Here is a 57,671-nt window from a genome sequence, read left to right on the forward strand (position 1 = left end):
TCGCGTCGGTGAGCTCCATCAGCCCGGCCTTGCCGAGCCGTTCGCCGCCGGGCCCCACGGTGGCCTCCAGCAGCCCGTCGGTGTACATCAGCACGCGCCACGACGCGCCCAGGTCCAGCCGGCGCGCGGGCCACCCGCCCCCGACGGGGATGCCGAGCGCCCGGCCGCGCGAGTCGGCGGGCAGCAGCCGGGAGTGCTCGCCGAGCAGCAGCGGCACGGGATGGCCCGCGAGATACAGGTCCGCCGAGCGACGGTCGGGCGCGATGGCGAGCATCGAGACGGTCGTGAAGACCTCGGGCCGTGCCCGCTCGGCCTCGAGGACCCGCTCGAGCAGCACGAGCACCTCGCCGGCCGGCACGTCGGCCAGCACGAGGGTGCGCCACGCGGTGCGCAGCGTGGCCCCGAGCGCGGCCTCGTCCGGCCCGTGCCCGCACACGTCGCCCACGATGGCGAGCACGCGCCCGTCGGGGCGCTCGACCACGTCGTAGAAGTCGCCGCCGAGCAGACCGTCGCGTCCCGCGCGGTAGCCGACCCGCACCTCGAGGCGCGGGTCCGCCAGCACGGGACGGGGCAGCAGAGCCCGCTCGAGGCGCGTGGTCTCCGCCGCGCGCACCAGGCTGCGGTACAGGGCGCGGTCGGTGTCCTCGAGGCGACGGCGCTGGACGGCGTAGCGCACGGCGCGCGCGAGGCTGTCCCCCTCGACGTCGCCCTTCATGAGGTAGTCCTGCGCGCCGACGGCGAGCGCGGCGAGCCCCGCGTCGGTGTCCGTGAGGCCGGTCAGCACGACGATCGGGGGCGCGCCGGCCGCCAGGACGCGCTCGAGCGCCCCCAGGCCCATCGCGTCGGGGAGGCCGAGGTCGAGCAGGACGCAGTCGACGTCGAGGTGGGCGAGCGCCTCGTCCACCGAGCGCGCCCAGACGATGCCGCCGGCGAGCCCCGCGTCGGCGAGGTGCTCCTGGACCAGCAGCGCGTCGCCCTCGTCGTCCTCGACGAGCAGGATGCGCAGCCCGGCGTCGACGTCGGCGCGGCCGCGCAGGTCGTCGTGCGACGTGGCCGGGGAGGTCGTCAACGCCCGTCCTTCCGCAGGTCTGCCCGCCTGGTGCGGGATCGGCAGGGAGAACTGTAGGGCAGCGCTCCGACGGCGGGGCACCCGGCCGCCGACACGCCCCGGGCGCCGCACCGCACGGGCGGGCCCGTGGGAGCGGATAATGGACGGCCGCCCGTGCGCCCGCACGGCCGGACGACGGGGGTGAGCGCGCAGGTGGCTGGGAGCGACCGGGAGCTGGACGGCGAGCAGAGGGTCGTCGACGGGCTGTACGCGCGCCTCGACGAGCTGCGCGCGCAGGCGCGCCGACGCCTCGCCGACGTGCGCCGTCAGCGGCCCTCGGGCTCCCCGCAGAACCGCTCGGAGCGGGACGCCTTCGCGACCCTGTACGAGGACCGGGTGGCGCAGCTCGAGGCCGTCGAGGACCGGCTCGCCTTCGGCCGGCTCGACCTCGTCGAGGGCGAGCGCCGGTACATCGGCCGCATCGGCCTCAACGACGACGAGCAGACGCCCCTGCTGACGGACTGGCGCGCGCCCGCCGCGCAGGCGTTCTACCGCGCGACGTCGGCCCGGCCCGACGGCGTGGTGCGCCGCCGCCACCTCGTCACCGCGGGCCGTCGCGTCACGGGCGTCGAGGACGACGTGCTGGACCTCGACGCGTTCACCGCCGCGGGCGCCGACCCCGACAGCCTCTCCGGCCTGTCCGGCGAGGGCGCGCTGCTGGCGGCGCTCGCCGCCGGGCGCACGGGACGCATGGGCGACATCGTCGCGACCATCCAGGCCGAGCAGGACGCGATCATCCGCTCGGAGCTCAGCGGTGCGCTCGTGGTGCAGGGCGGCCCGGGCACCGGCAAGACCGCCGTCGCGCTGCACCGCGCGGCCTACCTGCTCTACAACCACCGGCGCCTCCTGGAGCGCTCCGGCGTGCTGCTGGTCGGGCCCTCACGAACCTTCCTGCGCTACATCGACCAGGTCCTGCCGTCGCTCGGGGAGACGGGCGTCGTGACCGCGACGGTCGCCGAGCTCGTGCCCGGGGTCGAGGCGCGGGGAGTCGAGGACGACGCCGTCGCGGCGGTCAAGGGCCGCGCCGTCATGGCGCGCGTCGTGGCGCGCGCCGTGCGCCAGCGCCAGCGCGTCCCTGCGGAGCCGGTGCGGGTGCGGATCGACGGGCGGACGGTCGTCGTGCGGCCCGACGACGTCGCCGCGGCGATCGCGCGCGCGCGCCGCCAGCACAAGCCGCACAACCAGGCGCGCGTGACGTTCGTGCGGGACATGCTGTCCCGGCTCGCGGAGCAGTACGTCCAGCAGCTCGCGTGGGACGTCCCGGCGGAGGACCGCGCCGAGATCGTCGAGGACCTGCGCACGACGCGGGAGATCCGCATCGCCCTGAACCTCGCGTGGATGCCCCTGACGCCGCAGGGGCTCCTCACGGACCTGTACACGAAGCCGCACCGCCTCGAGGCGGCCGCACCCGAGCTGTCGCCGGCCGAGCGCCGCAGCCTCGCGCGGCCCGCGGACGCGCCGTGGACGCCCGCCGACGTGCCGCTGCTCGACGAGGCCGCGGAGCTGCTCGGCGAGGACGACCAGGCCGCGCGGGCCCAGGCCCGCGCGGACGCCGAGCGCCGCACCGCCGAGGTGGAGTACGCGCGCAACGTGCTGCGCTCGACGGGTGCGGACGACATGGTGTCGGCGGAGGTGCTCGCGGACCGGTTCGCGAGCACCGGGCCGAGGCTCACGACGGCGGAGCGCGCCGCCGCCGACCGGACGTGGGCCTACGGGCACGTCGTGGTCGACGAGGCGCAGGAGCTGTCGCCGATGGCCTGGCGGGCGCTCCTGCGGCGCGTCCCGACGCGCTCCCTGACCATCGTCGGCGACGTCGCGCAGACCTCGGCCGCCGCGGGTGCGCACGACTGGGCCCGCACGCTGGACCCCGTGCTGCGGGGCAGCTGGCGCGTCGCCGAGCTCACGGTCAACTACCGCACGCCGCGGACGGTGGCGGAGGCCGCCCAGCGGGTCGCCCGCGCCGCGCGGCTGCCCCTCACCCCGCAGACGTCCGCACGCGAGGTGCCGGACGCGCTGCGGCTGACCCGCGCGGCCGACGACGCCGCGCTGGTCCCCACGGCGGCGGCCGCCGCGCACGCGCTCGCGACCGAGGTGGGCGGAGAGGCCGGAGCGGGGCGGACCGCGGTGATCGCGGTCGGTGCGCGCACCGCGGCGCTGCTCGAGGCGCTGCGCGGCCTCGGGCGGACGCCCCCGACCGGTGACGTGGTCGACCTCGACGCGCCGCTGGTCGTGCTGACGCCGACGCAGGCGAAGGGGCTCGAGTTCGACGCGGTGGTGCTGGTGGAGCCGGCGGAGGTGCTGGCGGCCTCCGGGGGCGACCTGTACGTCGCGATGACGCGCCCGACCCGCGTGCTCGAGGTCGTGCACTCCCGGCCGCTGCCGACGGGGCTCGCCGACTGAATCTGGCAATTCCTGGAAAACGATGTCGATATCGTTATGGAAATCGTTTAGCACGTTGACCCCGTGCGCGCCCCGCACGCAATGTCCCTGTCGTTCGCACACCGTCCACCGGCAGTTCACCGGGCGGACGGCTGGACGCCACTGCAGGGGGTGCACCGCGTCATGGACCGACTCGTGCTCATCGCCGCCGACCTGGTGGCCGTGGCACTGCTCACGTGGACGTACTTCCGCCGCCACCGCCGCCGCGACCTCGTCGTGGCGTTCATCGGCGTCAACGTGGGCGTCCTCGCCGTCGCTGCGTCGCTCGGCTCCGGCGGCGTCGGCGCCGGGCTCGGTCTCGGCCTCTTCGGCGTGCTCTCGATCATCCGGCTGCGGTCCACCGAGATCGGCCAGCGCGAGGTCGCGTACTACTTCGCCGCGCTCGCGCTGGGGATCCTCGGGGCGTTGCCCGCGCCCGAGCCGTGGCAGGGGCCCGCGCTCATGGCGTTGCTGCTCGTCGCCGTGCTCGCCGCGGACCACCCGCGCCTGCTGCAGCGCCACCGCCGCCAGGAGCTGGTGCTCGACGGTGCGCACGTCGACGAGGTCGCGCTCGTCGCGCGGCTCGAGGGCCTGCTCGGTGCCCGCGTGCACACGGTCAGCGTGCAGCGCGTCGACCTCGTCGACGACACGACCTGGGTCGACGTCCGCTACGAGGTGCTGACGCCGCCGTCGGGGCGTCGCCGCACCGGACGGCGGGCCGGAACGCCGGTCGTGCGCACGAGCGCACTCGCACGCACCGCGACGTCGTCCCCCGGCGCGGCGCCCGCGGGCACGTGGTCCGGTTCCGCGCCCGGGACGACCCCGTGACGGCCGCGACGGCCGCCGCCGCGGTCCTGCCGGCGCGCGGCCTCGCCGCCGCCCCCCGACCCGACCGCGCCGCGCTCGCCGAGCCCCTCGCCCGGCTCGGGACCGTCGGGCTCGACGCGCTCGTCGCCACCGCCGCGCTGCAGACGCGGGTGGACCGCAAGTACCTGGTCCCGCTCGACGCGGTCGAGGCGCTGCTGCGGGGGCTGCCCACGGACGCGCGCGTGCTCCGGATCGGCGACCTGCGCGTCTTCGACTACGAGTCGGTGTACTTCGACACACCGGACCTGCTCGCGTACCGCCTCGCCGCCCACCGCCGTCGGCAGCGCTTCAAGGTCCGCACCCGCACGTACGTGGACTCGGCGGCCTGCTGGCTCGAGGTCAAGACCCGCGGCAGCCGCGGGACGACCGTCAAGGAGCGGGTGGAGCACGCGCTCGAGCACCGCGCCGACGTGGCGCCCGGCCGCGCGTTCGTGTGCGCGACGCTCACCGCGCGCGGCGTCGTCGGCGCCGACGACCTCGTGCTCGCGCCGGTGCTGGTCACGCGGTACGCCCGCGCGACCCTGCTGCTGCCGGGCACGGCGAGCCGGCTCACCGTCGACGTGGACCTCACGTGGGACGACGGACGCACGCCGCTGCACCTGCGGCGCCTCGCGGTGGTGGAGACCAAGAGCGGGTCGACCGCGTCCGCCGCCGACCGTGCGCTCTGGTCCCTCGGGCACCGCCCCGTGCGCATCTCGAAGTACGCCACGGGGCTGGCGACCCTGCGGCGCGAGCTCCCCGCGACCCGGTGGAGCCGCACCCTGCACCGGCACCTGCTCCCCCACGCCACGCCGCCCGACCCGCGCTGACCGTCCTGCTCACTGCACCCGCCCGCACCCGACACCGCCGTCGTCCCGCCGGCACCGCACGCGGCCCGTCCCGGGCCGGAGGAGGCTCGTCATGCCGCACCCCGTCCGTCGCACGCTCGCCGCCGCCGCCGTCGTGGCGGCCCTCGTCCTCCCGGCGGGCGCGCTGCCCGCGTCCGCCGGACCCGGCCGGGCCGCGCCCCTGCCGGCCGCCGTCGACACCGGCCTGCAGGGCGACGTCACCTTCTCCGTCCCGCCCGGCACGTTCACGGGCGAGGTGTCCGTCGCGCTCGGCACGGCCGTCACGGGCGCCGTGGTCCGCTACACGACCGACGGGTCCGCCCCCACGGCGTCGTCCCCCGTGTACGCCTCCCCCCTGCGGCTCACCCGCAGCACGGAGGTCCGGGCGCAGGCGTTCAGCGGCGGCACGCCGACCGGTGAGCCGGGCACCGCCCAGTACGTCGCCACCGCCGTGACGACGGCGCACGACCTCCCGGTGCTGCTGCTCGACTCCTACGGACGCGGCCCCGTCGCCGACGACTACCACTCGGTCGCGGCCATGGAGTTCCAGCCGGCGGGCGGCACGACGTCGCTCACCGCCGATCCGACGCTCGTCGGCCGGGCCGGGTACCGCCTGCGCGGGCAGTCCAGCCGCATGTTCGACAAGAAGCCGTACCGCCTCGAGCTGCGCGACGCGCAGGACGACGACCTCGACCTGCCCTTCTTCGGCATGCCCGCCGAGTCGGACTGGGTGCTGCGCGGTCCGTACGCCGACAAGTCGCTCGTGCGCGAGGCCCTCGTGCTCGACCTCGGGCGCGAGATGGGCCTCGCCGTGCCGCGGTACCGGTTCGTCGAGGTCTACGTCAACGACGACGCCGCTCCCGTCGCCGCGGACGACTACCGGGGCGTCTACCTCCTGCTGGAGACCATCAAGAACCAGAAGGACCGCCTGGACCTCAAGAAGCTCGACGCCGACGACGTCACGGCCCCCGCGGTCGAGGGCGGGTACATCCTGAAGTTCGAGTGGAAGGCCACGGAGGGCCCGACGCTGTCGTGCGCCGGCGCGACGGCCACCTGCTGGACCGACCTGGAGGTGCACGACCCCGACGACCTCGTCGCCCAGCAGCGGGCGTACATCACGGCGTACGTGCAACGACTGCACGACGTCCTGCACGGGCCGGGGCGCGCCGACCCGGCGACCGGGTACCCGTCGCTCATCGACGTGGGCTCGTTCGTCGACCTGGTGATCGTCAACGAGCTGAGCCGCAACATGGACGCCTACTACCGCAGCCTCTACCTGTACAAGGACCGCGGCGGGCTGCTGACGGCGGGCCCGCTGTGGGACTACGACCTCACCTTCGGCGTCGGCGGGTACTTCGGCAACGAGCAGACCGCCGGGTGGCAGTACCAGCAGACGCGCCAGCCCGTGGCCACGGACTGGTTCACGATCCTGATGGCGGACCCCGCGTTCGCCAACCGCGTGCGCGCACGCTGGCAGGAGCTGCGGCGCGGACCGCTCTCGGACGCCGCGCTGCGCCAGCGGGTGGCGACGCTGTCGGCACAGGTGGAGAACGCCGCGGCGCGGGACGTGCGGCGCTACCCGCGCCTGACGACCCGCATGGTGGGCCCGTTCATCACGTCCACCACGGGCACGTGGCGCGGGCAGGTGCAGGAGGTGCAGGACTGGGCGCTGCGCCGGGCGGCCTGGCTCGACGGCCCGCAGGCATGGGGCGCGGCCGCGACGCCCGTGCCCACGCCCACGGCCACGCCGACGCCGACGCCGACCCGGACGCCCACTCCCACACCGACACCCACACCGACACCCACACCGACGCGGACCGCGACTCCCACGGCCGGCCCGACCCCGACGGCCACGCCCACGTCCGCGCCCGCGGGGTGCACGGCGACGTTCCGTGCCGTGTCCCGGTGGCCGGGCGGTTTCCAGGGCGAGATCACGGTCACGGCGGGCACGGCGGCCGTGGCGGGGTGGACGGTCGGCGTGACGCTGCCCGCCGGCACGACGCTGTCCCAGGCGTGGAACGCGACCGTGACCGCGTCGGGCAGCACGCTGCAGGCCCGCGACGCCGGCTGGAACGCCGCGCTGCGACCGGCCGCCTCCACCAGCTTCGGGTTCCTGGCCACCACGTCGGGAGGCGAGGGCACACCGGCCCTGACCTGCACGGCGCGGTGACGCGGCGGCGGGACGCCGTGCCCGGCACGAGGCGGGCACGGCGTCCGGTCCACGGGACGGCTTTGGTCCACGACCCGGACCGGGAGCACCATGGGGCGTGCCCACCGCGCTGCTGCTGGAGAACCTCCACCCCCAGGCCCGCCAGATCCTCGAGACGGCCGGCTTCGACGTCGTCACCCGGACGGGTGCGCTCGACGAGGGCGAGCTGATCGAGGCCCTCGCCGGCGTCCAGGTGCTCGGGATCCGCTCGAAGACGCACGTGTCGGCCGAGGTGCTCGCCGCCGCGCCCGACCTCGAGGTCGTCGGGGCGTTCTGCATCGGGACCAACCAGATCGACCTGCACGCGGCCGCGGACCGCGGCGTCGCCGTGTTCAACGCGCCCTTCTCGAACACGCGGTCGGTCGTCGAGATCGCGATCGCCGACATCATCGCGCTGACCCGCCGGCTCACGGTGCTCGACACCGAGATGCACGCGGGTGTCTGGAACAAGTCCGCCACGGGCGCCCACGAGGTCCGCGGGCGGACGCTCGGCATCATCGGGTACGGCAACATCGGCACGCAGCTGTCCGTGCTCGCGGAGAACCTCGGCATGTCGGTGGTCTTCTACGACACCGCCGAGAAGCTCGCCCTCGGCAACGCGCGCCGCATGGACACGCTGGACGAGCTGCTCGAGACGGCCGACGTGGTGACGCTGCACGTCGACGGCCGCTCGGGCAACGCGGGCATGTTCGGTGCCAAGCAGTTCGCGCGCATGCGCCCCGGGGCCGTCTTCCTCAACCTGTCGCGCGGGTTCGTCGTCGACTACGCCGCGCTGCGCGAGGCGGTGCTGTCCGGCCACGTCGCGGGCGCCGCGGTGGACGTCTTCCCCGTGGAGCCCAAGCGCAAGGGGGACCCGTTCGAGTCGGAGCTGCGCGGCCTGCCGAACGTCATCCTCACCCCGCACACCGGCGGGTCGACCGAGGAGGCGCAGGAGGCCATCGGCCGGTTCGTCGCGAACAAGGTGCGCGACCACCTCGCCACCGGCTCGACGAACCTGTCCGTCAACCTGCCCAACCTCGCCCTCGACCAGCGTCCCGACGCCCACCGCATCGCCTACCTGCACCGCAACGTGCCGGGCGTGCTGGCAACCATCAACGCCACGCTCGCGGAGCACGGCGTGAACATCGAGGGCCAGCTCCTGGCGACGCGCGGCGAGCTGGGGTACGTCGTCACCGACGTGAGCACGCTCATCGACCCCGCCGTCGTCCAGGCGCTGGCCGGCCGGCCCGAGTCGCTGCGCCTGCGGCTGCTGTCCTGACAGCGCGCGCCGGCTCCTGCGCACGCACACCAGCGGCGCGTCACCTCCCGAGGGGTGACGCGCCGCTGGTCGTGGCGCACGTGCGCCACGCGGGCGCACCGGGCCGGTCGGTCAGGCGGAGCCCGACTTGCGCTGGAACCGCCGCTGCGTGGGGCCGGCGGTCTCGGAGCCGTGCACCTGGCCCGTGTTGCGCGTGCCGTCGGCCGTGCGGTGGCCCTGCGTCTTCTTGCGCTCGAGCGCCTCGCGGAACCGGGCCTTCGCCTCGTCGCTGGCCGCGTTCGGCCGGTCGTCGTTCACCATGGGGGCACCTCCGTCGTCCTCGGGAGACCCCAGGGTGCCGGACGGCGACCGATGGCACCAGTCGATACCCCCGCCGGCGAGCCGGACGACCCCGGCCGAGCGCCCTGCGGCTCGTCCTGCCGGGCGGCTGCTCAGCGGGCGGGCTCGTCCGCCGACGCGCCGGCGGCGGCGTCCGCCGCGCCCTGCTGCTCCCGCTCCGCGCGGAGCACCGTGATGGCCGCCTCGAAGTCGTCGAGCGAGTCGAAGGCCTGGTACACGCTCGCGAAGCGCAGGTACGCGACCTCGTCCAGCTCCCGCAGCGGCCCCAGGATCGCGAGGCCGATCTCGTAGGCGTCGATCTCGGCCGAGCCGGCGGAGCGCAGCGTCTCCTCGACCTTCTGCGCGAGCAGCGCGAGGTCGTCCTCGCTGACGGGACGACCCTGGCACGCCTTCCGGACGCCGTTCGCGATCTTCTCGCGGCTGAACGGCTCCGTCGCGCCCGAGCGCTTGACGACCGACAGGCTGGCCGTCTCGACCGTCGTGAACCGGCGGTGGCAGCTGGGGCACTGGCGACGCCGCCGGATGGAGGACCCGTCGTCGGACGTACGGGAGTCGACGACCCGCGAGTCGGTGTGCCGGCAGAACGGACAGTGCACGAGGGACCTCTCGGGAGCGGCGTGCCGCGGCCGCCGGGGCGCCCGTCGACCGGTAGGACGTGGTGACGGTAGGCCGTGCGGAGAACGGTCGCAAGCACGACCGCCGGTGCGCCCGCCGCGGCCGGTCGGCGTGGGCCCTGCCGGCACGCCCGTCCGCGCGGGTGCCCGCGGCACACGTGCCCGGGTCCGACGGAGGCACGCGTGCCTCCGGGCCCGACGGAGGCACGCGTACCTCCGGGTCCGACCGGACGCTCAGCGGGCGGGGACCACGACCGTCTGCCCGGCCTGCAGCCCGCCCGCCGGCAGCTCGTTCAGCTCCATGAGCTGCAGCACCACGTCGCGCACGTCGTCGCCGGGGCCGGCGACCGCGGCGGCCAGGCCCCAGAGCGTCTCCCCCGGCGCCACCACGACGCGCTCCACCTCGGTCCCGCCCCGCGGGCCGTCCGCCCGGGCCGACAGCGCGGCGCCACCGACGCCCGACGCGACCGCGAGCGTGAGCGCCAGCAGCCAGACGACGAGGCGGCCGCGCGCCGTGAGCCGCAGCGGGGCCTCCGCCGCGGTCGTGCGCGCCACCCGTGCCGACGGGCGCCCGGGGGCCGCTCGCCCCGCCCCGCCCGTCGGTCCGGCCGTCGTCCCGGCCGCGATCCGGCCCGGTGCGATCGTCATCGCGCTCATGTCCTGTCCTCCGTCGTCTCGAACACCTGTTCGTCGAACGCCTGTACGAGTTCTAGCAGACGCCTCCGACATCCGTCGAGACACGCTCGAACAGATGTTTGATCCGGCACCCGTGCACCCCTAGGCTGGGGCGCGTCACGAAGTGCACCACCGACCACCGACACGGCCCCCTGACCAGCACGGACGCGGCGGGCGGCGCGGCGGCAGGGCCGCGGGACGCACGGCAGGGACGGCCGGAGCACGGACCGGGCAAGGACCAGCAAGGACCGAGCAGGGACCAGCGCAGGGATCAGGAGGCGCCGTGGGCGTGCAGGGCGGGACCAGGACGGCCGCGACGGCCGCGCAGGACGTCACGAGCGCCGCGGCGACGGTCGTCGAGCTCGGCGCCGACGGGGCCTCCGACGGGCTCACGGCGCGCCAGCGCCTCGTCCTCGACACGATCCGCGCGTCGGTGGAGGCCCGCGGGTACCCCCCGAGCATGCGCGAGATCGGCGACGCGGTCGGCCTCACGAGCCCCTCGAGCGTCAAGCACCAGCTCACCGCGCTCGAGCGCAAGGGCTTCCTGCGTCGCGACCCGCACCGGCCGCGCGCGATCGAGGTCGTGCAGCCGGACGACGCGCGGACCGTCGGCACGCTGCCCCCCGCCCGCGGCGTCGACCTGGGCACGGACGCGCCCGAGCGCGACGGCGCACCGGCCCCGTCCTACGTGCCGGTGGTCGGGCGGATCGCCGCCGGCGGGCCGATCCTCGCGGAGCAGGTCGTCGAGGACGTGTTCCCGCTCCCCCGGCAGCTGGTCGGCGAGGGAGACCTCTTCCTCCTGCGGGTCGCGGGCGACTCGATGGTCGACGCGGCGATCTGCGACGGCGACTGGGTCGTGGTGCGCCGCCAGCCGGTCGCGGAGAACGGCCAGATCGTCGCGGCCATGATCGACGGCGAGGCGACCGTGAAGACGTTGAAGCGCACCGACGGGCACGTGTGGCTCCTGCCGCACAACCCCGCCTACTCCCCCATCCTGGGCGACGAGGCCACCGTCCTCGGCCGCGTGGTCAGCGTGCTGCGCAGCCTCTGACGGACGTCGGGCCGCACGACGCGGGCCGGACGGCGACCTCCTCGCCGTCCGGCCCGCGTCGTGCGCAGTGCCTCGTCCCCGTCAGAACCCGAAGCGCCGCGCGACGGTGCGGACGGCCTCGGCGGAGCGCCGCAGCCCCAGCAGCTCGTCGGACGACATCGGCACCTCGAGGCGCTCGGCGACGCCCGAGGCACCCACGACCGTCGGCACGCTCAGGCAGACGTCGGAGATCCCGAGGTAGCCGTCGAGCAGCGACGACACGGGCAGGATGCGCTGCTCGTCCTTCAGGACGGCCTCGATGATGCGCGAGCCCGCCAGCGCGATCGCGTAGTTGGTCGCGCCCTTGCCCTCGATGATCCGGTACGCCGACTCGACGACCTCGTGCGCGATGGCCTCGCGCACCTCGCTCGTGAGCGGCCCGTGGCCCCCGACGCCCGGCCACTCGAGCAGCGGCACCGCGCCGATCGACGCCGAGCTCCACAGCGGCAGCTCGCTGTCGCCGTGCTCACCGGCCACGTACGCGTGCACGTTCTGCACCGCCACGCCGGTGTGCCGCGCGATGAGGTAGCGCAGGCGCGAGGAGTCGAGCACGGTGCCCGAGCCGAAGAGCTGGGCCGGCGGCAGCCCCGAGATCTGCAGCGAGGCGTACGTGACGACGTCGACGGGGTTCGTCACCATGACGTAGACCGCGTTCGGGGCCACCTCGACGATCCCCGGCAGCACCTTGCGCACGAGCGAGATGGTCGCCTCGGCGAGGTCGAGGCGCGACTGACCGGGCCGCTGCTTGGCGCCGGCCGTGAAGACCACGACGTCGCAGTCGGCGAGCACCGACACGTCGTCCGACCCCACCACCTCGGCCATCGACATGAACTGGATGCCGTGGCTGAGATCGAGGACCTCCGCCTCGACCTTCTGCCGGTTGACGTCGAGCAGCGCGACCGTGCGGGCCGCGCCGCGCATCAGCGCCGCGTAGGCCATGGTCGAGCCGACCGCGCCGGCCCCGACGATGCCGAGCTTGGACGTGCGGCGCTGCGGCGTCGGCACGGCCAGCGTGCCGTCGTCGCCCTCGGGCTCCTGCGTCATGGCGATCGTTCCCCTCGTCACGGGCTCCGCTGCACACGGTGCGCACCCACCCGGAAGCGCGTCCCCTGGCAGGCTAACCGGACGCGGACAGACGTCGCAGCGCGGCGAGCACGACGTCCCGGTCGGTCGTGCGCCAGAACGGCGGCATCGAGCGCCGCAGGAACTCGCCGTAGCGCGCCGTCTCGAGGCGAGGGTCGAGGACGGCGACCACACCGCGGTCGTCGCCCGAGCGCACGAGCCGACCGGCGCCCTGCGCGAGCAGCAGCGCCGCGTGCGTCGCGGACACCGCCATGAACCCGTTGCCGCCGGCCGCGGCGACCGCGTCCGACCGGGCCGAGCGCACGGGGTCGTCCGGGCGCGGGAACGGGATGCGGTCGATGAGGACGAGCCGGCACGCGGGGCCCGGCACGTCGACGCCCTGCCACAGCGACAGCGTGCCGAACAGGCACGTCGGCTCGTCCGCGGCGAACCGCGCCACGAGGGTCGGCAGCTGGTCGTCGCCCTGCAGCAGCACGGGAACGTCGAGGCGCGCGCGCATCGCCTCGGCCGCGACCTGGGCGGCGCGGCGGGAGGTGAACAGGCCCAGCGTGCGCCCCCCGGCTGCCTCGACGAGGGTCGCGATCTCGTCGAGCTGGGCGTCCGTGGCCGGCTCGCGACCGGGCGTGGGCAGCCGACGCGCGACGTAGCAGATGCCCTGTCGCGGGTAGTCGAACGGGCTGCCCACGTCGAGCCCGCGCCAGCGCCCCGCGTCCGCGCGTCCGGGGTCCGCGCGCGTGCTCCCGGCGCCGGGCGTGGCCGTGCCCGCACCCGCCTCCGTCACGGTGCCTGCGGAGCGCACCTGCGCCGGGCCGGTCGGCGCGGCGTCGGTGCGTCCCGCGAGCCCGAGGGCGCGGGCGACGGGGTCGAACGAGCCGCCGAGCGCGAGCGTCGCGGACGTGAGCACCCCCGTCCGCCCGGCCAGCAGCTGGGTGCGCACGAGGCCGTCGACGGCCAGCGGGGCGGCGTGCAGCCGGGTGGTCACCTGACCGCGCCGGTCCTCGCCGCGCGCGCACCACAGCACGGTGTGACGCAGGTCGTCGGGGTCGGCGGCCATGCGCTCGGCCGTCTCGAACAGCGCCAGCATGGCGGCGTTCGCCATCTTGATGCCGCCCTCCGCGCCGTCGCGGCCCTTGGTGGACGCGTCCGGCTTGAGCACGGTGAGCAGCGTGCGTGCCGCGTCCCGGACCGCCGCGACGGCGAGCCGGGCCTCCTCGGGCAGCCCGTCGGGGAAGCGCCCCTCGGGCAGGGGCACCACCACGCTCGCGAGGTGCTGCGCGGCGGTGTCGAGGTCGGTCGTCGGGACGCCGCCGTGCCGCCGGGCGAGCCGGGCGGCGTGGTCGATCGTGGCGACCGAGAGCTCCGCCGTGGCCTGCGCCGTGACCCGGTCGGTGAGCTCGTGCGCCTCGTCGACGACGAGGACGTCGTGCTCCGGCAGGACGTTGGGCGAGCCGGTGGCGGCGATGCCCAGCATCGCGTGGTTGGTGACCACGACGTCCGCCTCGCGCGCCCGTGCCCGCGCGGCGTCGGGGAAGCACTCCTGGAGCATCGGGCAGCTCGATCCCAGGCACTCCATGGCCGTCACCGACACCTGCCGCCACGCGCGGTCCGCCACGCCGGGCACGAGGTCGTCGCGGTCGCCGGTCGTGGTCTCCTGCGCCCACTCCCGCACCCGCACAACCTGCTCGCCGAGCGTCTCGCGGTCGCCCTCCTCGGCCGCGGGCGCCGGGTGGTCGGCCGCGCCGGGCCGCTCGGGCACGTCGAACAGCGCGCCCTGGTCGTCGTCGGGGTAGCCGCCCGCGACCTTGTGCACGCAGAGGTAGTTGTGCCACCCCTTGAGCAGCGCGATGTCCGCGGGCCGCGGCAGGCGGCCCGCGAGCGCCTGGGTCACGAGCGGGAGGTCGCGCGTCATGACCTGGCGCTGGAGCGCGAGCGTCGCGGTCGAGACGACGACGCGCTCGTCCTCCGTCACGGCGTGACGGACCGCCGGCACGAGGTAGCCGAGCGACTTGCCCGTGCCGGTGCCGGCCTGGACGAGCAGGTGCTCCCCGCCCGCGAGCGCGTCCGCGACCGCGAGCGCCATGGTGTGCTGGCCCTCGCGCCGGCCACCGCCGAGCGCGCCGACGGCCAGGTCCAGCAGCTCCTCGACGGACGCGTGGGCAGCGGCGGCGCGGGCCGCCCGCGTACCGTCCCGGGGTGCGTCAGCCGCCGCGGGCGTGGGGTCGGACGTCCGGGCCTGGTGCACCGCGTCAGCGTAGTCGCGGCCGCCGACCCTCCCCGCCCGTCATCCCCCGGCGGCCACGCCGGCACCCGCGGGCAGGTGCCGCGACCACCAGCCGAGCAGGTGCTCGAACCGGCTCACGCGGTGGCGCGGGCGTCCCGAGCGGGTGAGCTCGTGCCCCTCCCCGGGGAACAGCAGCAGCTCCGCCTCGACGCCGCGGCGGCGCAGCTCGACGAACCAGCGCTGCCCCTGCTCGACCGGGCAGCGCCAGTCCTGCTCGGAGTGCACGACGAGCGTCGGCGTGCGGACGCGCCCGACGTGCGCCATCGGCGACTGCGCGGCGACGGCGGCGAGCCCCTCGGGGGTCCCGTGGTCGCCGACGTACTCGAGCCCGAACCACCAGCCGATGTCGGCCGAGCCCGTGAAGCTCACCGGGTCGAGGAACCCCCGCTCCACCACGGCGGCCGCGAACCGGTCGGTGCGGGTGGTCAGCCAGGCCGTGAGGTACCCGCCGTAGGAGCCGCCGAGCGCGCCCGTGCGAGCCCCGTCGAGCACGTCGGGGTGCTGCGCGAGCGCCCCGTCGAGCAGCGCGAGGACGTCGTCGGTGTCCACCGTGCCGAACGCCTGCCGGATCGCGCGCCCGTGGGCCCGCCCGAACCCCGCGGACCCGCGCGGGTTGCCCAGGACGACGGCGTACCCGGCGCCGGCGAGCACCTGCGCCTCGTCGAACAGCGCGTGCGTGTACTGCGCGAACGGGCCGCCGTGGATCATCAGCAGGGTCGGGTGCGGCCCCGCGCCCCACCGCTCGGGATCGGGCGTGACGAGCCAGCCGTGCACCTCGTAGCCGTCGGGCGACGTCGCCGTCAGGTCGAGCGGCCGGCGCACGCGTCCCGTCGCGCGCAGCGGCGCGGACCAGTCGGCGAGGGTCGCGACGGCGCCCGTGCCCGGGTCGACCCGCAGCACCGCGCCGGACGTCACGGGGCCGGCGGCCGTGACCACGGCGGGTCCGCCCGCGACCGGTGCGTCCGCGCCGAGCACCACGTGGGGCGCGTCGAGCAGCGTGCGCAGCGTGCCGTCGTCGCCCACGTGGGCGAGCGTGACCGCACCCCGCTCCTCGACCGCGACGAGGGCACCGTCCTCGAGCGGCACGAGCACCGCGTCGGACAGGTCGGTCGTCTCCGGGTCCGTGAGCCGCCGGGCGACGCCCGCGGCCCGCGTCGCCGCACCGGTGCCCGTCAGCGGCAGCCGGTACAGGCCGGTCAGCGCCGCCACGGTGTCCTGGCCGTCGGGCCCGAGGTCGCGGGCGTGCAGCCACAGCGCGGCGCCGTCGGCGGTGGGGCGGACCCCGGCGACCTGCAGCGTGCTCCCGGCGTCGGCGTCCGTGAGCGCCGGCAGCGCCGCGGCGTCGGTGCCGCGCTCACGTGCCGGCACGACGACGGCGTCCCGGCGCACGTCCCGCTCGCGCCCCGCGTGCCGCGTGCACGTCGCGACGAGCGCGTCGCCGTCGGGGAGCCAGCGCGGGTCCGTGACGTCCCACGCGCCGGAGGTGAGCGCCACGGGCTCCGGGAGCGCGTCCGTGGCGCCCGGGTCGGCCGGCACGGTGAGCACGTGCACGTGCTGCGGCCGGTCGTGCACGAAGCCCACCCCGTCCATCCGGTAGCGGAACGTCGTGACGTGCCGCGGCGCCTCGGCGGACGGGTCGCCACCGGGCGCGTACCGCCCGTCCTCGGGGACGCGCGCCACGTACGCGAGCCGCTCGCCGTCGGGCGAGAAGCACGGTGCGGAGACGCCGAGGGGCGCGTCCGTCAGGGGCACCGGCTCGCCCCCGGTCGCCGCGACGAGGTGGGCCTGCGCCGGCCCCCCGGTCAGCGGCGCGCGGCAGAAGGCGACCCAGCGGCCGTCCGGCGACACGACGGGGGCCGTGTCACGGTGCCCGTGGGTCAGCCGGCGGGCGCGGCCCGTGCCGGACCCGTCCGGGCCGTCGGCGGCCGACTCGTCGGCCGCGCTCGCGTCCACCGGGACGAGCCACAGCTCGCCGCGGTAGGCGTCGAGGGACGTGTCGGGCCCGACGACTGCGACGACGGCGGCGCTGCCGTCGGGCAGCAGGGCGGGCGCGCCGGGGGTGCGCAGGAGGTCCAGGTCGGCGGGGATCACCCACGCACCCTAGGCACGCTCCCCCCGACGCGCGGAACCCGGCACGCCGGGCCCGTGGGGGCCCCGCGCACCGGGTCCGGTGCCGTGCACGGGAGCGCTCAGGCGCCGCGGACCGCCACGCGCTCGAGCTCGGCCGCCAGGTCCGCGTCGACGCGCGCCCGCAGGACCGTGCCGTCGCCCGTGTGCTCCTCGTGGTCGATGTCGCCGTGCTCGTGCACGCGGCTGACCAGGTCGCCGCGGTCGTACGGGACCACGACGTCGACGCTCACGCCGGGCCGCGGGAGCTGGTCGGCGACGAGCGCCTGCAGCTCCGCGATCCCCTCGCCGGTGTGCGCCGAGACCACGACCGAGTGCACCTCGCGCGACCGCAGCCGCGCGACCACGTCCGGCGCCGCGAGGTCCGCCTTGTTGAGCACGACGATCTCGGGCACGTCCATCGCGCCGGGGATGTCGGCGAACACGTGCCGCACCGCGGCGATCTGCCCCTCGGGGTCCGGGTGCGACGCGTCCACGACGTGCAGGATCAGGTCGGCGTCCGCGACCTCCTCGAGCGTCGACCGGAACGCCTCGACGAGCTGGTGCGGCAGCTGCCGCACGAAGCCCACGGTGTCCGCGAGCGTGTACACGCGGCCGTCGGACGTCTCCGCCCGCCGGACCGTCGGGTCCAGCGTCGCGAACAGCGCGTTCTCGACGAGCACGCCCGCGTTCGTCAGCCGGTTGAGCAGCGAGGACTTGCCCGCGTTGGTGTAGCCCGCGATCGCCACGGACGGGATCGCGTTGCGCTTGCGCGAGGCGCGCTTCGTCTCGCGCGCCGGCGCCATGGCGGCGATCTCGCGACGCAGCTTCGACATCCGGTTGCGGATGCGCCGGCGGTCCAGCTCGATCTTCGTCTCACCCGGTCCGCGCGAGCCCATCCCCGCACCCGCGCCGCCGACCTGGCCGCCGGCCTGCCGGCTCATCGACTCGCCCCAGCCGCGCAGGCGCGGCAGGAGGTACTCGAGCTGGGCCAGCTCGACCTGCGCCTTCCCCTCCTTCGACTTCGCGTGCTGCGCGAAGATGTCGAGGATCAGGGCGGTGCGGTCGACGACCTTCACGCGGACGACGTCCTCCAGGGCACGGCGCTGCGACGGTGCGAGCTCGCCGTCGACCACGACGGTGTCCGCACCGACGGCCGCGACCACGGTCGCGAGCTCGGCCGCCTTGCCCGATCCGAGGAACGTGCTCGGGTCGGGGCTGCGACGCCGCTGCAGCAGGCCGTCGAGCACCTGGGAGCCGGCCGTCTCGGCCAGCGCCGCGAGCTCCCGCAGGGAGATCTCGGCCTCCTCGGCCGATCCGGAGCCCCACAGGCCCACGAGCACGACGCGCTCGAGGCGCAGCTGCCGGTACTCGACCTCGGTGACGTCCTCGAGCTCGGTGGACAGCCCGGAGACGCGGCGCAGCGAGGTGCGCTCCTCGAGGTCGAGCTGGTCGCCGTCGAACGTCGTGTGCGTCGTCCCGCCCGCCTGCACGGCGGTCCCGGCACGGGCCAGCACACGAGCGACGACGTCGTCGGCCACCTCCTGAGCGGTGCGCGCCGGCGCCTGCGGCGCCTCGGGGGTGGTGTGCTGTCGGTCGTCCACGCGTGTCCTCTCGTCCGCAGATCAGGGGTGTCCAGCCTCGCACCGCTGCCCCGACCGGGCGAGATTTTTCGCTTCAGGCGCAGCGCGGGCCCGCGGCTAGGGTCGGCGGATGCACACCCCGGACGCGTCGGACCACTACTTCACGGCACGCCCCGCCTCGGCGGACGAGCGGCGCAGCGTCGCCGTGCAGATCGCCGGCCGGGACGTCACCGTCGAGACGGCCGGCGGCGTCTTCTCCCCCGACCACGTCGACCTCGGCACGCAGGTGCTGCTCCGCACGGTCCCGGGGCCGCCCGCGACCGGTGACCTGCTCGACCTCGGCTGCGGCTGGGGGCCCGTGGGGCTCACCCTGGCCCTCTCCGCGCCGGACGCGCGGGTGTGGGCCGTGGACGTCAACGAGCGCGCCCTCGACCTCGTGCGGCGCAACGCCGCGCGGCTCGGGGCGTCGAACCTCGTCGCGGCGCGGCCCGAGGAGGTCCCCGCGGACGTGCGCTTCGCCACGGTGTGGTCCAACCCGCCCGTGCGCATCGGGAAGCCGGCGCTGCACGCGCTGCTCGCCGACTGGCTGCCGCGGCTCGCGCCCGACGGCGACGCGTGGCTGGTGGTGGGCAAGAACCTCGGCGCCGACCCGCTGCAGCGCTGGCTGGCGTCGGACGCTCCCGACGGTGCGGGCCTGGGCCTGTCGGTCGAGCGCGTCGCGAGCGCGAAGGGATTCCGCGTGCTGCGGGTACGGCGATGAGCGAACCTCCGGCGCACGCCGAGGACCTGTGGCGCGCACGCCGGACGACGACCGTCTCGCTCGTCTCGCTGGTCGTGCTGGTCGCGTTCGAGTCGTTCGCCGTGACGACCGTGATGCCGGGCGTCGCCGACGCGCTCGACGGGCACGCCCTCTACGCGTTCGCGTTCGCGGGGCCGCTGGCGACGGGCGTCGTCGGCATGGTGGTCGCCGGTGCGTGGTCGGACCGGGCCGGCCCCTTCCGCCCCTTCGTCGCCGGGGCCGCGCTGTTCGTCGCCGGGCTCGTCGTGGCCGGCGCGGCCGCGTCGATGCCCGTGCTCGTCGCGGGGCGGCTCGCGCAGGGTCTGGGCGGTGGGGCGGTGAACGTGACGGTCATCGTCACGCTCGCCCGCGCGTACCCGGCGGTGCTCCACCCTCGTGCGTTCGCGTGGATCTCCGCGGCGTGGGTCCTGCCCTCGCTCGTGGGGCCGACGGTCGCCGGGCTGATCGCGCAGGCCGCCGGCTGGCGCTGGGTGTTCCTGGCCGTCGCGCTCCTGGTCGTGCCGACGGGACTGCCGGTGGTACGCACGCTGCGGCCGCTCGGGCCGCCGGAGCGGGCGGCCGGTGCCCCGTCGGCCGGCCGCCGGCGCATTGTCTTCGCGGCGCTCGTCGCGGCGGCCGTCCTCGCCCTGAACCTCGCCGTCGAGCTGCCCGCGGCCCCGGCGGCGGCGCTGGCCACGGCGGCGGGCGCCGCGGCTCTCCTCGCGGTCCGCCCCCTCCTGCCGGCGGGCACCCTGCGCGCGCGGCGGGGCCTGCCGAGCGTGATCACGACGCGCGCGCTCGTGTCCGGCGCGTTCCTCGGCTCCCAGGCGTACGTGCCGTACCTCCTGGTCAGCCGGGACGGGTGGGGGCCGGCCGCGAGCGGGCTCGCCCTCACCACGGCCTCCCTGGCCTGGTCCGGGACGTCCGCCGTGCAGGGCCGGCTGGGCGCCCGCCTCGCGAGCCGCGACGCCGTCCGGATCGGGACGGGCCTCGTCGCCGTCGGGGTGCTCGGCGCCCTGCTGACCGCGTGGGCCGGCCTGCCGCCCGCCGTCCTCGTGGCGGCGTGGACGTCCTGCGGCGCAGGGATGGGGCTGGCGTCCTCGCGGATCAACGTGCTGCTGCTGGCCTACTCCGAGCCCGGCACGCAGGGCACGAACAGCTCCGCGCTGTCGATCAGCGACGCGGTGGGCGCGGCGGTCGCGCTCGCCGCGAGCGGCGTGCTGTTCGCGCTGGTGTCCGGCACGTCCGGGACGCACGGCCCCGGCGCGTCAGCGGATGCCGCCGCGGTCGGGACCGCCGGGTTCGCGGTGGCGTTCGGGTTCACCGCCGCGCTCGCCGTGGGGGCGGTGCTCCTCGCGCCGCGGGTCGGTACGCCCCCGGGCGAGGGCACAGGCGACGCGGGCGGCGACCGTCAGCCGGGGGCGGGCAGCGCCGAGGCGACGGCCGCGAGCACCTGAGCCGTCGTCGGCACGCCGTCCGCACGCCGCACGACGCGACCGTCCGCGTCGAGCACCGCCACCGTCGGCGTGCTGGTCACGGCCAACCGGGCGGCCAGCTCCGGCGCGTCGGCGACGTCCCGCTCGACGTGCACGACGCCGGGCACGGTGCGCGCGACCTCGGCCAGCACGCGCCGCGTCGCCCGGCACGGCGCGCAGAACGCCGTGGACACCTGCAGGAGCGTCGCGCGCGCGCCGAGCGTCGCACCCACCTCGGCAGGGGTCAGCACGTCGCCGGGTCCACCGGCACGCACGTCGGGCGCGGCGCTCACGCGAGCAGCGCCGCCAGGTCCACGGACGCCTCGGCGACGAGCACCGCCGGGCCGGCGAGCTCCGCGTGCGGCGTGCCGACGCCGGGCGTGAGGGTCACGCGCAGCGTGCCGCCCGGTACCTCGACGAACCACACGTCCGGCGCCCCGGCGCCGCCGTACGCGCGGACGGCCGCGGCCGCCGCGACGGCGCCCGTGCCGCAGGACTGCGTCTCCCCCACACCGCGCTCGTGCACGCGCATGCGCACGCGTCCGGCCGGCGCGCCGTCCGGCAGCGACTCCTCGCCGAGCGGGACGACCAGCTCGACGTTCGTGCCCTCGGCCGGCACCGGGGTGACCACGGGGGCCCGGGTGAGGTCCGCGCGCACGAGGTCGGCCCCCGTCGCGAGGACGACCACCGTGTGCGGGTTGCCCACGTCGACGCCGAGCCCCGGCCTCGTCACGTCCAGCCCGCCGACCTCGACCTCGGCGTCACCGCCGCCCGCGAGCGCGGTCGCACCGCCGGGCAGCGTCACGGGGCCCATGTCGACGGCGAACCACGCGTCGTCGCCGACCCCGACCGGCACGTCGACCGCGCGCACGGCACGCACGCCGGCGCGCGTGCCGACCGCGAGGTCGCCCGTCTCCGGCCGCCAGAGCCCGAGCCGCTCGAGGTAGCGCGCGAACACGCGCACCCCGTTGCCGCACATCTGCGCGACCGAGCCGTCGGCGTTGCGGTAGTCCATGAACCAGGCCGTGGTCCGCGTGTCGGCCGGGGCGTCGGGCACGTGCGCGGTCGCGACGAGGCGGATCAGGCCGTCAGCGCCGAGACCGCCCCGGCGGTCGCAGAGGCGACGCACGAGCTCGGCGGTCACGTCGAGCGCACCGTCGCGGTCGTCGACGAGCACGAAGTCGTTGCGCGTGCCGTGGCCCTTGGTGACGTCGACGCGGCCGAGGCCGGCGGACGCGGGCGCCTGGACGGGGACGGGCACGGTCATGAGCCCAGGGTACGGCGCATGGACGGCGCATCCGTGGGCGCCGCGAGCGTGCCCGCGTCGGCGCGGCGGACGAGGTCGAGCGCGTGCTCGACGAGCTCCGGGTCCTGCGCGTCGAGCCAGTGCACCCGTGGGTCGCGGCCGAACCAGCCCATCTGCTTGCGCGCCAGCCGCCGGGTCGCGGCGGTGGTCTCGGCCCGTGCCCCCGCCTCGTCGAGCTCGCCGCGCAGCTGCGCCGCCGCCTGGGCGTACCCGACGGCCCGCGCGGCGGTCCGGCCCAGCCCGTGCGCGAGGAGCCGCTCGACCTCCGCGAGCATCCCGCCGTCCCACATCCGGTCGACCCGCCCGGCGACGCGGGCGTCGAGCGTCGGCCGGTCGCAGTCGAGCCCGATCTGCACGGCGGGCACCGCGTACTCGTGCCGCGGCAGCGACGCCGAGTACCGGCGCCCGGTCAGGGCGATCACCTCGAGCGCGCGGACGATCCGGCGCGCGTTGCGCGGCCCGATGCCCTCCGCGGCGACGGGGTCGGCCGCGGCGAGCTCGTCGTGCAGCCTGCGCGCCCCCTCGGCCTCGACGCGCGCCTCGAGCGCGGCCCGCACGTCGGGGTCCGTGCCGGGGAACTCGAGGTGGTCGAGCAGCGCGCGCACGTAGAGCCCCGAACCGCCGACCACGACGGGGCGCACGCCGCGCGCGCGCAGGTCCGCGACGACCGCGCGCGCCTGTTCCTGGTAGTCCGCGACCGACGCCTCCTCGCGCGGGTCCAGCACGTCGAGCAGGTGGTGCGGCACGCCGCGGCGCTCCGCCGGCGGGACCTTCGCCGTGCCGACGTCCATGCCGCGGTAGAGCTGGAGGGCGTCGGCGTTGACGACCTCGCCGCCCAGCGCCTGCGCCAGCGCGAGGCCGAGGTCGGACTTGCCGGTGGCCGTCGGCCCGACCACCGCGACGACGAGCGTCACGACGTCGCTCCCGCCGGCTCGACGCGCCAGCACGCGGCGCCGTGCGCGGCACCGCGCCACACGTCGTCGTGGCAGGCGACGGTCCGCGCGACGCCCCCGGACGCGTCGAGCGCCCCGACGAGGACCTGCCACGGCGCCCAGCCGCTCACCGCGAGCGCCTCGGCCGCCACGGGGTCGAGCCCCGCGAGCACGTCCCGCGCGCGCCGCCCGCCGCCCGCGACGGCGTCGGCCACCGCGGCGTCGACGGCGGGCGCCGCCGGGTCCTCCGCGAGCGGTGCGTCGGGACCGTGCCGCGCGGAGCCCGAGCCGACGACCACGAGCACGGTCGGGCCGTCGGCGCACAGCCGCGCACCCGCGTCGCGCAGCGCGGCCGCGTCGCGCGTGCCGACCTCCACGACGTGCACCGGGCGGGTCCCGTCGCCCGCCCGCAGGACGAGCTGGAGGCCGACCGCCGCGGGCACGGCGAGCGCTCCCGCGGCCGGCGCGGGGCCGGCGCGCGGCGCCTCGAGCGTGAGCGTCGGCACGGGCCACCCGATGAACGCGTCGGGGACGCCGACCGCGGCGGCCCCCGGACGCACGGCGCCCACCACCGCCCGGTCCGCACGGCCGGGCGCCACGACGACGACGCGCGCGCTGCCGTCGGCCACGGTGGCGAGGGCGCCCGCGACAGCCGCGAGCGCGGCGTCCCGGAGCACGACGAGCCCGGGCTCGTCGGACGCGCCGCCCGCCGCCCCGGGCAGGAGCAGCACGGTGTCGGGGACGAGCGCGGCGGCGACGAGCACGCGACGACCGTAGCCGCACGGCGCCGCGGGTCGCGCACCCGCCCCGGCACCCGCGCCGCCGGGCGCCGGGTGGCACGGATCGCCGCGTCGGCACCGCCGGGTAGGGTCGTGCGCATGGTGTCGTTCGGGGATCGCGCACGCCGCTGGTGGGGGCGTGGACGGCCGGCGACGCGTGCCGAGGTGTCGGTGGCCCCGGTCGAGGACGGCGAGCTGCACGCCCGTGTCGCCGAGCTGCTGGCACGCGAGCTGGGCACCGCCGAGCACGGGGCGACGACGCCCGCGCCCGTGTCGCCCGCCCGCATCGCCGCGTGGATGTCGGAGAACCAGTTCAGCTACTTCGTCGACAACGACGGCGACCTCGGCGGGCTGTGGCGCGGCCGGCTCTTCTACTTCTTCCTGTTCGGCGAGCAGGCCGAGATCCTCCAGGTGCGCGGGCAGTGGCACCGGGAGCTCGCGATCGAACGGCTCGAGGAGGTGCTCGACCTGTGCAACGAGTGGAACGCCGAGCGCATCTGGCCCAAGGCGTACGTCCGCGTGCGTGACAACGGACGCGTGCACGTGGTGGCCGAGGTCGCGACCGACCTCGAGCACGGCGCGACCGACGCCCAGCTCAGCCAGATCCTCTTCTGCGGCCTGTCGACGGGGAGCATGCTGTTCGACGCGCTCGACGAGCGGTACCCGGACCCGGCCGGGGTCGCCCCGTGACCGCGCCGGGCTGGCTGCTGCGCGTCCTCGGCGGGCTCCCCAAGCCGACCAAGCGCGAGCCCTCGGACGACGAGATGCCGCGTCCCCTGACGCGCGACCGCGTGGCGGACTACCTCCTGGCGCGCGGGTACCGCTTCCTCGTGGACGAGGACGGAGACCTCACGGGCACGTGGGACGGCAGCCGCTTCTGGTTCCTGCTGCTCGGCGAGCAGCAGGAGATCCTGCAGGTGCGCGGCCGGTGGCAGCGGACCCTCCCGCTCGAGCAGCGGCGCGCGCTGGCGCTGGCGATCAACGACTGGAACCGCGAGCGGATCTGGCCCAAGGCGTACGTCCGGGAGGAGGACGGCGCACTGGCCGTCTACGCGGAGGTGTCCGCGGACCTGGAGCCCGGCGTCACGGACGTGCAGCTCGCCCAGCTGCTCGCGTGCGGGCTGGGCACGGGCGTGCAGCTGTTCGCCGCGCTCGAGCCGGTCGTGCCCGCGGAGGGCGGCCCGCCGCCGGACGTGCCCGACAACTGAGCCCGACGAGGCGCCGACGCCCGGACCCCGGCGGCGGACCCGCGGTCAGCGGACCGGGAGCCCGATCGACGGCAGCCCGAGGCTGACCGGCCCCGCCGCCGCGGCACCGGTGCCGCAGCCGCCGCCCGCGCCGCCGTGCGCGTGCTCCTCGGCGCCGGTCGCCCGCCGCTGCCACGCGTCGCCCGCACGTGTGCGGCGCACCGCGAACGAGCCGCCCGTCAGGGCCGAGTCCGCGACGAGGTGGTGCGGCGCCGCGTGCGTCACGTCGACGGTCACGAGGTCCCCGGGGCGGGGCGCGTCCGTCGCCGGCAGGCCCACGGGTAGGGACAGGTGCACGAGGCGGTTGTCGGCCGCGCGGCCGGACAGGCGGGCGGTGGCGCCGTCCTTGCGCCCCTCACCCTCGGCGACGAGCACGTCGACCGTCCGGCCGACCTGCGCCTGGTTCTCCTCCCAGGAGATCCGCTCCTGCAGGGCGACGAGCCGCTCGTAGCGCTCCTGGACCACCGCCTTCGGCAGCTGGTCCGGCAGGTCCGCCGCCGGCGTGCCCGGCCGCAGGGAGTACTGGAAGGTGAACGCGGAGGAGAACCGCGAGGCCTCGACGACCCGCAGGGTCTCGGCGAAGTCCTCCTCGGTCTCCCCCGGGAACCCCACGATGATGTCGGTCGTGATCGCGGCGTCCGGGATGGCGGCGCGCACGCGGTCGAGGATGCCGAGGAACTTCTCGGACCGGTACGAGCGGCGCATGGCGCGCAGCACCCGGTCGGACCCCGACTGCAGCGGCATGTGGAGCTGCGGCATGACCGTCGGCGTCGCGGCCATCGCCTCGATGACGTCGTCCGTGAACGCCGCGGGGTGCGGGGACGTGAAGCGCAGGCGCTCGAGCCCCGGCACGGCGCCCGCGGCGCGCAGGAGCTTGGCGAACGCCTGCCGGTCGCCGAACTCGACGCCGTAGGAGTTCACGTTCTGCCCGAGCAGCGTGACCTCGATCGCGCCCTGCCCGACGAGCGCCTCCACCTCCGTCAGCACCTCCCCGGGCCGGCGGTCGCGCTCCTTGCCGCGCAGGTGGGGGACGATGCAGAACGTGCACGTGTTGTTGCACCCGACGCTGATCGAGACCCAGCCGGCGTAGACCGACTCGCGGCGCGTCGGCAGCGTGGACGGGAACACCTGCAGCGACTCGGCGATCTCGACCTGGGCGCGCGCGTTGTGCCGGGCCCGCTCGAGCAGCGCCGGGAGCACGTCGAGGTTGTGCGTGCCGAACACCACGTCGACCCACGGCGCGCGCTCGACGATGACGGCGCGGTCCTTCTGCGCGAGGCAGCCGCCGACGGCGATCTGCATGCCGGGGCGCGTCCGCTTCTGCCCGGCGAGGCGGCCGAGGTTGCCGTACAGCTTGTCGGCGGCGTTCTCGCGCACCGCGCACGTGTTGATGACGATGACGTCGACGTCCTCCGCGGCGGCATCGGCCGCGGGGGCCGGCACGTAGCCGGCCTCCTCGAGCATGCCGGCCATGTGCTCGGAGTCGTGCACGTTCATCTGGCAGCCGAGCGTCTTCACCAGGTAGGTGCGCGCCCGGTCGGTCGGGGCAGCCGGCAGGGCGGCGTCGGCCGGAGGCAGCGCGACGGCGGGTGCGGGCAGGGTCGTGGACATCGTCCACCAGCGTACGTCCGTGCGTCCCCGGCCCGGACCGGCGGCGCGGGTCGTCCCCCGCGCAGTCGGCGCGCCTCGCGCGGGGCCCTCGAACATGACCGGGGCGTTACCGGTTCGTGACGCAGCGCCGTGGCGGTGGCAACATCCCCCCCGTAGGTTCGGGGCATGGCCGACAGCGTGACCGCCGACCCCGCCACCCCCGTGGCGGCCCGTCCCACCGGCGACCCCCTCCTCGTCCTGAGCGGCGTGAACAAGCACTTCGGCAGCCTGCACGTGCTGCGGGACATCGACCTGACCGTCAACCGCGGCGAGGTCGTCGTCGTCATCGGTCCGTCCGGCAGCGGGAAGTCCACGCTCTGCCGGACCATCAACCGGCTCGAGACGATCGACAGCGGCACCATCACGATCGACGGCGAGCCGATCCCCGCGGAGGGCCGCGCGCTCGCGCGGCTGCGGGCGGACGTCGGCATGGTCTTCCAGTCGTTCAACCTCTTCGCGCACAAGACCGTGCTCGAGAACGTCACGCTCGGTCAGGTGAAGGCCAAGAAGGTCAAGCCCGCACAGGCGCGCCTGACGGCGGCGGAGCTCCTCGAGCGCGTGGGCGTGGCCGACCAGGCCCAGAAGTACCCCGCGCAGCTGTCCGGCGGCCAGCAGCAGCGCGTCGCCATCGCGCGGGCGCTCGCGATGAAGCCCAAGGCGCTGCTGTTCGACGAGCCGACGTCGGCCCTGGACCCGGAGATGATCAACGAGGTCCTCGACGTGATGGTCGGCCTCGCGCGCGACGGCATGACGATGGTCGTGGTCACGCACGAGATGGGCTTCGCCCGGCGCGCGGCCCAGCGCGTCGTGTTCATGGACGCCGGTCGGATCGTCGAGGAGACGGACCCGGAGACGTTCTTCACCGCACCGAGCAGCGAGCGCGCGCGCGACTTCCTGTCGAAGATCCTCACGCACTGACCCGGCGGGCGCCGGCCCCCGGCCGCGCCGCCACCGACGGCACGACCGGCCCGACCCGCCCCGACCGGCGGCGCCACCCGCGCCACCGCGACCGAAGGAGATGCACATGCGATCCGCTCGCACCGGGCTCATCGCCCTGCTGTCCGCGTCCACGCTCGCCCTCGCCGCCTGCTCGGGCGGCGACGCCGGCGGGGCCGAGGAGACCGACGGAGCCGCGGGGGGCAGCACGCCGACAGCGGCCGCCGAGTTCCCCGAGGGCTCGACCATGGCCCGCCTCGCCGAGGAGGGCATCACGATCGGCACGAAGTTCGACCAGCCCCTGTTCGGGCTCGTCGGCCCCGACGGCACGCCCACCGGCTTCGACGTGGAGATCGGCAAGATCGTCGCGGAGAGGCTCGGCGTCGCCGAGGACGACATCGAGTGGGTCGAGACGATCTCGGCCAACCGTGAGCAGTTCATCCAGTCCGGCCAGGTCGACATCGTCGTCGCGACGTACACGATCAACGACACCCGCAAGGAGGTCGTGTCGTTCGCGGGCCCGTACTACGAGGCCGGGCAGTCGATCCTCACGCTGAAGTCCGACGAGGACATCCAGGGCCCGGACGACCTCGCGGGCAAGAGCGTCTGCACCGTCTCCGGCTCCACGCCCGAGAAGAACCTGCTCGAGAACTACCCCGAGGCGAAGGTCCAGGCCCTGCAGGCCTACTCCGACTGCATCGAGCCGCTGCGCAACGGCCAGGTCGACGCGATCAGCACGGACAACGTCATCCTCGCGGGCTTCGCCGCGCAGAACGACGACCTCGAGGTCCGCGGCGACGCCTTCACGAAGGAGCCGTACGGCATCGGGCTCGCGCTCGAGGACACCGAGTTCCGCAACTGGATCAACGACGTCCTCGAGGAGTCCTACGAGGACGGCTCGTGGGAGCAGGCGTGGGAGAGCACCGTCGGCTCGGTGCTCGAGACGCCGGAGCCGCCGGCCGTCGACCGGTACTGAAGCCCCACGGGCGCCCCGCGCCCGTGGTCCGCGCGGGCCGGCACCTCGTGCCGGCCCGCGCGGGTACCGGTCCCCGCCGACGACCGCCGACCGACCCGCCGACCGACCCGCCGACTTCTTCGCGTCGGCCGCTGACCGAGCCGCGCGCCGGCTCCCCGAACCACCCGGAGGACGTGCGTGGACCCCACGGTCATCGTCGACAACGCGCCGGCGTACCTCGCCGGCTTCCGCATGACGCTGCAGCTCACGCTCGTGGCGGGGGCCGGCGCGCTGGTCATCGGGCTCGTCGTCGCGGCCATGCGCGTCGCGCCGCTCGGCTCGCTGCGGCGGGCCGCGGCGGTGTACACCGAGCTGCTGCGGAACATGCCGCTCACGCTGATCTTCTTCTTCACCGTGATCGTGCTGCCGCAGTTCGGGCCGGTCGTGCCGATCGGCTACTGGGCGGCCGTCCTGTGCCTCACCGCGTACACGTCGGCGTTCGTCGCCGAGGCCGTGCGCTCGGGCATCAACTCCGTGGGCGTGGGGCAGGCGGAGGCCGCCCGGGCCATCGGGCTGACGTTCAGCCAGACGCTGACGTCCGTGGTGCTGCCGCAGGCCGTGCGGTCGGTGATCCCCCCGCTGATCAACGTGGTCATCGCCCTGACCAAGAACACGTCCGTCGCGGCGGGCTTCGCCGTGGTGGAGCTGGTCGCCACCGGGCGCCGGCTCGCGCAGAGCAACCCCGCCGACGTCGTGATGATCCTGGTCGGCGTCGCGATCTGCTACCTGGTCATCACGATCCCCGCGGGTCAGCTCGCCGGGGTCCTCGAGCGGAGGGTGGCGTTCGCGCGATGAGCTCGGTCCTGTACGACACGCCCGGCCCGGTCACGCGGCGACGCGAGCGGATCGCCTCCGTGGTCGCCGGCGTCCTCGTCCTCGCGCTGCTCGGGGTCGCCGCCTGGTACGCCGCCGGCCGCGGGATCTTCACCGCCGAGCGGTGGGCCGTGCTCTACGACCCGCCGATGGGCCAGACCGCGTCCGCCGTGTGGAGGAACCTGCTCGTCGACGGCCTGGGGGCCACCCTGCGGGCGGCCGTGGTCGCCGCGCCGCTCGCGCTCCTGCTGGGCCTGGTCCTCGCCGTCCTGCGCACGACCCGGGTGGCCCCGCTGCGCTGGCTCGCGACCGTCGTCATCGAGCTCTTCCGCGGCCTGCCCGTGCTGCTCGTCATGCTGTTCGCCCTGCTGGCGTTCGGTTGGGACGCGTTCCGCGCGGTGGTGTTCGGGCTCGTCGTCTACAACATGGCGATCATCGCCGAGATCGTCCGCGCGGGCCTCGCCTCGCTGCCGAAGGGGCAGACCGAGGCCGCGCTCGCCGTCGGCCTCTCGCGCGGGCAGGCCCTGCGACTCGTGCTCCTGCCGCAGGCGCTGCGCACCATGCTGCCCAGCCTCGTCGCCCAGCTCGTCGTGCTGCTCAAGGACTCCTCGCTCGGCTTCATCGTCGGCTACCAGGAGCTGCTCAAGGTCATCCAGAACAACACGTACTTCTTCGGCAACGCGTCCGTCGTCGCGCTGTTCGTCGTCGGAGCCGGTGTGTACCTGGCGGTCAACATCACGCTGTCGCGCCTCGCGATGCGGCTGCAGGGCCGGTCGCTGCGCACCGCGACGCCCCCGGCCCTCGCCGCGGCCGCGGGCGACGGCGCGCCGGGGCTCGATCCGGAGGGCGCCGTACCGCGCTGAGCGGCGTCCGCGGCTGCGGCGGCGTCTACGGCGGACCGCGGAGACGCGCGCGCGGCGTCAGCCGGCCGTGGCGTCAGCCGGCCGTGGCGCTCGCGCGCAGCTCGCGGACGACCGTCACCTTGATCTCCCCGGGGTAGGTGAGATCGGCCTCGATGCGCCGCGCGATGGCGGTGGCGAGCTGCGGCAGGTCGCGGTCCGTGACCTCGTCCGGCTCGACGACCACCCGCACCTCCCGGCCGGCCGCCATCGCCAGGGCGCGCCGGACGCCGTCGTGGCCTGCCACGAGCGCCTCGAGGCTGCCCATGCGCTCGACGTACTGGTCCACGTCCTGGCGCCGGGCGGCGGGACGCGAGGCCGAGACGGCGTCGGCCGCCTGCACGAGCACCGCCTCGACGGTCGCCGCGGGGACCTCGTCGTGGTGGGCGGCGATCGCGTTGACGACGGCGTCGGACTCGCCGCAGCGGCGCGCGAGGTCCGCACCGACCGCGGCGTGGGTGCCCGCGACCTCGGCGGTCAGGGCCTTGCCGACGTCGTGCAGGAACGCGCCGCGGCGGGCCACGTCGACGTCCGCGCCGAGCTCCGCGGCCATGACGGCCGCGGCCAGGGCGCTCTCGACGAGGTGCTCCAGCACGTTCTGGCCGTAGGACGTGCGCAGCCGCAGGCGGCCCATCGTGCGGACGAGGTCCGGGTGGAGGCCGTCGACGCCCGCCCGCTCGGCGGCGTCGTGGCCCGCGGCGTCGTGCCGCTCGTCGGCACCGGCGAGCGCCTCCGCGTAGGCCGCCTCGATGCGCTGCGGGTGGATGCGGCCGTCGGCCATGAGCGCCTCGAGCGCGACCTGGGCGACCTCGCGACGCTCGGCGTCGAACGAGGACAGGACGACCGAGTCGGGCGTCTCGTCGATGAGGACGTTGACCCCGGTGAGGGCCTCGAAGTGGCGGATGTTGCGCCCCTCCTTGCCGATGATGCGGCCCTTCATCTCGTCGGACGGCAGCGGCAGGATCGTCACGACGTGCTGGGCGCTCGTCGGGACGGCAAGGCGCTGCACGGCCGCGGTGACGATGCGACGCGCGCGGGCGTCGGCCGTGCGCCGCGCGCCCGCCTCGGCGCGGCGGACCTGGGCGGCGGCGTCGTTGGCGGCCTGCTCGGTGATGCGACGCGTCAGCTCCGCACGGGCCTCGTCCTGCGTGAGCCCGCCGACGGCCTCGAGCTCCTGGCGTGCCTGCTCGCGCGCCGTGGCGAGCCGCTCGTTGGCGGCTCGCTCCGCGTCGGCGAGGGTGCGGGCCGCGGTCCGCTCGGCCTTGTCGACCGTGCGGGCGCCCGCGCGCTGCGCCTCGGCGAGCGCGTCGGCCTGCGCGCGGGTCCGGCGCTCGAGCTCGCCGAGCTCGGACCGCTCCCCCGCGAGCTCGCGCTCCCGGTCGGCGATGCGCTGCTGCCGCCGCTCGGCGTCCGCCAGCAGCGCGCGCGCCTCGTCCTTGATCCGTGCCACGTCCTCCGCGGCCTGCCGGCGCCGGGCGTCGGCCTCCCGCCGTGCGACGAGGACGAGCATGAGCGCGACGAGGCACGCGCCGAGCAGCCCCACGACGATGACGATCGCTGCCTGCTCCACGTGCCCTCCCGGAACGGCCGGCAGAGCGCCGACGGTGCACCCATTGTCGCGCAGCGCGGGGACCGCTCCGGCACGCCGCACCGGTGCGCGCGCCCCGGACCTGCGGTGTCGCGCCCGCTCCGGGCGCGAGCGGGCCGCGTCGCAGCCCGCTCACGCCGCGCCCAGGTGGAGCAGGTGCGGCAGGTGCAGCAGGTGCAGCAGGTGCGGCAGGGTGCGGTCAGCTCTCCGCGTCGGACCAGGCGGGGCCCTCGTCGTCGGCGCCCTCGGCCGCCAGGGCCTCGCGCACGAGGCCGCCCACCAGACCCGGCGGGTACCCCTTGCGTGCGAGCGCCGCGTACGTGCGGCGCACGCGGACGTCCGTCGCGAGCGAGGCGGTGGTGCGCAGCTTCTTGGCGACGAGCTCGCGCGCGGCGTGCACCTCGTCGTCCCCGTCGACCTCCTCGAGCGCGGCGGCGGCCGTCTCGTCGTCGATGCCCTTGCGCCGCAGCTCCGTACCGAGCGCACGTCGCGACAGCCCGCGCTCCCGGTGGCGGGACCGCACGAGCGTCCGCGCGTACTCCTCGTCGTCGACGAGCCCGACGTCGGTGAAGCGGTCGAGCACCCGTGCGGCGACGCCCTCCGGGACGTCACGCTTCGCGAGCGCCTGCTCGAGCTGCGCACGGCTGCGCGGCGCACCCGTGAGCAGGCGCAGGACGACCGCCCGCGCCACGGACTCATGGTCCGGTTCCGGCTCGGGTGCCGCGCTGCCACCCTCGGGCGGCTCGGGAGCGGCCCACCCGCGGCGTCGTCCCGCCGCGGGTGGGCCCGCCCCGTCGCCCGTGCGCCGGCTCAGAAGTCGACCTCGGCGGGCGCGTCGACGCGCGGCCCGATGCCGAGCTTCTCCTTGATCTTCTTGTCGATCTCGTCCGCCAGGTCGGGGTTGTCGCGCAGGAACCGGCGCGCGTTCTCCTTGCCCTGGCCGAGCTGGTCGCCCTCGTAGGTGAACCAGGCACCCGACTTGCGGACGAACCCGTGCTCGACGCCGAGGTCGATCAGCGAGCCCTCACGCGAGATGCCGTGGCCGTAGAGGATGTCGAACTCCGCCTGCTTGAACGGCGGGGCCATCTTGTTCTTCACGACCTTGACGCGCGTGCGGTTGCCGACCGCTTCGGTCCCCTCCTTGAGGGTCTCGATGCGACGGATGTCCATGCGCACCGAGGCGTAGAACTTGAGCGCCTTGCCACCGGTCGTCGTCTCGGGGCTGCCGAAGAACACCCCGATCTTCTCGCGCAGCTGGTTGATGAAGATCGCCGTCGTGCCCGACGCGTTGAGCGCACCGGTGATCTTGCGCAGCGCCTGCGACATCAGGCGCGCCTGGAGGCCGACGTGCGAGTCACCCATCTCGCCCTCGATCTCGGCCTTGGGCACGAGCGCCGCGACCGAGTCGATGACGACGATGTCGATCGCGCCCGAGCGGATCAGCGTGTCCATGATCTCGAGCGCCTGCTCGCCGTTGTCCGGCTGGGCGACGAGGAGGGCGTCGGTGTCGACGCCGAGCTTCTTGGCGTACTCGGGGTCGAGCGCGTGCTCCGCGTCGATGAACGCCGCGATGCCGCCGGCCTTCTGCGCGTTCGCGACGGCGTGGAGAGCCACGGTCGTCTTGCCGGAGGACTCGGGCCCGTAGACCTCGATGATGCGGCCTCGCGGGAGGCCGCCGATGCCCAGGGCCACGTCGAGGGCGACGGAGCCGGTGGGGATGACCTCGACCGGGGCGCGGCCCTCGTCACCGAGGCGCATCACCGATCCCTTGCCGAACTGGCGGTCGATCTGGCCGAGAGCGGCCTCGAGGGCCTTGGCGCGGTCCGGAGCGGGCATGTCTACCTCGTCGTGTCGAGCAGCGTCGCGCTGCACCTGCGGGAACTGGTCCTTGTGTCGCAGGCGACGGTATGCCCGACCACCGACATCCCGGCCGGACGCCCCCGACCCCTGCACGCGACGGGCTGCCGCGTGGGGCTGGGGACGGCTCGGTCGTCGTCACCTGCGTACAGCGTACCGAACACCTGTTCGATCCGGCGCGACCCGCCTCACCGCGGCGTGTCGACCCGGGTCGCCTCCCCCGGCTCGAGCACCCGCGCGTCGCAGCCGGGCGCCCAGCGCCGGCACGCCGCCGCGAACGCCGGGCCGGCGCGGTCCATCCAGCCCGCCGGCAGGTGGCGCCCCCCGGGCGCGTGCAGCGTCCCCCAGTGCACCGGCACGGCCACCCGCGCACCCACGAGCGCGCAGACGCGCGCCGCCTGCACCGGGTCGAGGTGGCCCCCGGAGAGCCGCGGCCCCCACCCGCCGACCGGGACCAGCGCGACGTCGACGCCGGCGCCCGCGAGCTCGGGCACGCGCGCCAGCTCGGGCGTCGCGCTCGTGTCCCCGGCGAACCACACCGTGACACCCCCGCCGCGCACGACGAACCCCGTCGCGACGTTGGGCCGGTGCGGCATCGGCCGGTCCCCGTGCTCGGCGGGCACGGTGCGCACCCGGACGTCGGAGCCCGGTGCGGTCCACCAGCTGCCCGGTCGCACCCCGGTGCCGGCCAGACCCTGGCGCACCAGCCAGCGCGCGCTCGACGGTGCGGCGAGCACGGGGACCGGGCCGAGCAGCCGCAGCGACCCGGGCTCGGCGTGGTCGTGGTGCAGGTGCGACACGAGCGCGGCGTCGGCGCCGCGCCAGTGGGCCGGGTCCGGCGCACCGCCCCGCCGCTGCAGGAGCCCGGCCCGGCGACGCAGGAGGGGGTCGGTGACCAGGCGCACGCCGCCGAGGTCCAGCACCGCCGTCGCGTGCCCGAGCCACCGCAGCCGCAGGCTCATGACCGTGCCCCGCAGGCGCGCAGCCACGCGACGAGCTGGTGGTGGACGGCGTCCGCGCCGACGAGGACGCGTGCGCCGTCGACGTCCCCGCACAGCGCGTCGTCGACCTCCCACGCCGCCGGGTGCAGCAGGAAGGCGCCGTTCTGCGGGCCGCCGATCCCGCCGTGCGACCCGACCTGCCCCTCGAAGGCGTGCACCCGGCCGCGCGGGTCCACGGCCGAGACGAGCAGCAGGTCGCCGGAGCCCGGGAGGCGCGCGGCCCGCACCAGGTCCGACCGCGCACGTGCGGGGTACGCCGCCAGCGGGTCGGCCCCCGCGCCGTCGTCGCCGTCCGCCTCGAGCGCCCGCACGCCGTCGCGGCCGACGGCGACCAGTCCGTGACCGCGCGAGTCCGCGACGACGAGCCCGACCCCCGGACGCGCCGCGAGCCCGGGCACCAGCGCCGGCCACCGCTCCGCCAGCTCCTCCAGCACCGGGCGCCGGTCGTGGGCCGGGAACCAGACGAGCCCGAGGTTGCCGGAGCCGGCCACGACGACGTCCGGCACGTCCCGCCCCGAGCCCGTGACCCTGCCGTGCCCGCTGCGGTGCCCGCTGCCGTGCCCGCGGCCGTGCCCACCGTCGTCTCCCGCCGGCGCCCCGGCGCGGCCGCGGGCACGGTCGTCGCCGGCGTCGGGGCCGAGCACCACCGGGTCCCCCGTGCGACGCACGCTCGTGAGCAGCGCGTTGAGCGGCCCCCACGCCTCACCGCCCGCGCTCTGCACGCCGGCGGCGCCCGGCTCGGCCATGAGGGCGCGCACGGTCGCCAGCAGCGACCGGCCCTCCACCTCCTCGAAGGTCGGGCCGAGCGCCTGGCCGTGGTCCGACAGCACCACGACGTCGTAGGCGCGCGGCGCGGCGTCCGCGACCTGCTCGAGCAGGCGCAGCACCTGGTCCAGCCCCTCGAGCGAGCGGAGGGACTCCGGCCGCGTCGGGCCGGCGTGGTGCGCCACCTCGTCGTAGTCGACGAGGTCGACGTAGACGACGGGGTCGCCGCGGACGAGGGCGTCCGCCACGAGCGACGTCGTGAGGTCGCGCAGCAGCACGTTGGTGACGGCGCGCAGCAGCACGTACCAGCCGCCACGGGACACCCGCGGGCGCACGTCGTGCACGCGCTGGCGCCGGGCCTGGTACAGCTCCTTGACGGCCTCGCCGACCGTCAGGACGACCGCGCGGCCGAGGACGAACGGACGCGCGAAGAAGCCGACGTACCCCGGGCCCGGACCGAGCCCGTGCCGGCGACCGCGGCTCATGACGAGGTACGACGACGCAGCGTCGCCGGAGAACATCGTGGACACGGCGGTCCCGCCGCCCGCCAGCAGCCCGCGCCCGTCCGTCAGCCGCTCCTCGACGAGGGCGGCGTCGTCCGGCCGGTTCGTCACGACGAGCCGGCGCAGGTCGCGGTCCCACCAGCGGAAGGCCGGGATCGCGTCGGCGGCACCGTGCAGGATGCCCGCCTGCGAGGCCGGGGTGGTCGACGGCACGCTCGCCCACCAGGGCCGGAGGCGGTGCGTGCCCTCCTCCACCCACCGCTGCACCGTCGGGGCCAGACCGGCGTCGACGGCGAGCTCCAGGACGTCGAGGCCGACACCGTCGAGCTGGACGAGCAGCACGCCCGCTGGCGGTCGGTCGCCGTCGGCGGCGTCGAGGGCCGGCACGTCGCCGCGGCGCGCTCGACGCCGCGCGCGACGGACCAGGTCCGCGACGACGTACGCGTTGTCGCTCGCGCCCCACGCCCACCGGCCCGCGGCCATCACCACCGCGGTGACGGCGAGCACCGCCAGCACGGACCACACCGACGTGACGGTGACACCAGGGACGAGCGTGAGCGCCGCGCCCACGACCAGCACCTGGGCGGCCAGGCCGGCGACGAGCGCACCGCCCGCGCCGGCGACCCGGGCGAAGGCCCGCAGGGGCCCGGCCAGCAGGTGGGCGCCCAGGCCCACCGCCGCGGCGGCGAGGAGCAGCGCCCAGGGGCTCGTGATCCTGACGTCGTCCACGAGCGCCACCGCGACACCGAGGCCGACGGCCGTCGTCCCGACCGCGACGGCGACCTCCGCGACGTCCGCGACGTCCGCGAACCGGGTCCGGGAACGCCGCCGCGACGACGCGCTCGTGCCGGGGACCGGGGCGGGCCGCGGTCCCGGCACGTCGCTCAGCGGCCCGCGCGGCGCGGGGGCGCCTGCCGGTGCGTGTCGCTCCCCCAGCGCTGCGCCTCGGGCACGTCGAGCGCGTCGCACAGCGCGTGCCACACCGCGCGCGGCTCGGCGCCCCCCGCGAGCGCCTGCGCGCCCGTGCGGTTGCCGAGCGCGTCCAGGACCAGCTCGTCCATCATCAGGCGCCCCTGGACGGGACCGAGCACGTCGTCGACCAGGTCGGTCAGCTCGCGGTACCTCACGCCCCCAGACTGCCACCGCACGCGCCGCGCAGCGGCGCGGGAGGACGCCCCGCGCGCATGTCGGACCCGGGCACCACAATGGCCCGGTGGTGCTCGACCGCTTCTCCGCCCCGACGCGCGACTGGTTCACCGGCGCGTTCGCGGCGCCCACCGCCGCGCAGGCGGGTGCGTGGGAGGCCGTCGCGGGCGGCGACCACGCGCTGGTCGTCGCGCCCACCGGCTCGGGCAAGACGCTGGCGGCCTTCCTGTGGGCGCTCGACGGGCTCCTGACGGACGCGCCGCCGCCGGACCCGGTGCAGCGCTGCCGCGTGCTGTACGTCTCACCGCTCAAGGCGCTGGCCACGGACGTCGAGCGGAACCTGCGCTCGCCGCTGGTCGGCATCCGGCAGGCCGCGACCCGCCGGGGGCGCGAGCTGCCCGAGGTCACGGTCGGCATCCGCACGGGCGACACGCCGCCGGCGGAGCGCCGCGCGTTCGCCACCACGCCGCCCGACATCCTCATCACCACGCCCGAGTCGCTCTACCTGGTCCTCACCTCGGCCGCGCGCGCCGGGCTGGCGGGCGTGCGGACCGTCGTGCTCGACGAGATCCACGCGGTCGCCGGCACCAAGCGCGGCGCCCACCTCGCGCTCTCGCTGGAGCGCCTGGACGCGCTCCTGGAGCGCGAGGGCGGGCCGGGGCCGGCGCAGCGCGTCGGGCTGTCCGCGACCGTGCGCCCGGTGGACGCGGTCGCGACCTTCCTGGGCGGTGCACGGACGCCCGCGGACGGCGGCCGCCGCGTCACGGTCGTGCAGCCCCCGTCGCAGAAGGTCATCGAGGTCGACGTCGTCGTGCCGGTGCCCGACCTCGGCGACCTCGCGTCCGCGGCGCGCGACAGCGGCCCCGCCGGCGCGGCGGACGACGGCGGGTTCGGTGAGGGCGACCTCGGCGGACGCGCCGACCGCACGCCGCGCGCGTCGATCTGGCCGCACGTCGAGGAGCGCGTCGTCGACCTCGTCGCGGCGCACCGCTCGACGCTCGTCTTCACCAACTCGCGCCGCGGCGCCGAGCGGCTGACCGCCCGCATCAACGAGGTGTGGGCCGAGCGGCAGGGCGTGGACCTGCCCGACCCCGGGACGCTGCAGCCGGCGGCCGCGCCCGCGCAGAGCGGCACGGCCGTGGGCGTCGACACGCGCGACGCGGCCACGATCGTGGCCCGCGCGCACCACGGCTCCATGAGCCGCGCCGAGCGCACGCGCACGGAGTCGGAGCTCAAGGCGGGTCGGCTCCCGGCCGTCGTCGCCACGAGCTCGCTCGAGCTCGGCATCGACATGGGCGCCCTCGACCTCGTCGTGCAGGTCGGCTCGCCGCCGTCGGTCGCGAGCGGCCTGCAACGCGTGGGGCGCGCCGGGCACCAGGTCGGCGCGGTCTCGCACGGCGTCGTCTTCCCCACCTACCGCGGCGAGCTCGTGCCCGCCGCCGTCACCGCGCTGCGCATGCGGACCGGCGAGCTCGAGGCGCTGCACGTGCCGACGAACCCGCTCGACGTGCTCGCGCAGCAGGTCGTCGCGATGGTCGCGGTCGAGGACTGGTCGGTCGACGACCTGGGACGGGTCCTGCGCCGCGCCGCGCCGTTCGCGACGCTCGGCGAGGCGACGCTGCGCGCGGTGCTCGACATGCTCGCGGGCCGGTACCCGTCCGAGGAGTTCGCCGAGCTGCGCCCGCGCGTCGTGTGGGACCGCGTGCGGGACGTGCTCAGCGGACGGCCGGGCGCGCTGCGGCTCGCCGTCACCAGCGGGGGCACGATCCCCGACCGCGGCCTGTTCGGCGTCTTCCTCGCGGGCGACGGCGGCGGGTCGGACGTGCCGGCCGACGCCGAGCGCACCGGCGGGCGGCTGCGCGGTGGCAAGCGGGTCGGCGAGCTGGACGAGGAGATGGTCTACGAGTCGCGCGTGGGCGACACCTTCACGCTCGGGTCGAGCACGTGGCGCATCGAGGACATCACGCCCGACCGCGTGCTCGTCACGCCGGCCCCCGGCGTGCCGGGGCGGCTGCCGTTCTGGAAGGGCGACGCGCCGGGGCGGCCGGCGGAGCTCGGGCGCGCGGTCGGGGCGTGGGTCCGCGAGGTGCTGGCGCTGCCGCCGGCGGGCGCCCGCGCGCGCGTCGAGGGCGCCGGGCTGGACCCGTGGGCCGCCGACAACCTGCTGGCGTACGTGCGCGAGCAGCAGGAGGCCACCGGCCAGGTGCCCAGCGACACCGTCGTGGTGGTCGAGCGCTTCCGGGACGAGCTGGGCGACTGGCGCATCGTCCTGCACTCGCCGTACGGCGCCCGCGTGCACGCACCGTGGGCGCTGGTGCTCGGCGCACGCCTGCGCGAGCGGTACGGCGTCGACGCCGCGGTGATGCACGCCGACGACGGCATCGTCCTGCGCCTCCCCGACCTGCTCGACGGGGCCGGTGACCCGTGGGGCGACGCGCCGATGTCCGCGGAGGGGCCGGCCGTCCGCCTGGACGACCTGCTGCTCGACCCGGACGAGGTCGTCTCCTCGGTCCGCGACGAGCTCGGCGCGTCGGCGATGTTCGCGGCGCGCTTCCGCGAGGCGGCCGGCCGCGCCCTCCTGCTGCCGCGGCGCCGGCCGGACCGCCGCCAGCCGCTCTGGCAGCAGCGCCAGCGCTCGGCGCAGCTGCTGGCCGTCGCGTCCCGGTACCCCGACTTCCCGATCCTGCTCGAGGCGGTGCGCGAGTGCCTCCAGGACGACTTCGACACCGCCGCCCTCGCCACGCTCATGCGCGACATCGGCTCGGGCCGCGTGCGCGTGGTGGAGGTGACGACGCCCCACCCGAGTCCCTTCGCGCAGTCGTTGCTGTTCGGGTACACCGCCCAGTTCCTCTACGAGGGCGACGCACCGCTCGCCGAGCGGCGCGCCGCCGCGCTCACGCTCGACCCGACCCTGCTCGCGGAGCTGCTGGGCCAGGGCGGCGAGTCGCAGCTCGCCGACCTGCTCGACCCCGAGGCGGTCGAGCGCACCGAGGCCGAGCTGTCCGGCACCGCACCGGACCGGCAGGCGGGCACGCTCGAGCAGGTCGCCGACGTGCTGCGCCGGCACGGACCGCTCACGGCCGCCGACGTCGGGGCCCGCACGCGGCCCGAGGCCCGTGCCGACGTGGCCGCGTGGCTGGACGAGCTGGCGGCGGCACGCCGCGCGATCCGCGTGCGCGTCGGCGGGCTCCCGCCCGAGCGCGCCGACCAGTGGGCGGCCGTCGAGGACGCCGGCCGGCTGCGGGACGCACTCGGCGTGGCCCTGCCCGTGGGCGTGCCGGAGGTCTTCACCGAGGTGCTGCCGGACCCCCTGGGCGACCTGCTGCGCCGGCACGCGCGCACGCACGGGCCGTTCCCCGCCGCGGCCGTCGCGGCCCGGTTCGGGCTCGGCGTCGCGGTCGTCACCGAGACGCTGCGGCGGCTCGAGGTGCAGGGCGTGCTCGTCCAGGGCCGGTTGCGCCCCGACGTGCTGGGCGGCACCGGCGACGAGTTCTGCGACGCCGACGTCCTGCGCACGCTGCGGCGGCGCTCGCTGGCGGCGCTGCGCGCGCAGGTCGAGCCGGTGGACCCACAGGCCATGGGCGTGTTCCTGCCGCGGTGGCAGGGCGTGCAGCCGAGCGGGCACCGCGCCGGCGGCGGCTCGGGCCTGCGCGGTGTCGACGCCGTGGCGCGTGCCGTCGAGCAGCTCGCCGGCTTCGCGGTCCCCGCCTCCGCCCTCGAGACGCACGTGCTGCCCGCGCGGGTCCCGGACTACGCGCCGGCGATGCTCGACGAGCTCACGGCGGCGGGCGAGGTGCTGTGGGCCGGGCACGCGGCGCTCGCCGGGCACGACGGCCTCGTGTCGTTGCACCCGACGTCCGTCGCGGACCTCACGCTCGCGCCGGTCGTGGACCTGGACGCCGCGGACGCGCCGGCGTCGGGGCCGGTGCACCGCGCGGTGCTGGCCGCGCTGGAGGGCGGCGGTGCGTGGTTCCTGGGCCCCGTGGTCGAGCGCGTGACGGCGCTCTGGCTGCCCGCCGACGACACGGACGCGGCCCCCGGTGCCTCCGCGGTGCTCGACGCGCTGTGGGACCTCGTGTGGGCGGGGCGCGTCACCAACGACGGGCTCGGTCCCCTGCGCGCGTGGCTGGGCACGGGCAGCACGGCGCACCGGACCCGGTCGGCCCCCGCGCGCGGGCGCCCGCTGCGTCCCCGCCTGGGCCTGCGCGCCGGCGCCCGGCTCGGCATGACGCCGACCGGCGGCGGGCTGTCGGTCGGCGGCGCTCGTGCCGTCGGGCCGGCCGCCGCGTCGGGCGCCGGCGCGGGGCGCTGGTCCCTGCTGCCCGCCCGCGAGCCCGACCCCACGGTCCGGGCCCACGCGCTCGCCGCACAGCTGCTCGACCGGCACGGCGTGCTCACGCGCGCGGTGGCGCCCGCCGAGCAGGTCGCCGGCAGGTTCACCGACGTGTACCGCGTCCTGTCGGCGCTCGAGCAGTCCGGTCAGGTGCGCCGCGGCTACTTCGTCGAGCGGCTCGGCGGCTCGCAGTTCGCGCTGCCCGGCGCGGTCGACCGGCTGCGTGTCGACGCCGAGGTGGTCGACCGTGCGCGCGAGCGCGCGACGCTCCGGCGCGAGGGCACGACCGGGGAGATCGGCGCGCTGCTGCCGTGGCAGGAGGTGCCCGCCCCGGCCTGGTCGGCTCCGGCGGGCCCCGACGTGTGGGACCCGTCCGCACCACCGGCGTCGCCCCGGGGGTCGGAGGGACCCGGGCCGTGGGCGGTCGTGCTCGCCGCGACGGACCCGGCGAACCCGTACGGTGCGGCGCTCGCCTGGCCGGACCCGCCGCAGCCGGCCACGGTCCGGCACCGCCCGGGGCGCAAGGCGGGCGCCCTGGTCGTCCTCGTGGACGGGGCACTGGTGCTCTACCTCGAGCGCGGGGGCCGCACGCTGCTGACGTTCTCGGACGACGCCGCGGTGCTGGCCGCGGCCGCCGACGCACTCGTGGACGCGGCGCGGCGCCGGCGCGCCGGACGGCTCACGGTGGGGCGGATCGACGGCGCGGAGGTGCTCTCCGGCGACGTCCTGTCCTCGCCGGGCGCGACCGCGCTGACGGGCGCCGGCTTCGTCACGACGCCGCGCGGCCTGCGCCTGCAGGCGTCGTGACCGACGCGGGGGTGCACCATGCCCGAGGGTGACGTCCTGCGGCGCACCGCGGCGCGCCTCGACCACGCGCTCGCGGGGCGGCGCCTGGTCCGCTCGGACCTGCGCTGGCCCACCGCCGCGGCGGTCGACCTGCGGGGGCGCACCGTGCTGGGCACGCGCCCCTACGGCAAGCACCTGCTCACACGGTTCGACGACGGCACGACCCTGCACACGCACCTGCGCATGGACGGCTACTGGCGGGTGGCCCCCACGGCCGAACCGCGGGCCGCCGGACGCTCGACACGGCTGCGCGCACTCCTCGCCGACGAGCAGTGGACCGCGATGGGCTACCTGATCGGCATGCTGGACGTCGTCCGCACGCGGGACGAGCGCACGCTCGTCGGGCACCTCGGGCCGGACGTGCTGGACGAGGACTTCGACACCACGCCGGGGGTGCCGGTCGGCGGGGCGCCGGTGCACGACCTGCCGGCGCCGGGCATCGAGGAGGCCCTGCGGCGGTGGACGGCGCAGGGTGGCCGACCCGTCGGCGAGCTCCTGCTCGACCAGCGGGTCGTGGCGGGGATCGGGACGATCTTCATGGCCGAGTCGCTCTTCGTCGAGCGGTGGTGGCCCTTCACACCGGCCGACGCGGTCGACGACCCGGCCCGGATCCTGCGGACGGCGCGCGAGCTCATGCGCCGCTCCGTCGTGACGGGCCGCCCGGTCGAGGTCGTCCACGGCCGCGACCGGCGGCCCTGCGTCCGCTGCGGCACACCGATCCGCCGCGACGAGGTGGGGGTGCCGCCGATGCAGCGCCCCGTGTTCTGGTGCCCGCGGTGTCAGGCGCGCGGGCGCGCGGTGCAGGTCCCGGTGCGACCGGGGGCCTGAGACCCCGTCAGCCGACGGGGGCGAGCTCCGACCGGGACAGCGCCCAGCCGGCGTCCGACGGTCCGTCGACCGCGGCGGCCAGGTCGGCCGGCACCGTGTCGGGGACCAGCAGGCCCTCGGCGACGGCGACGCGGTCGCTGACCTCACGCAGGACGAGGGACAGCGGGACGTCGAGCGCGTCGCAGATGCTGCTGAGCAGCTCGGACGACGCCTCCTTCTGCCCGCGTTCGACCTCGCTCAGGTACCCGAGCGAGACACGGGCGGCCGAGGAGACCTCACGCAGGGTGCGGCCCTGGCGCTGGCGCGCGTCACGCAGGACGTCACCGATCTCTCGTCGCAGGACGACCATCTGGGCTCCCCCCTTCACGTCTCGTCCTCGGTCACCGGACGGGAGCGCCGTGGGCGTCCCCGTCCCCTTGGTGGCGACGGCCGTGGCCGCCGCCCTTGCTGCCACCCCCGGCCGGCGCGCGGCGGGGAGATGACCACCGTACCGCGCACCACCGTGGAAAGCGTCGGCTCCGCGCAGAGGCGGTCGAGTGCTCATCACGTCCTTCCCAACGCATCCGGTGGCGCCGCTTGTTCCCGGTGTCACGTGGCCCGGCCCGGCTCTCAGGGGGCTCTCAGCGCACGGCACCGGTGGGCCCGGCAGCGACGCCGCCCCGACCCCCGCCGGTCCGCGGGGGTGCGTCAGCCGCCCGCGGGACCGGGCCCGAGCACCTCGACCGCGAGCTCGAGGACGGCCGCCGTCGCCCCGGCGCGGACGGCCGCGCGGTCTCCCCCGATCCGCAGGGACCGGGCCACGGTGCCGGCGGGCGTGCCCACGGCCACGTGCACGGTGCCCGGCGGGTGGCCGTCCTGCGCGCCGGGGCCCGCGACGCCCGTCGTGGCCAGCCCCACGTCGGCGGCCAGGCGCGCGCGCACGCCGTCGGCCATGGCGCGCGCGACACCGGCGTCCACGGGCCCCCGCGCCGCCAGCAGCGCGGCCTCCACACCGAGCACCGACGCCTTCAGGTCGGTCGCGTACGCGACGACGCCGCCGCGCAGGACGGCCGACGCGCCGGGCACGTCGACGAGGGTCGCGGTCACCTGTCCCCCGGTCAGCGACTCGGCGACGGCGAGCGTCCAGCCGCGCGCCGCGAGCAGGTCGAGCAGGTGCGGCGCCGCTGCGGGCCCGGGCACCGGCGTGGGCACCCGGCTCACAGCCCCGCGGCGGGAGGCACGCCGGCCGCGCGGCGGATCCGGACCGCCGTGCGCACGTAGTCGATCCCCGTCACGAGGGTGATCGCCACGGCGGCCGCCATGACGAGCGCCGCGAGCACGCCCACGACCAGGGGCAGCGCGTCGAGCGGGAGCAGGTAGATGCCGATCGCGACGGACTGCAGGACCGTCTTGAGCTTGCCGCCGCGCGACGCGGGCAGGACGACGTACCGCAGCAGGAAGAACCGCATCACCGTGATGCCGAGCTCGCGGACGAGGACCACGGCCGTCACGCCCCACCAGAGCTCGCCGAGCCACGACAGCAGCACGAGGGCCGTGCCGATCAGGAGCTTGTCCGCGATGGGATCGAGCAGCTTGCCGAGGTCGGTCACCTGCCCGGAGCGGCGGGCGAGCCACCCGTCGAGGCGGTCGGTCAGCGCGGCGGCCGCGAACAGCGCCGCGGCCAGCAGGCGCCCGCCCGTGGTGTGCCCGCCGTCGAGCAGCAGGACGGCGGCGAACACCGGCACGACGGCGATACGGAGCATCGTGACCACGTTCGCCGGCGTCCACACGGAGGCAGCGACGTCGACCACGCGACACAGCCTAGGGCCGTGCGCGGCGTGCGCCCGCCCGCGGCGCCGGGCCGGGGCACGCGCCCGGTGCACCTCGTCCCGCGTCACGGCCGGCGGCTGCCGACCCGCGGGCCGCCGGTCAGCCCATCGGCTGCGCCGCGCCGTACAGCCAGCCCTGCCCGTACCGCCAGCCGCTGCGCCGCAGGTGGTCGGCCTGCTCCTCGTGCTCGATGCCCTCCGCGATCGTCACCATGGCCAGCTCGCGCGCGAGCGCGCCCAGCGCTCGCACGACCTTGCCGGCGGTCGGGTCGTGCGGGATGCCGGAGGTGAACGACATGTCCAGCTTCACACCCGCGACGGGCAGGTCGCGCAGGTACGACAGCGGCGAGACGCCCGTGCCGAAGTCGTCGAGGAGGATCGGCACGCCCGCCGCCGACAGCTGCGTCAGCTCGTGCCGGATGCGCGTGCCCGACGCGACGAGGCTCGACTCCGTCAGCTCGAGGACGAGGCGGCCCGGGGCCACGCGGTGGCGCGAGAGCTCGGCCAGCAGGCGCGTCGCGAGCTCGCCGTCCCCGAGCTGGTCCGCCGACACGTTGACCGAGACCCACCGCCCGTCGTCCGTCGTCCGTGCGAGGAAGTCGACGACGCGCGCCGCGACGAGCTGTCCGAGCACGACCGACACGCCGGCCTCCTGCGCGTGCGGCAGGAACGCACCCGGCAGCAGGAGCCCGCGGTACGGGTGCTGCCAGCGCACGAGGGCCTCGTACCCGACGACGTGCCCGTCCGACAGGTCGACGATCGGCTGGTAGTGCACGACGAGCTGGTCCTCCTCCACCGCGCGGACGAGCTCGCGGTGCAACGTCGTCGCGGTCGACAGGCCCATCGAGGGGTCGTACACCTCGGTGCGGCCGCGCCCGGCGCCCTTCGCCCGGTACAGGGCGGTGTCCGCGGCGGCGAGCAACGTCGGCGCGCCGGCCTCGACCAGCGACGCGTCGGCGAGCGCGACCCCCACGCTCGCGGCGACGGGGGTGCGCCGCCGTCCCACGCGCATCGGCTCGCGCAGGCCGGCGTGGATCTGGTTCGCGACCTCGAACACGGCCTTCGCGGCGTCCTGGTCCTGGACGACGACGACGAACTCGTCGCCGCCGAGCCGCGCGACGGTGCCCCTCGTGCCGGTCGCGGCGCGCAGCACGCCGGCGACGTGCACGAGGAGGTCGTCGCCGGCTGCGTGCCCGTAGCGGTCGTTGATCTCCTTGAACCCGTCGAGGTCGCACGCGAGCACGGCCGTCCGGTCGGCGGCCCCCGGCTGCTCGAGCGCCGCCTGGAGCACCTCCTGCAGCAGGGTGCGGTTCGCGAGCCCCGTGAGCGGGTCGTGCATCGCACGGTGCGTCAGCATCTCCGCCTGCAGACGGGACTCGGTCGCGTCCCGCACCTGCACCACCAGGTGGTCGGGCCGGCCGTCGGGCTCGCGGACCAGGGCCACGTCGAGGACGACCCACACGAGGTGCCCGTCGGCGCGCGTGCACCGCATCTCGAGCGAGAACCGGTGCTGCTCGCCGCCCAGCAGCCGGTCGAGCTGCAGCCGCTGGGCGGCGCGGTCCTCGGGCGCGGTCAGCTCGTCGAGGCGGTAGCCGCGCAGCGCAGAGGCGTGCGTGCCGAGCAGCTCGGCGAGCGCCACGTTCGCCTCGGTGATGCGCCACTCCAGGTCGACGAGCGCCATGCCGATCGGCGCGTTCTCCATGGCGACGCGGAACTGGGTCTCGCTGCGGGACAGGGCCTCCTCGACCTCCCGGCGCACCGTCACGTCGACGAGCGTGGTCAGCACCGCCGGTGCCGCGCCGTCGCCCTGCGGCACGAGCCGCGCGTCCACCCGGACGAGCCGCGGCCGCACGCCGGCACCGGGGCGGACCACGCCGACGACCTGCGGACCCGTGCCGTCGCCCCGCACGGCGAGCACCAGGCAGGGGTTCACCGCCATGCCCCGCTCGTCCACCAGTGCGACCGGCAGGTCGGCGACGCGCCGGCCGAGGACGTCGGCGCGGTCCACGCCGAGGATCGCCGCCGCCCGGTCCGACAGGTCGAGCACGCGACCGTCCTCGGACTGCACGAGCACGCCCTCGCGCGTCACGGCCTGCAGGGCGTCGTACCGACGGCGCAGCTCCTGCGCCGTGCCGAGCAGGTCGGTCGCCCGCCGGCGCTGGGCACGCTCGCGGTGCAGCAGGACGAGCACGGCCACGAGCGCGACGACCGCCACGACGGCGATCACGGTGCTGGCCACCCCGAGGGGCGCCATCGAGCCGGGCTCCACGTCCGCTCAGTCGACGCCGGGCCCGTGCCCGGCGTCGTCCTCCTCGTGGTCGTCCGCGCCGGCGTCGGCCGGACCGCCGGGGTCGCCCCGCAGCAGCGCCAGCGTGCCCGGCAGGTCGTCCGGCTGGACGAGCACCTCGCGCGCCTTGGAGCCCTCGGAGGGGCCCACGATCTCCCGCGACTCCAGCAGGTCCATGAGCCGGCCCGCCTTGGCGAACCCGACGCGGAGCTTGCGCTGCAGCATCGAGGTCGAGCCGAACTGCGTGGTGACGACGAGCTCGGCGGCCTGCAGCAGCAGGTCGAGGTCGTCGCCGATGTCGTCGTCGACCTGCTTCTTCACGGCCTGGACCGTGACGTCCTCGCGGTAGGTCGGCTTGAGCTGGGTCTTGACGTGCTCGACGACCGCGTGGATCTCCGACTCGGCGACCCAGGCGCCCTGGGTGCGCATCGGCTTCGCGGCGCCCATCGGCAGGAACAGCGCGTCGCCCTGACCGATGAGCTTCTCGGCGCCGGGCTGGTCGAGCACGACGCGCGAGTCGGTGAGCGAGCTCGTCGCGAACGCGAGCCGCGACGGCACGTTCGCCTTGATGAGGCCGGTGACGACGTCGACGCTGGGACGCTGGGTGGCGAGCACGAGGTGGATCCCGGCAGCACGCGCGAGCTGCGTGATGCGCTGGATCGACGCCTCGACGTCACGCGGCGCGACCATCATGAGGTCGGCGAGCTCGTCGACGATCACCAGGAGGTACGGGTACGTCGCGATCTTGCGCTCGGACCCCGGCAGCGGCTTGACCTTGCCGATCCGGACGGCGGCGTTGAAGTCGTCGATGTGCTTGTACCCGAACATCGCCAGGTCGTCGTAGCGCGCCTCCATCTCCTTCACGACCCACTCGAGGGCCTCCGCGGCCTTCTTCGGGTTCGTGATGATGGGCGTGATGAGGTGCGGGATGCCCTCGTAGAGGGTCAGCTCGACGCGCTTGGGGTCGACGAGGATCATGCGGACCTCGTCCGGCGTGGAGCGCATGAGGATCGACACGATCATCGAGTTGACGAAGGACGACTTGCCGGCGCCGGTCGCACCGGCGACGAGCAGGTGCGGCATCTTCGCGAGGTTCGCGACGACGTACCCGCCCTCGACGTCCTTGCCGACACCGATGACCATCGGGTGCTCGGTGCGCTTGGCGGCGCTCGAGCGCAGCACGTCACCGAGCGCCACGGTCTCGCGGTCCGTGTTGGGGATCTCGATGCCGATCGCGGACTTGCCCGGGATCGGGGACAGGATGCGCACGTCGGCGCTCGCGACGGCGTAGGCGATGTTCTTGCTCAGCGCCGTCACGCGCTCGACCTTGACGCCCTGGCCGAGCTCGACCTCGTACCGCGTGACGGTCGGGCCGCGCGTGAAGCCGGTGACCTGCGCGTCGATCTGGAACTGGTCGAGCACGTTCGTGAGCGAGTCCACCACCCGGTCGTTCGCGGCGGAGCGCACCTTGTGGGGGGCGCCCTTGGCGAGCACGTCCTCGGTGGGCAGCACGTAGACGACGTCGCCCTCGAGCATCGGCTGCTCGCCGCGCGGCACACCCGTGGGCCGCGGCGCCTCGAGGTCGGTGCCGACCGCCGCGACGGCCGCGGTCGGTGCGGTCGGTGGTGCGGGGTCCAGGCGCGCCGTGGGCGCGTCGTCGTCGAGCACGTCGGGCGCCGCGGCACCGGCGGTGCGGTCGACGACCGCGGCCCGCTCGAACGCCTCGTCCCCGACGTACTCGTCCAGCCGGTCGGGGTCGGGGTCGGCGGGCTCGTCGGCGCGCGGCTTGCGGGCGAGGAGCCGCGCGGTGCGCTTCGGCCTGGCCACGGGCTCCGGTCGCGCGCTGTGCAGCGCCTCGATCACGAGCGGCGCGTCCTCGTCCTCCGCCGCCGGCTCGGCCTCGTGCTGGCCGGTGAGCCTGCGGTACAGCGCGGCCAGGCGCGGGCCGATCTGGTGCACGGGCGTCGCGGTGACCACGAGGACGCCGAAGAACGCGAGGATGCCGAGCAGGAGGCACGCGACGACCGGGGTCAGCAGCGTCGCGAGCGGCGTGCCGACGCCGAAGCCGACGATCCCGCCCGCGTCCCGGATGGCGGGCATCTGGTCCGTGCCGGGCCGGCCCTGCGCGATGTGCACGACGGAGCACACGGCGACCGTGATGGCGGCGAGGCCGATGCCGATCCGGGAGTTCGCCTGGGCCCGCTCCGGGTGCCGCATGAGCCGCACGGCGAGACCGAGCAGGACGACGGGGACGGCCACGCCGACCACGCCGAACGTGCCCGCCACGACGTTGTGCACCACGTCACCGGCGGAGCCGGACAGGTCCCACCACTCGCGGGCGGCCACGACGACCGCCAGCGCGAGCAGCGTGAACGCGATGCCGTCACGGCGGTGCGCCGGGTCCAGGTCGCGCGCGCCGCGGCCGATGCGCCGGGCCGTGCCGCCCACCACGTGGGCGCCGCTCATCCAGATGCCACGCACGATGCGCAGCGGGAGGGCGGGCTGTCGCGGCGGGGCCGGTGCACGACCGGCGGGCCGGGCCGAGCCGCCGCGCGTGGTGCCCCGCGACGACGTCGAGCCGCCGGCGCGCGCCGAGCGCGCGGGGGTCGGAGTCGTACGGGTCGCCATGGTCCTCACGGTAGCCGCCCGGGCGCCGCTCCCCCTGCTGCCCGCGCCGTGTCGCCGGGTGACCTGCCGCCGGCGGGCCCCGGGCTCAGCCGCGGAGCACCCCCGCCGTCCGCTGCGCTCCGGCTACGCCTCCACGATGACGGGGATGATCATCGGCCGGCGCCGCAGGCGGTTCGACACCCAGCGGCCCACGACGCGGCGCATCACCTGCTGCAGCTGGTGGGTGTCGGTCGCGCCCGTGCGCACGGCGTCCTCGAGGGCCGCCGTCAGCTGCGGCAGGACCTCCTCGAAGACCTCGTCCTGCTCGGCCACGCCGCGGGCGTGGATCTGCGGACCCGCGAGCACCTTGCCGTCCTGCGACGACACGACCGCGAAGATCGACACGAACCCCTCGTCGCCGAGGATCCGCCGGTCCTTCAGCTCCGCGTCGGTCAGCTCGCCGACGCTCGACCCGTCCACGTAGACGTACCCACAGGGCACGGCGCCGACCACGCGGGCGCGCCCGTCGACGAGGTCCACGACGACGCCGTCCTCCGCCAGGACGACGCGGTCGGCGGGCACGCCCGTCTTCACGGCGAGCGCCGCGTTCGCGATGAGGTGGCGCACCTCGCCGTGCACGGGCATGACGTTGCGCGGCCGCAGGATGTTGTAGCAGTACAGGAGCTCGCCGGCGCTCGCGTGGCCGGAGACGTGCACCTTGGCGTTGCCCGAGTGCACGACGCGCGCGCCCAGCCGCATGAGCCCGTTGATGACCCGGAACACCGCGTTCTCGTTGCCCGGGATCAGGCTGGACGCGAGCACGACCGTGTCGCCGGGGCCGACGGTCACCTTGTGGTCGTTGTTCGCGATGCGCGACAGCGCCGCCATCGGCTCGCCCTGCGACCCGGTGCACATGAGCACGACGCGGTCGTCGGCGAGCCTCTCGATCTGCTTCTGGTCCACGAGGACGCCGTCGGGCACCTTCAGGTAGCCGAGCTCGGCCGCGATGCCCATGTTGCGGACCATCGACCGCCCCACGAGGGCGACCTTCCGCTCGTTCGCCACGGCGGCGTCGATGACCTGCTGCACGCGGTGCACGTGCGAGGCGAACGACGCGACGACGACGCGCCCGGTCGACTCGGCGAACACCTGGTCGAGCACGGGCCCGATCTCGCGCTCGGGCGTGACGAAGCCGGGCACCTCGGCGTTCGTGGAGTCGACCATGAACAGGTCGACGCCCTCCTCGCCGAGCCGGGAGAACGCCCGCAGGTCGGTGATGCGGCCGTCGAGCGGCAGCTGGTCCATCTTGAAGTCGCCGGTGTGCAGGACGGTCCCGGCCGCGGTGCGCACCGCGACCGCCAGCGCGTCGGGGATCGAGTGGTTCACGGCGATGAACTCGCAGCCGAACACGCCCAGCTGCTCGACCTGGCCCTCGCGGACGGGGAGCGTCACGGGCGTGATGCGGTGCTCCTTGAGCTTCGCCTCGACGAACGCGAGCGTCAGCTGCGAGCCGACAAGCGGGATGTCCCGGCGCAGGCGCAGCAGGTAGGGCACGGCGCCGATGTGGTCCTCGTGGCCGTGCGTGAGGACGATCGCCTCGATGTCGTCCAGCCGGTCCCGGATGTAGTCGAAGTCCGGGAGGATCAGGTCGACGCCGGGCTGGTGGTCCTCGGGGAAGAGGACGCCGCAGTCGATGACGAGCAGCCGGCCGGCGTGCTCGAGCACGGCCATGTTGCGCCCGACCTCCCCCAGTCCGCCGAGCGGGACGATCCGCAGGCCGCCCTCGGGGAGCGGCGGCGGCAGGGTGAGGTCGGGGTGCGGGTGACTCATGGAGCTCCTGTGGGTCGTGGCCCGCCCCGCGCAGCCGTCAGGCGGCGCGGTCAGGCCGTGACGACGTCCAGCAGGCCGGCGGCCTGCAGACCGGCGCGTACCTGCGCGGCCTCGTCGTCGGTGTACGGGACGAGAGGGAGACGGGTGGCGCGGCTGCGCAGCACCCCCGTCTCCACGAGGGCCGCCTTCGCGGCGACGGTCTGGAAGCCGGCGCCGTTGAGGGCGGTGATCGCGGGCTGGGCCGCGAGGAAGATCTCGAGGGCGCGGGCGGTGTCGCCGCGGCGCCAGGCGTCGAACAGCGCCGCGTACTGCTCGCCGAGCACGTGGGTCACGACGCCGACGATGCCGACGGCGCCGTGCGCGAGCAGGGCCAGCACGGCGGCGTCGTCGCCGCTGTACCAGGCGAGGGCCGTGCGCCGGATGGCGGAGGCCGCGGCGACGGGGTCGCCCGTCGCGTCCTTCATCGCCACGACGCGCGGGTGCGCCGCGAGACGCTCGATCGTGCCCGGTGCGAGGCGCACACCGGTGCGGCCGGGCACGTCGTAGAGCATCACCGGCAGCGGCGTGGCGTCGGCCACCGCCTCCACGTGCCGCGCGATGCCCTCCTGCGACGGTCGCGAGTAGTACGGCGTCACGACGAGCAGGCCGTGGGCGCCCGCCTCGGCGGCCTGCTCGGCCATCCGCACGGCGTGCGCGGTGTCGTTCGACCCCGCACCGGCCACGACGTAGGCCCGGTCGCCGACGGCCTCCACGACCGCGGCGACGATCTCGGCCTTCTCGGGCGCGTGGGTCGTCGAGCCCTCGCCGGTCGTGGCGTTGAGCACGAGGCCGTCGTTCCCGTGGGCGACGAGGTGCTTGGCCAGCGCCACGGTCGACCGGAGGTCGATCCCTCCGTCGTCGGTCATGGGGGTGACCATGGCCGACAGCACGGACCCGAACGGGTGCGTCGCGGACGTGACGGTGGGCATGCGCACACGCTACCGCCCGCACGCGACCGGTGCGGGCGCCGTTCGCCGTGCCGGGTCGTCATGGCGCGCCCAGACTGGCGCCATGACCACGCCGCTGCCGCCGTCCGTCGCCGCGCACGTGCCCACGGGGATGCTGGTCGGGGGCGAGTGGCGGCCCGCGCGCGGCGGCGCCACGTTCCCGGTGGCCGACCCGGCGACCGGCGAGACCCTGTTCGACGTCGCCGACGGCGACGAGCAGGACGCGCTCGACGCGCTGACGGCGGCGCACGAGGCGTTCCCGGCCTGGCGCGCCACCGCGCCACGGGTCCGCTCGGAGCTGCTGCGGGCGGTGTTCGAGGTCATCACGGCGCACAGCGAGGACATCGCCGCGCTCGTGACGGCCGAGGGCGGCAAGCCGCTCGCGGAGTCGCGCGCCGAGGTCGCCTACGCGGCCGACTACGTGCGCTGGTACGCCGAGGAGGCGGTCCGCGCCGAGGGCCTCGCCCGGCGCGCGCCCGCGGGCACGCACCACCAGCTCGTCCTGCGCCGGGCCGTCGGTCCGGCTCTGCTCATCGCGCCGTGGAACTTCCCCATCGCGATGATCGCGCGCAAGGTTGCGCCGGCGCTCGCCGCGGGCTGCACCGCGGTGGTGAAGCCCGCGCGCCTCACGCCCCTGACCACGGCGTACGTCGTCGAGCTGATCCGCACCGAGCTCGACGGGCGGGACCTGCCGACCGGTGTCGTCAACGTCGTGCCGACGTCCTCGGCGCGCCGGGTCTCCGAGCCGCTGCTCGCCGACCCGCGGCTGCGCAAGCTCTCCTTCACCGGCTCCACGGAGGTGGGCCGCACCCTGCTCGCGGCAGCCGCCCCGCGCGTGCTGCGGACGTCGATGGAGCTCGGCGGGAACGCGCCGTTCGTCGTCTTCGAGGACGCCGACCTCGACGCGGCCGTCGAGGGCGCCGTGCAGGCCAAGATGCGCAACTCCGGGCAGACGTGCGTGGCCGCCAACCGCTTCCTCGTGCACGGGTCCGTCGCGCGCGAGTTCGCGGACCGGCTGACGGAGGCGTTCGAGCGGCTCGTCGTCGGGCACGGCGCGGCGCCGGACACCACCGTGGGGCCGCTGATCGAGCAGGCCGCCGTGGACCGGGTCGAGGAGGTCGTCACCGAGGCGGTGGACGGCGGGGCGGTGCTGCGCACCGGCGGCGAGCCCGTGCGCCGGCCGGGCTACTTCTACGCGCCCACGGTGCTGACGTCGGTGGACCCCGCGCTGCGCGTCGTGACGGAGGAGATCTTCGGGCCGGTCGCGCCGATCGTGACGTTCGACGACGAGGAGGAGGCGGTGCGCCTGGCGAACGACACCCCCTTCGGCCTCGTCGCGTACGCCTTCACGCGCGACGTCGGGCGTGCGATGCGCATGGCCGAGCAGCTCGACGCGGGCATGGTGGGCATCAACCGCGGGCTGGTGTCGGACGCGAGCGCACCGTTCGGGGGCGTGAAGCAGTCGGGTCTCGGGCGCGAGGGCGGCGCCGCCGGCATGGAGGAGTACCTCGAGCCCGTCTACGTCGCGCTGTAGGGCGCGGCGGGCGGTCCGCCCCGACTGCCTAGAGTGACGCCGTGACCACGCCGGAGCTGCTGCGCGCCGTGCGCCGGCAGGCGGTGTCGGTGTCGCTGGCCACGGGGCTCTACGGGGTGTCCTTCGGCGCGCTGTCGGTCACCTCGGGCCTCGACGTCGCCCAGACCATGGCGCTCAGCCTCCTGCTGTTCTCGGGCGGGTCGCAGTTCGCGCTCATCGGCGTCCTGGGGGCGGGCGGCGCGGTCGGCGCGGCGGTCGCCTCCGCGGCGCTGCTCGGGGCACGCAACGCGCTGTACGGCGCCCAGCTCGCGCCGTTGCTCTCCCTGCCCGCGTCCCAGGTGCTGCCCGCCGCGCAGCTCACGATCGACGAGTCCACCGCCGTGGCCACCGCGCAGCAGGACCGCACCGCCGCGCGCGTGGGCTTCTGGTGGACGGGCGCCGGCGTCTTCGTCCTGTGGAACCTGTGCACGCTGGCCGGTGCCGTCGCGGGCGACCGGATGGGCGACCCGCGCGCGTACGGCCTCGACGCCGCGGCCGCCGCCGCGTTCCTCGCCCTCGTCTGGCCGCGGCTGGGCGGCCCCGGGGGGCGGACCGCGCGCCTCGTCGCGGCGGCGGCGGTCGTCGTCGCACTCGCCGCGACGCCGCTCGTGCCGGCCGGGGTGCCCGTGCTCCTCGCGGCCGCGGTGGCGATCCTCGTCGGCGTGCTGAGCCCGGTGCTCCCGGCGGCGGGCGTCCCGCGCGGTGCCGCCGACCGGCCCGAGGACGCGCCGGAGGAGCGGGACGACGGGAGGGGAGCGACGTGACGGCCCTGTGGCTGGCGGTGCTCCTGGCGAGCGCCGCCTGCTTCGCCCTCAAGCTCGCCGGGCACCTGCTGCCGCGGCACCGGCTCGCCGAGCCGCGCGTCGCACGGACCGCGGCGCTCGTCACCGTCGCGCTGCTCGCGGCGCTCGTCGCGGTGCAGACCGCGACCGACGGGGGCCGGATCGTGCTCGACGCCCGCGTCCCCGCGCTGGCCGTCGCCGCCGTCGCGCTGGCGCTGCGTGCGCCCTTCGTCGTCGTGGTGGTCCTCGCCGCCGCGACGGCCGCGGGGCTGCGCCTGCTCGGCATGCCCTGACCCGCGCGCACGGCGCCGGACCGCGCCGTCGGGGTCGCGCCCCCGCGGGTTAGTCTCGCCGGGTGTCGCTGCTCTCCCCCACCGCCGACGTCTCCGTCCGTCCCGCCGTCCCCGGGGACGAGCGCACCGTCGCCCGCATCCAGCTGAGCGCCTGGCGGGCCGCGCACGCCGACGTGCTCGGCGACGCCGTCCTCGACGCGCTCGACGAGACCGCGTTCGTCGCGCAGTGGGCGCAGGCCATCACCGCTCCCCCGGGCCCGGGCTACCGCGTGCTCGTGGCGTGCGCCGGGCCGGCGGTCGTGGGGTTCGCGTCGGTGGCACCCGTGCCCGCGCCGGGCCCCGGCGAGGCACCCGCCGGCGTGGTGCTCGCGCTCGAGGTCGACCCGCCGTCGCAGCGCGCGGGGCACGGCTCACGCCTGCTGGCCGCGGCGGTCGACCTGCTGCGCACCGACGGGGCCGACCAGGTCCAGACGTGGGTCATGGACGGCGACGACGCCCGCGTGCGGTTCCTCGCCGGCGCCGGGCTGGGGCCCGACGGGCTGACCCGCCGCCTCGGGACGGGGCCGGGCCCGGACGAGGAGGCGCACGTCGTCTCCGAGCACCGCTGGTACGCGGAGATCTGAGCCGTCGCGGGCACCGGGCGGCTGCGCAGCCCTCCGTGCAGGTCGCTGGGCCGCAGGCCAGGTCGCCGGCCTCAGGGCAGGTCGCTGGGCGCCGGTCCGCCGCGGTGCAGGCGCACCGCCGTCCGCAGCGCGGCGCGCGCCCGCCGTCGGTCGCCCGCCGCGTCGTACGCGAAGCCGAGGTGGTACCAGGCCTCCCAGTCGCCCGGGGCGGCCTGCACGCGCGCCCGGTGGGCGTCGAACGCGGCGCGGGCTGCCGCACGGTCGACCCGACCACCCGGTGAGCGCGGCAGGTCGTCGACGGGGAGGCGACCCGCGGCGGCGAGCGTGTCGGCGAGCCGCTGCACGCGCACCGCGAGCAGCAGCTCACGGCCGATCAGGACGACCACCAGCAGCGGCGCGACGAGCAGCGCGACGCCGAGGGCCACCCCCACCGCGGCACCGGTCCCGATGAGCTGGAACGCCCGGACGGCGACCACACCGACGTAGACGGCCAGCAGCGCGGTCAGGACGAGCGCCGCCCACAGCCCGGAACGCGACCGCCGCGGCGCGTCGCTCATGCGCCCAGGTCCAGGAACGGCTCGAGCCCGACCGTGAGGCCCGGCCGGTCCACCACGCGGCGCACGGCGAGCACGACGCCGGGCATGAAGCTCGCCCGGTCGAACGAGTCGTGGCGGATCGTCAGCTGCTCGCCGACGTTGCCGAAGAGGACCTCCTCGTGCGCGACGAGGCCGCGCAGCCGGACGGCGTGCACCCGGACGCCGTCCACGTCCGCACCGCGCGCACCGTCGAGCGCCTGCGCGGTGGCGTCGGGGGCGGGCCCGAGCCCGGCGGCGGCGCGCGCCCGCGCGATGCCCTCGGCGGTGTGCCGGGCGGTGCCGGACGGCGCGTCGACCTTGTCGGGGTGGTGGAGCTCGACCACCTCCGCCGACTCGAACCAGCGCGCGGCCTGCCGCGCGAAGGCCATCGCCAGCACGGCGCCGAGCGCGAAGTTCGGCACCACGGCCACGCCGACACCGGGCGCGTCCACGAGGCAGTCGCGCACCCGCCCGAGCGACTCCTCCGTCCACCCCGTGGTGCCGACCACGCAGTGCACACCCGCGCCGACGAGCGTGCGCACGTTCTGCTCCGTCACGGCGGGGACGGTGAAGTCGACGGCCACCTGGGCGCCCGCGGCCGCCACGGCGGCGAGGTCACCCCCCGCCTCCAGCTGCGCGACGAGCTCGAGGCCCTCGGTCTCCTGGACGGTCCGCACGACGGTGGACCCCATGCGGCCGGCGGCACCCAGCACGGCCACGCGGATCGGTTCGCTCACGGCACGCCACCCTAGCCGCCCGCAGGCGGCGCCCCGTGCGGGGCGCCGCCTGCCGGTCGTCGTCGGACGGGTGCCCGTCGGACGCGGTCGTCGTCGGGCGGTCAGTCGCCGAACGGGCCGACGCGCACCACGGAGCGCGGCGCCGCGGCCAGCTCGGCCGCGAGCTCCTGCACCTCCGCGGCCGTGACCGCACGGACGCGCTCGAGCGACTCGTCGAGGCTCAGCAGCTCACCGTGCACCAGCTCGGCCTTGCCGAGCCTGCTCATGCGCGAGCCCGAGTCCTCCATGCCGAGCACGAGTCCCCCGGACAGCTGCCCGATCGACCGGGTGAGCTCGGCGGCGCCCATCGGGGCGTCGGCCATGCGCTCGAGCTCGGCGACCATCAGCGCGGTGACCTCGTCGACCTTGGCCGGCG

Annotated in this window: 49 protein-coding genes (2 of these 49 cut by a window edge); 20 read left to right on the forward strand and 29 right to left on the reverse strand. The window is 76.2% G+C overall.

Features of this window, described 5'->3' with window-relative positions; translation table 11 throughout:
• On the reverse strand, positions 1–1,069 hold the 5' portion of the coding sequence (locus tag E5225_RS10385) for a PP2C family protein-serine/threonine phosphatase (RefSeq protein WP_135972487.1). 149 nt of this gene lie to the left of the window's left edge; the window shows 1,069 of its 1,218 coding nt (coding positions 1–1,069); the start codon lies at positions 1,067–1,069; its stop codon lies beyond the left edge, outside the window.
• 192 nt (positions 1,070–1,261) lie between these two features.
• Between E5225_RS10385 and E5225_RS10390 the strand changes: the two genes are divergently transcribed.
• The 5 genes from E5225_RS10390 (at position 1,262) to serA (ending at position 8,687) form a co-directional block, all read left to right on the forward strand.
• Positions 1,262–3,508, forward strand: a complete 2,247-nt coding sequence (locus E5225_RS10390; protein ID WP_135972488.1) for a HelD family protein — start codon at positions 1,262–1,264, stop codon at positions 3,506–3,508.
• A 162-nt stretch (positions 3,509–3,670) separates the two neighbouring features.
• The gene (locus E5225_RS10395) at positions 3,671–4,354 is read left to right on the forward strand and encodes a DUF4956 domain-containing protein (RefSeq protein WP_135972489.1); all 684 of its coding nucleotides are present in this window, start codon (positions 3,671–3,673) and stop codon (positions 4,352–4,354) included.
• A complete protein-coding gene (locus tag E5225_RS10400; protein WP_243738116.1) occupies positions 4,351–5,202 on the forward strand; it encodes a polyphosphate polymerase domain-containing protein in 852 nt (283 codons plus the stop codon). Before E5225_RS10395 ends, E5225_RS10400 begins: the two co-directional genes overlap by 4 nt.
• Before the next feature lie 91 nt (positions 5,203–5,293).
• A complete protein-coding gene (locus tag E5225_RS10405; protein WP_135972491.1) occupies positions 5,294–7,390 on the forward strand; it encodes a CotH kinase family protein in 2,097 nt (698 codons plus the stop codon).
• Between the two features lie 97 nt (positions 7,391–7,487).
• Positions 7,488–8,687 carry a phosphoglycerate dehydrogenase gene (serA, locus tag E5225_RS10410; RefSeq protein WP_135972492.1) on the forward strand — a complete coding sequence of 400 codons (1,200 nt, stop codon included), beginning with the start codon at positions 7,488–7,490 and terminating at the stop codon, positions 8,685–8,687.
• 111 nt (positions 8,688–8,798) lie between these two features.
• Here serA and E5225_RS10415 read toward each other — a convergent pair whose 3' ends face one another.
• The 3 genes from E5225_RS10415 to E5225_RS10425 all read right to left on the reverse strand — a co-directional run bounded on the left by E5225_RS10415 (position 8,799) and on the right by E5225_RS10425 (position 10,297).
• Entirely contained in the window at positions 8,799–8,987 is a 189-nt protein-coding gene (locus tag E5225_RS10415; protein ID WP_135972493.1) for a DUF5302 domain-containing protein, read from the reverse strand.
• A gap of 131 nt (positions 8,988–9,118) precedes the next feature.
• Complete coding sequence (nrdR, locus tag E5225_RS10420; protein WP_135972494.1) at positions 9,119–9,622, reverse strand: transcriptional regulator NrdR; 504 nt, start codon at positions 9,620–9,622, stop codon at positions 9,119–9,121.
• 252 nt (positions 9,623–9,874) lie between these two features.
• A complete protein-coding gene (locus tag E5225_RS10425; protein ID WP_135972495.1) occupies positions 9,875–10,297 on the reverse strand; it encodes a LysM peptidoglycan-binding domain-containing protein in 423 nt (140 codons plus the stop codon).
• 301 nt (positions 10,298–10,598) lie between these two features.
• Here E5225_RS10425 and lexA point away from each other — a divergent pair, with 301 nt between their 5' ends.
• Positions 10,599–11,366 carry a transcriptional repressor LexA gene (gene lexA / locus E5225_RS10430; RefSeq protein WP_166435906.1) on the forward strand — a complete coding sequence of 256 codons (768 nt, stop codon included), beginning with the start codon at positions 10,599–10,601 and terminating at the stop codon, positions 11,364–11,366.
• Positions 11,367–11,447: 81 nt separating this feature from the next.
• On the opposite strand, the gene E5225_RS10435 is transcribed toward lexA, so the two are convergent.
• From E5225_RS10435 to hflX, 4 genes are all read right to left on the reverse strand, one after another.
• A complete protein-coding gene (locus E5225_RS10435; RefSeq protein WP_136225412.1) occupies positions 11,448–12,449 on the reverse strand; it encodes an L-lactate dehydrogenase in 1,002 nt (333 codons plus the stop codon).
• Positions 12,450–12,522: 73 nt separating this feature from the next.
• Positions 12,523–14,730: an ATP-dependent DNA helicase gene (locus E5225_RS10440; RefSeq protein ID WP_135972497.1), complete on the reverse strand. Its 2,208-nt coding sequence runs from the start codon at positions 14,728–14,730 to the stop codon at positions 12,523–12,525.
• Between the two features lie 39 nt (positions 14,731–14,769).
• A complete protein-coding gene (locus E5225_RS10445; RefSeq protein WP_135972498.1) occupies positions 14,770–16,860 on the reverse strand; it encodes a S9 family peptidase in 2,091 nt (696 codons plus the stop codon).
• Between the two features lie 98 nt (positions 16,861–16,958).
• A complete protein-coding gene (gene hflX, locus E5225_RS10450) occupies positions 16,959–18,479 on the reverse strand; it encodes a GTPase HflX (RefSeq protein WP_135972499.1) in 1,521 nt (506 codons plus the stop codon).
• Between the two features lie 109 nt (positions 18,480–18,588).
• Here hflX and E5225_RS10455 point away from each other — a divergent pair, with 109 nt between their 5' ends.
• Together E5225_RS10455 and E5225_RS10460 are read left to right on the forward strand one after the other, a co-directional pair.
• Positions 18,589–19,218: a class I SAM-dependent methyltransferase gene (locus tag E5225_RS10455; RefSeq protein ID WP_135972500.1), complete on the forward strand. Its 630-nt coding sequence runs from the start codon at positions 18,589–18,591 to the stop codon at positions 19,216–19,218.
• Entirely contained in the window at positions 19,215–20,693 is a 1,479-nt protein-coding gene (locus E5225_RS10460) for an MFS transporter (protein WP_135972501.1), read from the forward strand. The genes E5225_RS10455 and E5225_RS10460 overlap by 4 nt, the downstream gene beginning before the upstream one ends.
• Here the strand turns inward: E5225_RS10460 and E5225_RS10465 are convergent.
• The 4 genes from E5225_RS10465 to E5225_RS10480 are packed head-to-tail and all read right to left on the reverse strand — an operon-like array spanning position 20,648 to position 23,713.
• Positions 20,648–21,004 carry a thioredoxin family protein gene (locus tag E5225_RS10465; protein WP_243738117.1) on the reverse strand — a complete coding sequence of 119 codons (357 nt, stop codon included), beginning with the start codon at positions 21,002–21,004 and terminating at the stop codon, positions 20,648–20,650. The two genes, E5225_RS10460 and E5225_RS10465, sit on opposite strands and share 46 nt — an antisense overlap.
• Positions 21,001–21,978, reverse strand: a complete 978-nt coding sequence (gene dapF / locus E5225_RS10470; RefSeq protein WP_135972502.1) for a diaminopimelate epimerase — start codon at positions 21,976–21,978, stop codon at positions 21,001–21,003. Before dapF ends, E5225_RS10465 begins: the two co-directional genes overlap by 4 nt.
• Positions 21,975–22,931 carry a tRNA (adenosine(37)-N6)-dimethylallyltransferase MiaA gene (miaA, locus tag E5225_RS10475; protein ID WP_135972503.1) on the reverse strand — a complete coding sequence of 319 codons (957 nt, stop codon included), beginning with the start codon at positions 22,929–22,931 and terminating at the stop codon, positions 21,975–21,977. Before miaA ends, dapF begins: the two co-directional genes overlap by 4 nt.
• Positions 22,928–23,713, reverse strand: a complete 786-nt coding sequence (locus tag E5225_RS10480) for a hypothetical protein (protein WP_135972504.1) — start codon at positions 23,711–23,713, stop codon at positions 22,928–22,930. Before E5225_RS10480 ends, miaA begins: the two co-directional genes overlap by 4 nt.
• Before the next feature lie 114 nt (positions 23,714–23,827).
• On the opposite strand from E5225_RS10480, the gene E5225_RS10485 reads away from it, so the two are divergent.
• Positions 23,828–24,418 (forward strand): type III secretion system chaperone family protein, encoded by a 591-nt coding sequence (locus E5225_RS10485; RefSeq protein WP_135972505.1) that lies wholly within the window; start codon positions 23,828–23,830, stop codon positions 24,416–24,418.
• Positions 24,415–24,936: a type III secretion system chaperone family protein gene (locus E5225_RS10490; protein WP_135972506.1), complete on the forward strand. Its 522-nt coding sequence runs from the start codon at positions 24,415–24,417 to the stop codon at positions 24,934–24,936. The genes E5225_RS10485 and E5225_RS10490 overlap by 4 nt, the downstream gene beginning before the upstream one ends.
• Positions 24,937–24,981: 45 nt before the next feature.
• Here the strand turns inward: E5225_RS10490 and miaB are convergent, their stop codons facing one another.
• Complete coding sequence (miaB, locus tag E5225_RS10495) at positions 24,982–26,586, reverse strand: tRNA (N6-isopentenyl adenosine(37)-C2)-methylthiotransferase MiaB (protein ID WP_135972507.1); 1,605 nt, start codon at positions 26,584–26,586, stop codon at positions 24,982–24,984.
• Positions 26,587–26,751: 165 nt separating this feature from the next.
• Here miaB and E5225_RS10500 point away from each other — a divergent pair, with 165 nt between their 5' ends.
• From E5225_RS10500 to E5225_RS10515, 4 genes are all read left to right on the forward strand, one after another.
• Complete coding sequence (locus E5225_RS10500; protein ID WP_135972508.1) at positions 26,752–27,543, forward strand: amino acid ABC transporter ATP-binding protein; 792 nt, start codon at positions 26,752–26,754, stop codon at positions 27,541–27,543.
• Between the two features lie 106 nt (positions 27,544–27,649).
• A complete protein-coding gene (locus E5225_RS10505) occupies positions 27,650–28,537 on the forward strand; it encodes a glutamate ABC transporter substrate-binding protein (protein ID WP_135972509.1) in 888 nt (295 codons plus the stop codon).
• 177 nt (positions 28,538–28,714) lie between these two features.
• The gene (locus tag E5225_RS10510) at positions 28,715–29,371 is read left to right on the forward strand and encodes an amino acid ABC transporter permease (RefSeq protein ID WP_135972510.1); all 657 of its coding nucleotides are present in this window, start codon (positions 28,715–28,717) and stop codon (positions 29,369–29,371) included.
• The gene (locus tag E5225_RS10515; protein WP_135972511.1) at positions 29,368–30,252 is read left to right on the forward strand and encodes an amino acid ABC transporter permease; all 885 of its coding nucleotides are present in this window, start codon (positions 29,368–29,370) and stop codon (positions 30,250–30,252) included. Before E5225_RS10510 ends, E5225_RS10515 begins: the two co-directional genes overlap by 4 nt.
• Before the next feature lie 73 nt (positions 30,253–30,325).
• On the opposite strand, the gene rny is transcribed toward E5225_RS10515, so the two are convergent.
• The 6 genes from rny to E5225_RS10545 all read right to left on the reverse strand — a co-directional run bounded on the left by rny (position 30,326) and on the right by E5225_RS10545 (position 37,129).
• Positions 30,326–31,858: a ribonuclease Y gene (rny, locus tag E5225_RS10520; protein ID WP_135972512.1), complete on the reverse strand. Its 1,533-nt coding sequence runs from the start codon at positions 31,856–31,858 to the stop codon at positions 30,326–30,328.
• 217 nt (positions 31,859–32,075) lie between these two features.
• Positions 32,076–32,567: a regulatory protein RecX gene (locus E5225_RS10525; RefSeq protein ID WP_341765563.1), complete on the reverse strand. Its 492-nt coding sequence runs from the start codon at positions 32,565–32,567 to the stop codon at positions 32,076–32,078.
• A gap of 119 nt (positions 32,568–32,686) precedes the next feature.
• The gene (recA, locus tag E5225_RS10530; protein ID WP_135972514.1) at positions 32,687–33,712 is read right to left on the reverse strand and encodes a recombinase RecA; all 1,026 of its coding nucleotides are present in this window, start codon (positions 33,710–33,712) and stop codon (positions 32,687–32,689) included.
• 209 nt (positions 33,713–33,921) lie between these two features.
• On the reverse strand, positions 33,922–34,722 hold the full coding sequence (locus tag E5225_RS10535) for an MBL fold metallo-hydrolase (protein ID WP_341765564.1): 801 nt from the start codon (positions 34,720–34,722) through the stop codon (positions 33,922–33,924).
• Complete coding sequence (locus tag E5225_RS10540; RefSeq protein ID WP_135972515.1) at positions 34,692–36,881, reverse strand: alkaline phosphatase family protein; 2,190 nt, start codon at positions 36,879–36,881, stop codon at positions 34,692–34,694. The genes E5225_RS10535 and E5225_RS10540 overlap by 31 nt, the downstream gene beginning before the upstream one ends.
• Before the next feature lie 5 nt (positions 36,882–36,886).
• On the reverse strand, positions 36,887–37,129 hold the full coding sequence (locus tag E5225_RS10545) for a DUF3046 domain-containing protein (protein ID WP_135972516.1): 243 nt from the start codon (positions 37,127–37,129) through the stop codon (positions 36,887–36,889).
• Positions 37,130–37,215: 86 nt separating this feature from the next.
• Here E5225_RS10545 and E5225_RS10550 point away from each other — a divergent pair, with 86 nt between their 5' ends.
• Both E5225_RS10550 and E5225_RS10555 read left to right on the forward strand, forming a co-directional pair.
• Positions 37,216–42,288 (forward strand): Lhr family ATP-dependent helicase, encoded by a 5,073-nt coding sequence (locus tag E5225_RS10550; protein WP_135972517.1) that lies wholly within the window; start codon positions 37,216–37,218, stop codon positions 42,286–42,288.
• 18 nt (positions 42,289–42,306) lie between these two features.
• Positions 42,307–43,155 (forward strand): DNA-formamidopyrimidine glycosylase family protein, encoded by an 849-nt coding sequence (locus tag E5225_RS10555; RefSeq protein WP_135972518.1) that lies wholly within the window; start codon positions 42,307–42,309, stop codon positions 43,153–43,155.
• 7 nt (positions 43,156–43,162) lie between these two features.
• On the opposite strand, the gene E5225_RS10560 is transcribed toward E5225_RS10555, so the two are convergent.
• The 7 genes from E5225_RS10560 to dapA all read right to left on the reverse strand — a co-directional run bounded on the left by E5225_RS10560 (position 43,163) and on the right by dapA (position 52,655).
• Positions 43,163–43,504, reverse strand: coding sequence for a helix-turn-helix domain-containing protein (locus tag E5225_RS10560; RefSeq protein ID WP_135972540.1), 342 nt, complete (start codon positions 43,502–43,504; stop codon positions 43,163–43,165).
• A 338-nt stretch (positions 43,505–43,842) separates the two neighbouring features.
• Positions 43,843–44,334 carry a CinA family protein gene (locus E5225_RS10565; protein ID WP_135972519.1) on the reverse strand — a complete coding sequence of 164 codons (492 nt, stop codon included), beginning with the start codon at positions 44,332–44,334 and terminating at the stop codon, positions 43,843–43,845.
• A 17-nt stretch (positions 44,335–44,351) separates the two neighbouring features.
• The gene (gene pgsA / locus E5225_RS10570) at positions 44,352–44,945 is read right to left on the reverse strand and encodes a CDP-diacylglycerol--glycerol-3-phosphate 3-phosphatidyltransferase (protein WP_243738118.1); all 594 of its coding nucleotides are present in this window, start codon (positions 44,943–44,945) and stop codon (positions 44,352–44,354) included.
• Positions 44,946–45,063: 118 nt separating this feature from the next.
• Positions 45,064–47,232: a putative bifunctional diguanylate cyclase/phosphodiesterase gene (locus E5225_RS10575; RefSeq protein ID WP_243738119.1), complete on the reverse strand. Its 2,169-nt coding sequence runs from the start codon at positions 47,230–47,232 to the stop codon at positions 45,064–45,066.
• Positions 47,233–47,238: 6 nt separating this feature from the next.
• Entirely contained in the window at positions 47,239–49,878 is a 2,640-nt protein-coding gene (locus E5225_RS10580) for an FtsK/SpoIIIE family DNA translocase (RefSeq protein ID WP_135972520.1), read from the reverse strand.
• Positions 49,879–50,001: 123 nt separating this feature from the next.
• A complete protein-coding gene (locus E5225_RS10585) occupies positions 50,002–51,687 on the reverse strand; it encodes a ribonuclease J (RefSeq protein ID WP_135972521.1) in 1,686 nt (561 codons plus the stop codon).
• Between the two features lie 50 nt (positions 51,688–51,737).
• Positions 51,738–52,655, reverse strand: a complete 918-nt coding sequence (gene dapA / locus E5225_RS10590) for a 4-hydroxy-tetrahydrodipicolinate synthase (protein ID WP_135972522.1) — start codon at positions 52,653–52,655, stop codon at positions 51,738–51,740.
• Between the two features lie 82 nt (positions 52,656–52,737).
• On the opposite strand from dapA, the gene E5225_RS10595 reads away from it, so the two are divergent.
• The 4 genes from E5225_RS10595 to E5225_RS10610 all read left to right on the forward strand — a co-directional run bounded on the left by E5225_RS10595 (position 52,738) and on the right by E5225_RS10610 (position 55,944).
• On the forward strand, positions 52,738–54,207 hold the full coding sequence (locus E5225_RS10595; RefSeq protein ID WP_135972523.1) for an NAD-dependent succinate-semialdehyde dehydrogenase: 1,470 nt from the start codon (positions 52,738–52,740) through the stop codon (positions 54,205–54,207).
• Positions 54,208–54,248: 41 nt separating this feature from the next.
• Entirely contained in the window at positions 54,249–55,010 is a 762-nt protein-coding gene (locus tag E5225_RS10600) for an AzlC family ABC transporter permease (RefSeq protein ID WP_135972524.1), read from the forward strand.
• On the forward strand, positions 55,007–55,321 hold the full coding sequence (locus tag E5225_RS10605) for an AzlD domain-containing protein (protein ID WP_135972525.1): 315 nt from the start codon (positions 55,007–55,009) through the stop codon (positions 55,319–55,321). Before E5225_RS10600 ends, E5225_RS10605 begins: the two co-directional genes overlap by 4 nt.
• 62 nt (positions 55,322–55,383) lie before the next feature.
• A complete protein-coding gene (locus E5225_RS10610; protein ID WP_135972526.1) occupies positions 55,384–55,944 on the forward strand; it encodes a GNAT family N-acetyltransferase in 561 nt (186 codons plus the stop codon).
• 71 nt (positions 55,945–56,015) lie between these two features.
• Here the strand turns inward: E5225_RS10610 and E5225_RS10615 are convergent, their stop codons facing one another.
• The 3 genes from E5225_RS10615 to E5225_RS10625 form a co-directional block, all read right to left on the reverse strand.
• Positions 56,016–56,501, reverse strand: a complete 486-nt coding sequence (locus E5225_RS10615; protein ID WP_135972527.1) for a hypothetical protein — start codon at positions 56,499–56,501, stop codon at positions 56,016–56,018.
• The gene (dapB, locus tag E5225_RS10620) at positions 56,498–57,256 is read right to left on the reverse strand and encodes a 4-hydroxy-tetrahydrodipicolinate reductase (protein WP_135972528.1); all 759 of its coding nucleotides are present in this window, start codon (positions 57,254–57,256) and stop codon (positions 56,498–56,500) included. The genes E5225_RS10615 and dapB overlap by 4 nt, the downstream gene beginning before the upstream one ends.
• 101 nt (positions 57,257–57,357) lie before the next feature.
• Positions 57,358–57,671 carry the 3' portion of a M16 family metallopeptidase gene (locus E5225_RS10625; protein WP_135972529.1) on the reverse strand. The gene runs 1,012 nt beyond the window's last position, so the window shows 314 of its 1,326 coding nt (coding positions 1,013–1,326); its start codon lies beyond the right edge, outside the window — the gene reads right to left on this strand; its stop codon occupies positions 57,358–57,360.

It is taken from the genome of Cellulomonas shaoxiangyii, assembly GCF_004798685.1.
GTDB lineage: Bacteria > Actinomycetota > Actinomycetes > Actinomycetales > Cellulomonadaceae > Cellulomonas > Cellulomonas shaoxiangyii.

What these genes read in the sequence shown, in the direction of transcription:
- E5225_RS10395 (WP_135972489.1), top strand. Translation starts at nt 3,671, where the DNA reads ATGGACCGACTCGTGCTCATCGCCGCCGACCTGGTGGCCGTGGCACTG.
- E5225_RS10405 (WP_135972491.1), top strand. Translation starts at nt 5,294, where the DNA reads ATGCCGCACCCCGTCCGTCGCACGCTCGCCGCCGCCGCCGTCGTGGCG.
- E5225_RS10415 (WP_135972493.1), bottom strand. Translation starts at nt 8,987, where the DNA reads ATGGTGAACGACGACCGGCCGAACGCGGCCAGCGACGAGGCGAAGGCC.
- E5225_RS10425 (WP_135972495.1), bottom strand. Translation starts at nt 10,297, where the DNA reads ATGAGCGCGATGACGATCGCACCGGGCCGGATCGCGGCCGGGACGACG.
- E5225_RS10435 (WP_136225412.1), bottom strand. Translation starts at nt 12,449, where the DNA reads ATGACGCAGGAGCCCGAGGGCGACGACGGCACGCTGGCCGTGCCGACG.
- E5225_RS10455 (WP_135972500.1), top strand. Translation starts at nt 18,589, where the DNA reads ATGCACACCCCGGACGCGTCGGACCACTACTTCACGGCACGCCCCGCC.
- E5225_RS10460 (WP_135972501.1), top strand. Translation starts at nt 19,215, where the DNA reads ATGAGCGAACCTCCGGCGCACGCCGAGGACCTGTGGCGCGCACGCCGG.
- dapF (WP_135972502.1), bottom strand. Translation starts at nt 21,978, where the DNA reads ATGACCGTGCCCGTCCCCGTCCAGGCGCCCGCGTCCGCCGGCCTCGGC.
- E5225_RS10485 (WP_135972505.1), top strand. Translation starts at nt 23,828, where the DNA reads ATGGTGTCGTTCGGGGATCGCGCACGCCGCTGGTGGGGGCGTGGACGG.
- miaB (WP_135972507.1), bottom strand. Translation starts at nt 26,586, where the DNA reads ATGTCCACGACCCTGCCCGCACCCGCCGTCGCGCTGCCTCCGGCCGAC.
- E5225_RS10500 (WP_135972508.1), top strand. Translation starts at nt 26,752, where the DNA reads ATGGCCGACAGCGTGACCGCCGACCCCGCCACCCCCGTGGCGGCCCGT.
- E5225_RS10505 (WP_135972509.1), top strand. Translation starts at nt 27,650, where the DNA reads ATGCGATCCGCTCGCACCGGGCTCATCGCCCTGCTGTCCGCGTCCACG.
- E5225_RS10515 (WP_135972511.1), top strand. Translation starts at nt 29,368, where the DNA reads ATGAGCTCGGTCCTGTACGACACGCCCGGCCCGGTCACGCGGCGACGC.
- recA (WP_135972514.1), bottom strand. Translation starts at nt 33,712, where the DNA reads ATGCCCGCTCCGGACCGCGCCAAGGCCCTCGAGGCCGCTCTCGGCCAG.
- E5225_RS10555 (WP_135972518.1), top strand. Translation starts at nt 42,307, where the DNA reads ATGCCCGAGGGTGACGTCCTGCGGCGCACCGCGGCGCGCCTCGACCAC.
- E5225_RS10560 (WP_135972540.1), bottom strand. Translation starts at nt 43,504, where the DNA reads ATGGTCGTCCTGCGACGAGAGATCGGTGACGTCCTGCGTGACGCGCGC.
- E5225_RS10580 (WP_135972520.1), bottom strand. Translation starts at nt 49,878, where the DNA reads ATGGCGACCCGTACGACTCCGACCCCCGCGCGCTCGGCGCGCGCCGGC.
- E5225_RS10585 (WP_135972521.1), bottom strand. Translation starts at nt 51,687, where the DNA reads ATGAGTCACCCGCACCCCGACCTCACCCTGCCGCCGCCGCTCCCCGAG.
- dapA (WP_135972522.1), bottom strand. Translation starts at nt 52,655, where the DNA reads ATGCCCACCGTCACGTCCGCGACGCACCCGTTCGGGTCCGTGCTGTCG.
- E5225_RS10595 (WP_135972523.1), top strand. Translation starts at nt 52,738, where the DNA reads ATGACCACGCCGCTGCCGCCGTCCGTCGCCGCGCACGTGCCCACGGGG.
- E5225_RS10615 (WP_135972527.1), bottom strand. Translation starts at nt 56,501, where the DNA reads ATGAGCGACGCGCCGCGGCGGTCGCGTTCCGGGCTGTGGGCGGCGCTC.